The organism is Cellulosimicrobium cellulans, assembly GCF_024124905.1.
GTDB classification, from domain to species: Bacteria; Actinomycetota; Actinomycetes; order Actinomycetales; family Cellulomonadaceae; genus Cellulosimicrobium; species Cellulosimicrobium cellulans_G.
In genome coordinates this window covers 342,085-399,015 of the sequence record NZ_JAMXST010000003.1, presented here as the reverse complement: position 1 = coordinate 399,015, position 56,931 = coordinate 342,085, and the positions used below count along the sequence as shown (strand labels likewise).

Genomic DNA, 56,931 nt, shown 5'->3' with positions numbered 1-56,931 from the left:
CGGCTGGCGCCGCGGCGCGGCGGCCGCGGTGGCCCTGATCGGCTCGCTCCTGACGATCCTCGTGGTGCTCGCGCTCTTCGGGAACCTGTTCGTCCAGCAGCTCGTCCAGCTCGTCCAGTCGCTCCCGGACCTGTACGCGAGCATCCAGGACCTCGTCGCGGAGCGCTTCGACGTGGTCATCCCCGACTCGGACGACCTCATCAAGCAGGTCATCAACGACTTCGGCGACGACGTCGCCTCCGGCGCGCTCGTCGTCACCACGACCATCGTCGGCGGGATCTTCGCCTCGCTGACGATCATGCTCGTCACCTACTACCTGCTCGCGGCCGGGCCCAAGTTCCGCGCGGCCGTGTGCCGCTGGCTCACCCCCAACCGCCAGGAGGAGGTGCTGCGGCTCTGGGAGATCACCCAGGTCAAGGTCTCCGACTTCATCAACTCGCGCATCGTCCTCGCCGCGCTGTCGAGCGTCTTCACGTTCGTGTTCCTGCTGATCCTCCAGACCCCGTACGCGCTCCCGCTCGCGGTGTTCACGGGCGTCGTCTCGCAGTTCGTGCCCACGATCGGCACGTACATCGGCGGCGCCCTGCCCGTCGCGGTCGCGCTCACGTCTCAGGGCCTGCCGCAGGCGCTCGGCGTGCTCGCCTTCATCATCGGCTACCAGCAGCTCGAGAACCTCTACTTCTCCCCCAAGGTCTCCGCCCGCGCGCTGGAGATGAACCCGGCGGTGAGCTTCGTCGTCGTGCTCGCGTTCGGTGCGGTGTTCGGGGCGCTGGGCGCGTTCCTCGCGCTGCCGATCGCCGCGACGATCCAGGCGGTCGCGAACACCTACCTCCAGCGGCACGAGCTCATCGAGTCGCACATGCTGCACGACCCCGACGCCGAGGGCCACCACCCGCACAAGGGCAAGGGCCGCGACGGGGAGGGCGGCACCGCGCGGCGTCGCCGCAAGAACCGGGAGGCCGCCCTGGAGGCCGAGCGCACGGTCGACGAGCGCCACGCCGAGGGCATCGAGTAGCGGCTCCCGCACGGCACGCGGGACCACGGCACGCGGGACCCGGGTCAGGGGACCGGCACCCCGGCGTGGGTCAGGGCGGCGTCGACGCTGGGGACGACGCGCCCGTCGTCCACCAGCCCGCGGAACCAGTCCGACGCGCCCGCCCCCTCGCGCGCCGCGGCCGGGACGCGGACCAGGTACAGCGCCGCGCCCATGCCCGCGAGCTGGCGGTCCAGGTCCGCGAGGCCGTCGAGCACGGTCGACGTCACGAGCCGCTGCGACTCCATCTCCAGCGCCACGACGCGCGGGGTCGGGTCCTCGGACCGCGCCCGGGCGAGGACGGCCTCGACCGTGGCGCGCGTGTTCGCGGTGTACAGACCGCCCTCGAGGTGCAGGACCAGCGCGCCCGGCGCCCGCGACGACCCGGCCCGGTCCGCGTACGTCCACCCGCCGTCGGGCGAGCGCGCCAGCTCGACGGCGCGTGGCCGGTCCGCCTCGCGGAGCACCAGGACCAGCGTCATCACGACCCCGACCCCCACCGCGGGCAGCAGGCCCGCCACGAGCCCGATCGCGGCCGTCACCACCGCGCACGCGAGCTCGACCCGGTTGATGCGCCACAGCTCGACGAACTCGCCCACCTGGATGAGGCTCACCGTCGCCACCACGACCATCGCGCCGAGCGTCGCCTGCGGCAGGTCGTCGAGGACGGGCGCGAGGAAGAGCGCGACCAGCACCGCGAGCGCCACCGTCACGAGGCCCGACGCCTGCGTGCGCGCCCCGGCGCGCAGGCTCACCGCGGTCTGGGAGAACCCGCCCGCGGGCGGCATCGCGCGGAAGAACGCGCCGGCCACGGCGGCGAGGCCGTTCGCGAGGAGCTCCGTGTCGGGGTCGATCTGGGGCTCGTCCGGGCGACGGACGCCGCGGCCCACGGACACGGTCTCGAGGAACGCCATGACGGCGATGGCTGCCGCCCCGGGGAGCATCGCGCCCACGAGCGACAGGTCCGGCAGGACGGGCAGCGGCAGGCCCGACGGCACGGGGTCGATGACGGCGACCCCGGACCGGTCGATCCCGGCGAGCGCGACGAGCAGGATCCCCGCCGCGACGACGACGAGCGGCGCGGGGACCCGCGGCGCGACCCGCCCGAGCACGACGAGCACCGCGATGCTGCCGAGGGCGAGCAGGACAGTCGGCAGGTTGGCGTCGCCGACCTGGGAGAGCGCGGACGTCAGGACCCCGAAGAACCCCGTCGCGTCGGGGTCGGCGGGCACGCCCAGCAGCTTCGGGAGCTGGCCGACGGCCACCGTCGCCCCGACGCCGGCCTTGATCCCGACGAGGACGGCCCGCGAGATGTTCTCGACGAGGGAACCGAGGCGCAGCACGCGCGCGAGGACGAGGAGCGCCCCCACGAGCAGGGCGAGCGTGCAGACCGCGCGCGCCGGGTCGTCGCTGCCCGCCGCGACCCCGGCCGCGAGCAGCGTGGACGCGGACAGGGTGGCGATGGTCGACGTCGTGCTCATGCTCAGGGCGCGCGACCCGCCGAGCAGCGCGTACACGACCGTCGGGACCATGCACGTGTACAGGCCGAACTCCACGGGCAGGCCGGCGATCGTCGCGTACGCCATGGCCTGCGGCACGACGACGGCTCCCGCCGACAGCCCCGCGACGGCGTCGCGGCGCGCCCACGCGCGCCGGTACCCGCGCAGCGTGGGCAGCAGGGTCGGCCCCTGGCTCGCCCGGTCGCGCGCCGGGGCGCCGTCGCTCACGCGTCCTCGGCCGGGAAGACGCGGGTCCAGTCGTCCCGGACGCTCACGACCGTGAAGCCGTGGTCGGCCGCGGCGGACAGCGCCTGCTCGGCGCCCGCGTCGTACGGCACGTCACCGCGACCGGTGTCGTCGTCGTGGTGCACGAGGAGGCTGAGGCTGCGCGGGTTGCCCTGGACGAACCGGAGCATGTCCACGTCGCCGTTCGAGTTCCCGGCGGCCAGGACGGGGCGACGGCCGACGCGCGACCAGATGCGGACCGGCTTGAGGGGGCCGTCGTCGAGGTAGTCGAACGCGGTGCCGTAGCGCACCTGGTTCGTGCCCGCGTCGTACGTGAGACCGAGCGCCGACCCCACGACGCGCTCCGGCGGGATGCCGTAGTAGTCGAGCGTCATGGGCCGCATGAAGTCGCGGTCTCCCCCGGACACGACGTAGCACGCGAAGCCGTGCGCCTCGAGATGGCGCAGCAGCTCCACCATCGGCTGGTAGACGGCGTCGGCGTAGGGGCGACCGAGCGTGAGGTGCTTCGCGCGGGCGTAGAACGACGCGACGGCCGCGTGGTAGTCCTCCACGCTCTCGTGCGCCGTGGACGCGAGGATCGCGCCGACCATGACCTTCAGGTCGGTGTCGTCCCCCGCGTAGTGCTTGTCCACGGCCGCGCCGAGCCACGCCAGGTCCCCGCTGACGGCCGCGCGGTACGGCTGGCGGTCGGCGAGCGTCGGGTCGGCCTCCGCCGCCGCCTTCCACTGCTCCACGATGAAGTGGAGCTGCGTGGGCATGGGCTTCTCCGTCCAGAGCGTGCCGTCGTTGTCGAAGACGGCGACCCGCTCCTCCGGGCGCAGCGCGTCCGGGCCGACGGCCACCGCCTCGACGAACGCGAGGATCGCGTCGCGGGCGGGGCCGTCGGCCCAGGACGGCAGGGGTCGGGTCATCGCGACGGTCAGTCGCGCGCCATCGCCGCGGCCAGGTGCGCCTCGAGGTCGAGGTACGCGTCGTCCGCGACGTCGAACACGACCTGGGCGATCTCGCCGCCCGTGAAGTCGAACCCGTACCCGTACAACGACGAGACCGGGTCCGCGCTGTCGCGGCCGATCGTCAGCCCTTCGCCGCAGAGCGAGAAGTGCCCGAGGACGGTGCGGATCCGCTGCTCGCCGACCTGCTGGTCGTCGATGAAGAGCTTCAGCGGGCCCTCGCCCTCGCGGTACTTGCCCATGCCCTCCTTGGTGAACTCGACGCCGATGATGTGCCGGCCGCTCGTCGGGACCGGCGCGGAGATCCGGTCCTCGGGCGGGATGCCGAGGAAGTTGTAGACGTAGTGCACCTGCCCGTCCTTCACGACGAGCGCGTGGCCGCCGAACCGCGAGCCGTGGGCGAAGATCACGCCCTGGCTCTCCGGCGTGAGCTCGACCTCGGCGGCGATCTTGTAGGAGACCCCGTGCGTGTTCGCCGCGGAGCGCTCGGGCACCTCGCTCGTCCCCGGGAAGTACACGAACCGCCCCGACGGCGGCGCGGGCTGGTGGAACTCCATGCCGACGAACGTCTCGAAGTCCTTCGGGTTGCCGATGATCTGGAGGTCGTTGAGCGGGAGGACGGCGTTCTTCTTCGCCTCCTCCATCCACAGCGCCTTGAGCTCCTCGAGCTTCTCGGGGTGCTCGGCGGCCAGGTCGTGCGCCTCGGACCGGTCGACCTCGGTGTGGTACAGCTCCCACACGTCCTCGTCGAAGTGGCCCTTGCCGCTCACCGGTCCGTGCACGGTGACGGCCTTCCACCCACGGTGCCAGAGGCCACGCTGCCCGAACATCTCGTAGTACTGGGTCACCTTGTTCGTCGGCGCGTCGGGCGCGGCGTCGAACGACGGCACCATGGACACCCCGGACAGCGGGGTCTGCTCCACGCCGTTGTACGTGTCCGGGAACGTGACGCCACAGGCCTCGAGGATCGTCGGCACGATGTCGGTCGAGTGGTGGTACTGGTGGCGGATCTCGCCGCGAGCCGCGATGCCGGCGGGCCAGTGGATGACGAGCGGGTCGGCGACGCCACCCTGGTAGGTGTAGCGCTTGAACATCTTGTACGGGGTCGAGAACGCGGCCGCCCAGCCCGTCGGGTAGTGGTTGTACGTGTCCGGGCTGCCGAGCTTGTCCACGAGCCGCAGGTTCTCCGCCTCGTCGTCCGGGTAGCCGCCGAAGATCTTGCCCTCGTTGACGGACCCGTTCGGGCTGCCCTCGCCGGACGCGCCGTTGTCGGCGCAGTAGATGATGAGCGTGTTCTCGAGCTGTCCCGACTCCTCGAGGTAGTCGACGATCCGCCCGACCTGCGCGTCGGTGTACTCGCTGAAGCCCGCGAACACCTCCGCCATGCGGCTGAACATGTGCTTCTCGTCGTCGCTCAGCTCGTCCCAGGGCCGCACGCGGTCCGTCTCGGAGAACGTGCCGTCGGGCATGGGGTTGAGCGGGGGCAGCTCGGTGCCCTCGGGGAGGATGCCGCGCTCGATCATGCGCGCGAGCACCCACTCGCGGTAGGCCTCGTAGCCGTCGTCGAACTTCCCCTTGTACCGGTCGATGTACTCCTGCGGCGCGTGGTGCGGCGCGTGGTTCGCACCGGGGCAGAACCAGAGGTACCAGGGCTTGTCGGGCTCGGTCTGCTTGACGTCGCGGATCATCCGCAGCGCCTGGTCGGCCAGGTCGCGCGAGAGGTGGTAGCCGTCCTCGGGCAGGTAGGGCTGGTCGATGTAGTGGTTGTCCTCCGCGAGCGACGGGTACCAGTTGTTGGTCTCGCCGCCGATGAAGCCGTAGAAGCGGTCGTAGCCCTGCGCGAGAGGCCAGTGCTTCTTCGAGGCCCCGGCGGTCCACTCGTCGATCGGCACGTTGTGGTTCTTCCCGACCCAGAAGGTCGCCCACCCGGCGTCGCGCAGGACCGTCGCCATGGTCGCGTTCGAGTCGGGGATGTGGGAGTTGTACCCGGGGAACCCCGTCGACGACTCCGAGATCGTCGCGAAGCCGTTGAGGTGGTGGTTGCGCCCGGTGAGGAACGTCGACCGGGTCGGGGAGCACAGCGCGGTGGTGTGCCACTGCGAGTACGTCAGCCCGTTCTGCGCGAGCCGGTCCATGGTCGGCATGTTGATCCTGCCGCCGTACGGCGACCACGACGCCATGCCCGTGTCGTCGTACAGGACCACGAGCACGTTCGGGGCGCCCGCGGGCGCCTTGTCCGGCAGGAACGCGTCCCAGTCCGCCACGGAGTCGCGGACGTCGAGCTCGATCTTTCCCTGGAACTGCTTGGCCATGCTCACTCTCCTCGGGAAGCCGGCGCCAGGCACCGGGTGCGTGCTGGTCGGGGACTCTCAGAGCGCCGCGATGCCGTCGCCGAGCATCTTGGCGCCCAGGACGAGCAGGAGGACGGCCATGATGACCGCGTTGTTGTGGATCATCCAGGCCTTGAGCTCGTCGAGCATCGACGCGGCCCGGGAGCCCATGAACAGGTAGATGAAGACCGGCGTCGCGACGCCGACGCTCGCGACGAGGGCGAACACGACCGCGGCGACGACCTGCGCGTTCGTGTCGTCGGGTGCGGCCGACGCGATGGCTGCGCCGCCGGAGACGACGAGCAGCAGGTTCTTGGGGTTGACCGCGCCCAGCAGGATCGCGAGGCCGGCGGCCTTCACGGGCGTGAACGCGTCGATCGCCGCCATCCACCGAGGGGCCGGCGGCTCGACCCCGGCGCGCGGACGTCCGCGCCACTGCTTCACCGCGAGGAGGAGCAGCAGGACGCCCAGGACGATCTTGAGGATCGCGGCCCACAGCGGCGGGCCGTCGTCGTCCGGCGTGGCGGCCCCGGCGAGCGTCGCGACGAGCAGCGTCACCGCGCCGACCGCGACGAACCACCCGACGAGGAACGCGAACGCGTTCGCCTTCGCCCGGCCGCTCACGAGCATGAGCACGACCGCGACGATCGGCAGCGGGCTGATGAGCACGCCCACCGCGACGGGGAGGGACTGACCGATCGCCGCGCCCATGGGCGGCCTCCTTCGTGGTCCGGTCCCGGGGCGGGACGGCGGGGACTGCGCGGTCTACGGCACGGGTGCCGGGGCGTACGGGCGGGTGAGGTGCCCGACGGCGGCGCGCGCCGCCGTCGGGCCCCTCACCCGGGGGGCCGCTCAGGCGTTCTCGTCGAAGGCCGCGCGGAGCTTGGCCTCCTCGTCCGCGGAGAGGTTCGTCTGGATGAGCTCGCCGTGCACGCCCTCGGCCTGGAGCGCGTCGTGCACGCGGTCGATCACGGCGCCCGACGTGAGCACGAACAGGGCCGACGTGCCCGGCGTGACCTTGCTGCGGACCGAGTCGATGAAGTCGTCGTCGATGCCGACGTCGGTCAGCGCGCCCGCGATGGCCCCGGACGCCGCGCCGATGGCGGCCCCGAGCAGCGGGACGAAGAAGAGGAGGCCGAACAGGAGGCCCCAGAACGTGCCGCCGAGCGCGCCGACCGCCGTCGTGCTGTTGCCCTGCCGCGTCTTCGGCTTCTTCTTGCCCTCCTCCCAGGACACGATCGCCGCGTCCTGGACCTGGATGAGCTCCTGCTTCTGGAGCGCCAGCAGCGCGTCCTCGGCGCGCTGCGCGCCCTCGGGGGTGTCGAACTTCCACACGGTGAGCGTTGCCACGTCAGACCTCTCGTTCCGGTTCGTACGTTCGGCGGGAGCGCGGCGCTGCGCCCCGGGACGCGTCGAACGTATCCCCGGGGCTCGGGTTCCGCGCGGGGAACCCGACGACGGCCCCGGCTCTCCGGTGGCGGTCCGTCCTGATCCCGGGATGATCGTTCGCGGAGCACGCCGGGACGGACGGAGGACGGTCGATGACGAGTTCGCAGGCACCCTCGGTACCGGCGGGGGGACGGACGCGGGCGCGGACCCCGCTCCTCTTCGGCTCGCTGCGCGGCTACCAGAAGGCGTGGCTCCAGGGCGACCTCGTCGCCGGGCTAACGGTGTGGGCGGTCCTCGTCCCGGAGTCGCTCGCCTACGCGACGATCGCGGGCGTCTCCCCCGTCGTGGGCCTCTACGCGGCCGTCCCGTCACTGATCCTCTACGCCGCGTTCGGCAGCTCGCGGCACCTCGTCGTCGGGCCCATGTCCGCGACGGCCGCGCTCTCGGCCGGGGTCGTGGCGGTGTTCGCGCCGGGCGACGCCGCGTTCTACGCCGCGCTCACGACGGGGGTCGCGCTCGTCACCGGCCTCCTGTGCCTCGTCGCGGGGATCGCCCGGCTCGGGTTCGTCGCATCGTTCATCTCCGAGCCCGTGCTCAAGGGCTTCATCGTCGGCATGGCCCTGGTGATCATCATCGGCCAGGTCCCGGCCCTGCTCGGCGTCGAGAAGGGGGAGGGCAACTTCTTCGAGAAGGCGTGGACGATCCTCACCGAGCTCGGCACCGCGAACGGCCCGACCGTGGTGCTGGGGCTGGGGACGCTCGCCGCGCTCCTCGCGATCAAGCGATGGGCGCCCCGGGTCCCCGGGTCCCTCGTCGCGGTCCTCATCGGGATCGTCGCGATCCTCGCGTTCTCGCTCGACGACGACGGGGTCGAGATCGTCGGCCCGATCGACGCCGGGCTCCCCGCGCTCGGTTTCCCGGACATGGACTGGTCCGACTACACCGCGCTGATCGGGCCGTGCGCCGGGGTCATGCTCGTGGGCTTCGCCGAGGCGCTCGGCGCCGCGAAGACGTACGCCGCGCGCGAGGGCTACGACATCGACGCCAACCGCGAGCTGATCGGCATGGGGGCGGCCAACCTCGGGTCGGGCCTCGCGTCGGGGATGGTCGTCAACGGCAGCCTGTCCAAGACGGCGGTCAACGGCGGGGCGGGTGCCAAGAGCCAGGTCTCGGGGCTCACCGCCGCGGTCCTCGTCGTCCTCACGCTCCTCTTCCTCACACCCGTCTTCGAGTCGCTGCCGGAGGCGACGCTCGCCGCGGTCGTCATCGCGGCGGTGATCGAGCTCGTCGACGTCCGCGCGCTGCGCCGCCTCTACGGCCTGCGCACCCCGACGATGCGGCGTCTGTACGGCAACGCGGCACGCGACGACTTCTACGCCGCCGCCGCGGCCACGGCCGGCGTGCTCGTCTTCGACACCCTGCCCGGCCTCGTCATCGGCGTCGTGCTGTCGCTGCTCCTGCTCCTCGCGCGCGCGTCGCGCCCGCACGTCGCGGTCCTCGTGCGCTCGGCGCACGGGGTGTGGGTGGACGCCGACCGGCGCGCGGTGCTCCAGAAGGACGGCGGCACGTCCGTCCCCGGGGTCCTCGTGGTCCGGCCCGAGTCGGGGCTGTTCTTCGCCAACGCCGACGCCGTCCGCAACCACGTCCGCGACCTCGCCGCCGCGACCTCGCCGCGGCTCGTCGTCCTGGACACGGAGACCGTCCCGTTCATCGACGTGGACGCCGCCGAGATGCTCGCCACGCTGCGGACCGACCTCGACCGCCACGGCGCGACGCTCGTCCTCGCGCGCAACGTCGGGCAGGTCCGCGACGAGCTGCGCGCCGCCGTCGAGCGTGCCGAGCGGCCGCGGGTCTACACCGACGTCGACGCCGCCATCGCTGCCGAGAGCGCGGCCGAGAGCGCAGGGGCGTCGGGCGCCGACGGCACGGGCCCCGACGCCGGCCCGGCCGCCGCGAGGTAGCTCCGTGGGGCAGCTCGTCCTCGACCTCCTCCCGCTCGGGCTCGGCATCGTCATGAGCCCCCTCGCGATCATGGCGCTCGTCGCCGTCCTCCTCTCCCGGCGGGCGCAGGCGAACGGCGTCCTGTTCCTGCTCGGCTGGGTCGTGGGCCTGGGCCTGGTCCTCTGGCTGAGCTTCGTGGTCCTCGACGCGCTGCAGGTCCACGAGCGTCACGACCCGCCCCTGTGGGTGCCCGTGCTGCGGCTGCTCATCGGGGCCGGGCTGCTCTGGGCGGCGGTGCTCGTCTATCGCCGCGGGACGGCGCGCAAGCGGCAGATGGCGCAGGCCGCCTCCCCGCGCGAGGTCGCCGCCGCCGCGCCGCAGCTCCCCGGCTGGCTCCAGGCGGTCGACTCGTTCACGCCGGGCCGTTCGTTCCTGCTGGGCCTCGGGATCTTCGCCCTCAACCCCGTCGACGCGTCGTGCGCGTTCCTCGCCGCGCTGGACATCCGCCTCGCGGACGTCTCGACGACGGCCGCCGTCTGGTCGCTCGTCGTCTTCGGTCTCGTCGGCACCCTGCCGATCGCGGTCCCCGTCGTGTGGCGGCTCGTCGCCGGCGATCGCGCCCAGGCGCCCCTCGACCGCGTACGCCGCTGGATCGCCGGGCACACTGCCGCGCTCAACGCGGCGCTGGTCCTCGTCATCGCGCTGCTCCAGGTCCAGAAGGGCCTCTCGGCCCTCCTCGCGGCCTCGTAGCGCGCACGTTGCGGTTGCGGATTCCACCCGCGGGCAGAGCATGGTCCTGCCCGCTGACGGACGGACGACGGAGGTCTGTGCATGAGCACGGTCGACGAGCTGCGCACGGTCGACGACTGGGAGGCGTACTTCGACTCCTTCGGGGACCACCTGGCGCCGGTGGTGCACGAGGCGGGCCCGAGCATCTCGGTGACCGACGCCGCGGACACCGTCCACCCCGAGCAGACCGCGTGGGCCCGCCAGATGCCCAAGCGGATCTACGAGCCCGTCGAGGGACGGGTGTACGTGGCCCACGGGTACCAGCTGTGCTCCACCACGATGATCGTCGGCGACGACGGTGTCGTGATCGTCGATCCCGGCGAGTCCGACATCTCGTCCGCCGAGCTGCTCGCCGACCTCCGCCGGTTCTCCGACCTGCCCATCAAGGCCGTGATCTTCACCCATCGCCACCCCGACCACTGCTACGCCCTGAACGGTCTCGGCGTGACCGCCGAGGACGTCGAGTCGGGTGCCGTCGAGATCGTCGCGCACGAGACGTTCGAGCAGTGGCTCGTCAACGACGCCGGCCTCGTCGGGCCGATCCTCACCGCACGGACCAGCCTGGTCCCCTTCGCGGGGTTCGGCCCCGACGGCGTCGTCCAGGCCGGGCTCGGGCCCGTCGCCGCGCGGGGGCCTATGAGCACCCACATGCCCACCCGGACCGTCGGCGACGTCGCGGAGCTCGAGATCGCCGGCGTGCGGATCGTCGCGTTCCACGCCTACGGGGACGCGCAGGACGAGATCGACCTGTGGCTCCCCGAGCTCAAGCACGTGCACGGCTCCGAGACGGTGCAGGGCGAGACGTTCCCCAACCTCTACACGCTGCGCGGCACCGCCTACCGCGACGTCGAGGCGTGGCGCGAGGGGGTCGACGCCCTGCTGTCGTACGCCCGCGGGGCCGAGACGTACTCCGGCTCGCACATGCGGCCCTGGGTCGGCAACGACTTCATCGTCGAGCGCATCACGAACTACCGGGACGCCATCCAGTTCCTCCACGACCAGTCGATCCGGCACATCAACAAGGGCGCGACCGGGCCCGAGCTCGTGGAGCTCGTCGCGCACCGCCTGCCGGACCACCTCCGCGACGACCCCTGGCTCCAGCCGTACTACGGCACCCCGGAGCACTGTGTCCGGGCGATCTACGACGGCACCCTCGGGTGGTTCTCCGGCGACGCGACCGAGCTCGCGGCGCCGCTGCACGCGGACCGCGCCCGCCGCTACGTCGAGGCGCTCGGCGGTCGTGACGCGGTCCTCGACAAGGCCCGGGTCGCGCACGAGGCGGAGGACTACGGCTGGGCGGCGGAGCTGCTCACCCATCTCGTGCGGGCGGACCCCGGCGACACGACGGCGCGCCACGCCAAGGCGGAGTCGCTCCGCCGGTGGGGCTACCTCCAGAAGAACATCTACTGGCGGACCATGGCCATCGGCGGGGCGAACGAGCTCGACGACACGATCGACTACTCCCAGGTGTACGAGTTCCAGCCCCCCGACGTCCTCAACGCCATCCCGGCCGAGAAGATCGTCGCCGGTCTCCGCGTCCGGCTCGACCCGGAGAAGTCGGCGGACGTCGACCTCACCGTCGCCTGGGACTTCCCCGACACCGGGAGGTCCGTCGCCGTGCAGGTCCGCCGCGGCGTCGCGGTCGTGCACGACGTCCCGCCCGGCGACGTCGACGCGACCGTCACCATCGACGCCGCCGCGGTCCGTGCGCTGAGCAGGGACATCACGGCCGTCGACGACGTCCTCGCCCGGGCGGCCGACGTCACGGACGCCGCGGTCGTGCGCCGGTTCCTGGGCTTCTTCGACCCCCTCCCGACCGAGCCCGTCCGGTTGCTCGCACGGTAGCCCGCGGGGCCGTGGCTGTCGTCGGCGGGCACCGACCGCCCGCCGACGACAGCCACGGGAGAACCGGAGTAGGCTCGGGGGGTCGAGTCTGGACCTGGCTCCTCATCCACCGGAGACCCGGAGGCCAGCATGTCCGTAGACGACCATGCCATCGAGCAAGCCCTCGCCCGAGGCACGCACCAGCAGATCGGGCAGTACCGCCTCGACCTGCGCACCGGCGGCTGGTGGTGGTCGCCCGAGACGTACCGCCTCCACGGCTTCGAGCCGGGCGACGTCGTGCCGACGACGGCCCTCGTCCTCGCCCACAAGCACCCGGACGACCGCGAGCGGGTCCGGCAGGTCCTCGACGAGGCACGGCTCACCGGCGAGCCGTTCTCGAGCGTGCACCGGATCATGGACGCCCACGGCGGCGAGCGCTTCCTCGTCGTGGTCGGCCAGGGCCGGCGCGACCGCGCGACCGGCGAGGTGACCGAGCTCGTCGGCTACTTCGTGGACGTGACGCGGACCGTCACGGACGCGGCCCAGGAGCGCGCCCGGCACGACATCGCCGCCGCCGCGGAGACACGGGGTGCGATCGAGCAGGCCAAGGGCATCGTGACGCTCGCGTACGGCGTGCACCCGGACGAGGCGTTCGCCCGCCTCCGGCGCGCGTCCAACGACCGCAACGTCCCGCTGCGCGAGCTCGCCCGGCTCGTCGTGCACGAGGGCGCGCAGGGCGGCACGGACGGCGTCGCCGCGCTCCTGCACTGACGGCACGGACGACGGCGCCGCCCTCGGGCGGCGCCGTCGTCGTCAGCCCTTGCTCGTCGCCGCGCGGATCCGCTTCTGCTCCTGGCGACGGTCCCACCAGCGCGTGAGGACGAGCCACCCGAGGAACCAGCCGCCGAGCGCGCCGATCAGCCAGACGACGACCGTCACGCCGATCCACGTGGACGCGCCCGAGATCTCCAGGCCGTCCCCGACGAGCGTCGCGACCCACAGGGCGAGGAACGTCGACACGAGGCCGATCCCGCCCAGGATCGCCGACGCGTACTTGCGCGCCACGTTGAACACGAACGGCGCGAGGATCGCCTGGGCCACCGCGAAGATCAGCACCGCGACGACGAAGCCCGAGGCGTGCACGGTGACGCCGTCGAACAGGCTCGAGGCGACGAGGAGGCCCACGGCGGCGAGGACCACGTTGATCGCGAAGCTCAGCAGGAAGCGGATCATGCGGTAACGGTCCCGCCCCTGGTCAGGTTCCGCAACCGCTGGCGCGGCCTGACCAGGGGGCGTGTCAGACGCGGCCCACGGTCCGGGTTCCGCGCCGCCGGGCGTCGGCCAGCAGCGCGCCGGTCCCCGTGAGCAGGATCGCGAGCACCGCGGCCGCACCGACGCTCGCGCCGGTCGGCGGGAGGCTGCCCCCGCCGGTGGCACGGAACGCGTTGGTCACGGTCGCGTCGACCTCGGCGGCGTCGCCCGTCGGGACGGTGAACGCGTCCGACGTCGGCGTCGCGTCGTCGGGGTCGACCGTCACGTCGGTCCCCGCGACGGCGAGCGTCACGGCCTCGGCGTCGCCCGCGTCGGTCTCCGCGAGCGTGCACTCGGCCCCCTGGGGGACCAGCGCGTAGACGGCGGTCCAGTCGTCGTCGGCCGAGAGCGTGCGCTCGGCGCCGCCCGGGATCACGACGTCCGTCTCGACGCCGTCGACGTCCCACGTGCACGCGAGCGAGACGACGAACTCGTCGCCCCGGTGCTGTGACGCGCCCGGCCCGGCGAGGGCCTTGGTGACGACGACCTGGCCGACGTCGAACGTGTTCGTCACCATCACCTGGGCGGGGTCCGGACCGATGGTGGCGGCCCCGGGCTCGCCGCCCTCGACCGTCGCGGAGATCGTGGTCGAGGCGGCGCCGCCGCTCGCCGTCTCCGTGACGACGCACTCCGCGCCGACGGGCAGGCCGTCGTAGACGGCGACCTCGCCCCCGGAGATCGTGCGCTCGGCACCGCCGGGCACCTCGATGGCCTCACCCAGGAACGTGCAGGCCGCGCTCACGGTGAACGGCCCGGCACCGAACGCCTCGGCGCCGTCGCCGTCGACGACCTTGGTGACCTCAATCGACCCGGCGTCGTAGGTGTTGGTCACGGTGACCACCTGCGCGGGGCCGGGGAGCACGCGCTCCTCGACCTGGACCGGGTTCGGCTCGACCGTGACCGCCGTCGCCCCGCCGGTCTCGGTCTCGGTGACGGTGCACACCGCACCGACGGGGAGGCCGAAGTAGACGCCCGGCAGGCCCGGTCCGAACGGCCGCACGGGGCCTCCCGGGACCGGGACCTCGGCGCCCTGGAACGTGCAGGAGACGGACGCCCGGTACGGGATGCCCTCGAGCGGGAACTGCGCGTAGAAGTCCTCGAGCTGCGCGATGAGGGCGGCGAGCTCCTCGGGCGTGACCGGCTCGTCGGGCAGCTCGGGCAGCGGCGGGATGTCCGGCATCGACGGCGCGAAGCCCGCGGCGTCGCCGTCCACGACCTTCTCCACGAGGAGCGGGGCGGTGTCGAACACGTTGGTCACCGTGACGGTCGTGGTGGTCGGTGACCCGTCCTCGGCGGCAGGCGGCACGACGACGTCCACGGACGTGCCGTCCACGGGCTCGCCGCCGTCCACGCTCATCGTCACGTGGGTGGCACCGAAGTCGTCCGTCTCGGTGAGCACGCACTCGGACCCGACGGGCAGGTCCTCGTACACGGCCGGCTGGCCGGGCACGAAGGTCCGCGCGGCACCGCCGGGGACGACGATGGTGACGGGATCGCCCTCCGAGTCCACCCCGTAGGTGCAGGCCAGCGTGACCTCGAACGGCCCGGGCCCGTAGAGCGCCCCGAGTCCGTCGAGCTCCTTGTCCACCTGGACGGTCCCGACGTCGAACGTGTTGGTGATGACGACGTTCGCGACGTCACCGCTGCCGACCGTGACCGTGTCGGGGACGACGACGGAGCCGGTGGCCCCGCCGTCGTCGATCTCCTCGATCGCGCACACGGCGCCCGTCGGCAGGTTCGCGATCTGTGCGGTGAGCGGACCGGCGCCACCGAGCACGACCTGGCTGTCGTAGACGGTGCGCGGCGCGAGCGGGCCGTCACCGTCGTCGTCGTACGTGCAGACGACGGTGACGGTGAACGGTCCACTCCCGTACGCGGGGCCGCCGGCGCCCTCGACGACCTTCTGCAGCCCGATCGCCCCGACGTCGTACGTGTTGGTCAGCGTGACGTCGTTCGTGCTCTGCCCGAGCACGTCGGGGGTGAGCGTGACGTCCGTCGTCGGGCCGTCGGTCGTCACGGGGTGGCCCGGCAGGCCCTGGTCCACGGTGATCGTCACCGACGACGCGTTGCCCGTGCCCGACTCGGTGACGGTGCAGACCGAGCCGACCGGCAGGTCCGTGAGCTCGATCGTCTGGCCGTCCTCGATCGGGAGGCCGGTCATCGGGTTCTCGGCGTCGTAGCCCTCGGCGTAGACGTCCTCGCCGAGGAACGTGCACGCGACGTCGACCGCGAACGGGCCGAACGGCACCGGGTTCCCTTCCTGGTCCACCGCGTCGGTGACGACCTCCTTGGAGATCTCGATGCTCGACAGGTCGTACCGGTTGGTCGCCGTGATCGTCGTCGGGTTCTCGGGGTCCTCGCTGTCGATCGTCACCGTGTCCACGATCAGCTCGGTCTGCCCGTTCGTCCCGTCCTCCGTGATGGTGCACTCGGCCCCGTACGGCAGGTTGGGCACGACGGTCGGGGTTCCCGGCACGACCGTGACGGGGATGGGATCGAGCACCGTCTCCACCCAGCTCCCGACCGCCGACGTGCACTGCACGTTCAGCACGAACGAGTCGGGCGCGTTCTCGGCGCCCTCGCCCGTGACGACCTTGTTCACCGCGAGCGGGCCCGACGCCGTCGCGACGCCGACCTTGGTGCCCTCGGTGGGCAGCATGTTGAACTCCGTCCCGTTCTGGGCGATCCCGACGCCGGACGCGCCGGCGGAGTTCCACGCGATCGACCGGTCCCCGGCCTCGGGGGCCTCGGGCGGCGTGGTCGTCGTCCCCTCGACGGCGAGGAACTGCCCGGGTCGGAAGAGGTTGTCGGGGTCCATCTCGACCACGGCCTTGATCGCCGTGATCCGCGCGTACGTGTCCTCGCTCGTGTCCGCGGTGAGCTCGACCCAGCCGGTCGTCGGGTCGTCCGTCGGGCAGAGCGGCTCGTTCAGCGGGTCGTCGATGTCGTCCATGCAGTAGTCGTCGACGGTCGTGTAGTAGAACGTCGTCGTGCTGCCCGCCGGCGCGTTGACCACCGAGGGCGGCGACTCCTTGGTGAGCAGCGGGGACCACGCGGAGTCGCGCGGCTCGCTGGTGGCGTAGGAGCCGGTGTCGCCCGGTGTGGGCAGCCGGTCGTAGACCACGACCTTGTCGAGCGGCAGGTTGCCGACGTTGTTCACACGGATGTGCCAGGTCTCGTCGTGCCCGGGCACGATGACGGGCGTGCAGGGGTACGCGTAAAAGCCCGACGCGTCGGGCGTGCACGCGTAGGCCGGGTCGGCGTAGGCCGGATCGACCATGACGTCGAGCTCGTCGTCGTCCGTCGCCTTGACGAGCTTCGACTGCGCGATCGCCGCGCCCGGGATCGTGGTCACGTCGGAGTCGGCCTCGCACGCGCCGTTCTCCTCGTTCAGCCGGGTCACGCACTCGTCCCACGGGCGGTCACCGGTCACGCCGGCGGTGTTGTGGACCACCGCGCCGGCGTCGAGCGTGACGCGGAACTGCACGAGCACGGTGATCGTGTACGTCTGGTCGACCTCGAGCACGGTGCCCTCGGGGAACGTGAAGGTCAGCCCCGCGAGGTTGCCCTCCTGGTCGACCGTCACCTCGCCGGGGTCCGTCGGCATGGCCGGGCCCGACGGGTCGTCCGGCGTCCTCGCCCCGTCCTCCAGCGCGTAGGAGAAGTTCTCGGGGACGCCGTCGGCGAGCCGGAGCTGCGGCCCGTCGGGGTCGCTCGGCATCGGGTCGTCGACGATGACCGGGTCGACGATCGCTCGGTCGCCGGTGTTGGTCACCGCGATGTGCATCGGCACGACCGCGTCGGGTGCCTCGGTGCCGCCTGTCACCGTCCCGTCGAAGTCCTTGACGATCCGGACACCGTTCGTCGTGTGCTGGTAGAGCATCGACGCCTCGGCGTCGTCCTCCGCGCTCACCGGCCCGGTGGTTCCGGTCTCGGGGTCGACGACGAGGTCGGCCCCGGTCACCGTGCCCTGCACGTCGTTGCTCGCCACGCCCGGGGACGCCTCACCGGGCGCCGGCGCGTTGGCTGCGAGGTCGGGCAGCACCGGGCCGCCCGTGCGCAGGTCGTCGCGACGCAGGATCTGGATCGGGATCGGCTGCGTCGGCGTCGCGGGGTTCTCCCAGATCGCGCCGTCGGCCCGCGTGAACGTGAACCGCAGGCCCTGCACGTCCTCGGGGTCGACGCCCTCGGGCAGGGCGAACGTGCCGGACGGCTCGCCGAGCTCCCAGCCGCCGCCGGTGACCGTGACGCCGCCCGCGTCGCCCGTGAAGGTACCCCCCGTGAAGGCGTCCACCTGGACCTGGTCGATCGGCGTCACGAGAGCGGCGCTCGGGTCGAACCCGACGAAGTCGTACTGGTTCCAGAACCGCGGCTCGTCGTCGGTCAGCACCATCTCCACCGCGCGGGACGGGCCGAGCGGCTGCCCGGTGAGCGTCATGACGACCGGCGTCTCCGACTGGTTCGCACCGTGGAACGGCTCGACCACGGCGGCCGGGCTGAACGACTTCTCCACGGCGAGCTCGATGGACGCCGTCTGGAGGAGCATGTCGGCGTCGTCGTTGGCGAGCCGGACGTCCCCGCCGGTGCCGCCGGGGTCGGTGATGGTCGCGGCGGACCCGTTGGGCACCGGGTTCTCGTCCACGACGATCACGCCGTCGTCGCCGTAGATCGCCTCGCCGGTGTACCGGTCGGTCTCGCGGAGCTGGAGCGTGAGCGCCATGGACCCGGACGCGCCGGGCAGGACCAGCCCGTCGTACGCGACCTCGATGCCCACGACGATGAGGAGCTCCGACGCCGGGAGCGCCTCGGCCTGCGCCTCCGTGAAGGTGGCCGTCCCGCCGGTCGCGTCCGTCAGGGTCACGGTCGTCGACGTCGCGCCCGCTGGTGGGGTGAGGTCGATGTCCGTGAGGGTGAAGGTGTCGAAGGGGTGCGTGCCCTCGGCGGTCTGCACCTCGCCCGAGCCCTGGTCCGCGGGGTCGACGAGCCGGAGCTGGTCCACCTTCGCCGCGGACGCGTTGGTGCCGGTGACGGTCACGGTGGTGGTCGGGTAGAACTCGGCCGGAGTGGCGGGCGGCGGCACGGAGATCGGGCCGCCGGTCCAGTCCTTCGTCACCGTGACGTTCAGCGGCTGGTCGATGATGAGGACGTCGTCGAAGTCGGCGTCCGTGTACTCGTCGCCGTCGAACGTGGCCGTGCCCTCCGCGGTGTCCCGCACCATCCCCGGGTCGTCGGGCAGGTTGTAGATCGTGCCGTGCGTCGAGCCGAGCACGGGGCTGTCGTCGCTGCGCCGGTAGTCGCGCGTCTGGAACGTGAGGTTCAGGTGGCGGCCGTCGGCCTGCGTGGACCGCGCGACGCCGTCGCCCGCGGCGGGTGCCGTCGGGTCGGCCGGGGTCGCGCTGCGCGAGGGGGACTCGGTGTAGGTCAGGCGTACGGACGTCGCCGACTCCTGCTCGTCGGCCGTCAGCGTGTAGCCGGGGAAGGTCCCGTCGCACGCCTGGGGGCACGGGTCGCCCGATGCCGGGACCCACGCGCCGTCGATGAAGAGCTCGACGCTCTCGATCTGGTCGTACCGGAGCAGCGGGTCCAGGGCACCGTCGATCGGGTCGACGCTGACGAGGTCGAACGCGTCGTAGAACGAGTCGGCGATCGGCGTCGACTCCGGGTTCTGGATGTCCGAGATCACCAGGGGGTCGACGCCGGTGAAGCCACCGGTCGACCACGTGATCTGCGCCGTCACCTCGTCGTCGGAACGGGCGAGCACCGACGGCGGGTCGCCGCCCAGGAAGTCCTTCGCGAGGAAGTCGCCGGGGCCGTTGCCGTCCACGGGGTACGGGTCCACGGTGTCGCAGCCCGCGGCGAGCGGGGTCTCGTCCACGGTGCCCGACGACGCGCTCGACGCGCCGCAGTTCTCGACCGGGTCGTCGAGGCCCTCCGGGCCCGTGAACTCGGCGGCGAAGTTCGGCTGGAACTGCGTCCCCGGCGGGAACCCGTCGCCCGTCGAGTCGTAGACGAACTGCACGCCCTGCGCGCCGTCGGGGAGGTCACAGCTCACCGTGTCCGGGCCGGTGTAAGGCCCGCATCCGGGGGCGGGCTCCCACGAGTCTCCGTCCCAGTAGTTCACGGTCAGCGTGGAGCCGGCCGGCACGTCCGTGGAGCGCACGGCGGTCGCCGTGAAGTGGTCCCAGAAGGCGTCCGGGTTCGTCGGGTCGGTCGGATCCTGGACCACGACCTGGTCCGCGTTCGTCGTCGACCCCTCGGGGCCGAAGGGCAGAAGCTGCGTCGGGAGCTGGACGATGACGCCCTGGCCCGGAACGGCCGGGATCGTCGACGGCGAGATGTTCTTGGTGGTCTGCGTCGCGAGCCGGTCGACGAGGGTCAGCAGGGACGCGTCCGCGGTCGCCGGGTCCGCGCTCGGGACGTCGGCCTGCACCTGGTTCGGGTGCGTGACGTCGTCGGCCTCCTGGTCCGGGTCCGTGTCGGCCGTGAAGGGCACCGTCGCCGTGGCCCCGGTGACGATGTTCCCGGTGTACTCGATGCTGAACCCGACCACCTCGCACCCGCCCGGCGGGTCCGGCAGCGTGTTCGGAGCGGTCGCGGGGATCGGGTCCGTCGTCGTGCCGTCGGCGCACGTGAACGTCACGGAGGCGGCGTCGGCGTCCGCGGGCCACTGCACCCCGGCGCCCGCGCCGTCCGTGCCCCACCCCGTGAAGGTGATCGGGTCGGCGCCCTCGAACGGGCTCGGGGTTCCGGGAGCGGGCTCGGTGATGGTCAAGGAGGTCACGGGCGTCCCCGTGTTGGTCGCACCGAGCGTGACCGTCGTCGGGTCGCCGGCGCTCACGGTCGCGGGGGAGAAGCTCTTCGACGCCGTCACGGAGTTGTTCGGCGGCGTGACGACGTACGTGTCGCTCGCCGTCGTCGGGTCGGACTGGCCCTCGGGATGAGTCACGAACGACGACGTGTCGTTGGTGATCGTGGTGGGGTCGGTGAGGTCCTCGACGGCGGCGCTCTGCTGGACGTTCACCGGGATGCTCGCCGTGGCGCCCGGCTGGATGTCGCCGCTGAACGTGTACCGCACGCCCTGGACCGCCGCCGGGTCCACGCTGTCGTCGAGCGGCTCCCACGAGTCGCCGTCCCAGTACTCCTCGGTGACCTGCGTGGCGTTCGGCGGCATCGTGACGTCGCCGGTGCTCACGTACTCGAGGTAGGTGAAGGGGTTGGGTGTCGCGGTCGGGTCGACCGGGTCCTGGACGACGAGGGTGTCGACCGGGTCGTTCGACTCGTTCGTCGACCCGATGGTCATGGTCGCGGGGGTACCCGGCGCGGCGAGCGCTCCCTCCGGCTCGATGGTCTTCGTCGTCGTGGAGGCGAGGACGAGCGGGACCACGGGCGTGATGTCGTCGCTGGCCTGGTTCTGCGTGGCGTTGTCCGAGACGACGGTCGCCGTGTTGGTGATCGGCACGCCGTTCGCGGCGTACGGGATGTCCTCCGAGACCTGGGCGGTGACGAGGATCTGCACCTGTCCGCCGTTCGGCACGCTGTCGGCGGTGTAGGTCACCGTGTCCGCGTCCGGGTCGGCGACGAGGTTCGGGTTCGTCGCACCGCCCCCGCTCTGGATGGACGCGCTGACCAGCTCGAGGCCGTCCGGCAGCGGGTCGGTCATCGTCGTCGGCGTGCACGGCGTGTTGTTCGGGTCGGAGCAGGAGATGGAGACGGCCCACTGGACCTGCTGGCCGGGCGCGTACGGCCCGGTGCTGAGCTCGGTCTTCTGGATGCCCCACGTGGCCGCCGCCGCCGGCACGGTCGGCACGAGCACGAGCGGCAGGGCGAGGAGGAGCGACCCCAGGCTCGCCCACGTTCGCCGCAGGCGCCTCGTCCGCCGTGCGGCACGCGCCCGCCCGCCCCGCGTGGTGCTGCTCGCCGTCCGCCCGTTCGCCATGCCCTCGCCCCTCTGGTCCCACTGCACCCACGGCGCGCCCGGGCGCGCTCGTCGTCGTAGTCGTCACGACCTTGACACACGACTTCCACTTCGTCGCGGCGAACGGGACGACCGTCCAGGTACCGCACGACGACGCGGGCACCGAGAGACCTGTGCGGACCGCACCCGGAGACGACGGCGCCCTCGTCGCCCGGTCCGGAACGGGGCGACGCGGGCGGCCGGCTCGGGTCAGGGGGTGACGATGGCGAAGTCCGGGTCGCCCGGGTCGAGGACGGCGGTGAGCCGCGCGAGCACGCCCGCGTCGCCCGCGACCTCGATGCCCACGGCGGCGAGCTCCTCCGGGGTCGCGGCGCCGGTCGCGAGCGCGGGGAGCGCCGTGCTGGTCGTCGTGAGGGTCGCGTCGGCGTCTCCGCGCTGGGGAGCCGAGCTGTAGGTGAGGGTCCCGTTGCGCAGCCACAGGCGGTAGCGCTCGTCGGTGTCGGTGAGCACGACGTCGATCGTCGCCTTCTCGTCCCACGCGCGCGGGCCGTCGACCTGGATCGCGAGGGCGTCGAAGAGCATCGTCGGCGTGAGGTTCCCGATGATGTCGGGCGCCGCCGTCTGCGTGGGAGTCCCGAAGGGTCCGTCACGCAGCTCGGTCGCGCCCGAGAGGTAGACGCTGCGCCAGGTGCCGTTCTCCGCACCGTAGCCGAGCTGCTCGTAGGTGTCGGCGAGCAGCTCCTTCGCCGCGGCGTGGTCCGGCTCCGCGAAGACGACGTGGTTGAGGAGCTCCGCGACCCAGCGGAAGTCGCCGGCGTCGAACGCCGCGCGCGCCGTCGTGACGACCGCGTCGGCGCCCCCGCCGAGGGCCACGTAGCGCTTCGCCTTCTCGACCGGCGGGTGCTCCCACAGGTGCGCCGGGTTCCCGTCGAACCAGCCCATGTACCGCTGGTAGATCGCCTTGACGTTGTGGCTCACCGAGCCGTAGTAGCCGCGCGCGTGCCAGGCGTTCTCGAGCGCCGGGGGCAGGGTGATCCGCTCCGCGATCTCGGGCCCGGTGTACCCCTGGTTCAGCATCCGCAGGGTCTGGTCGTGCAGGTAGGCGTAGAGGTCGCGCTGGAGCGAGAGGTACTCGACGATGCGCTCGTTGCCCCAGGTCGGCCAGTGGTGCGAGGCGAAGACGACCTCGACGTCACGGCCGAACAGGTCGATCGCCTCCGTGAGGTAGTGGGACCACACGTGCGGGTCGCGGACCACGGCACCGCGCAGCGTGAGCAGGTTGTGCAGCGTGTGCGTCGCGTCCTCCGCCGCGCACAGCGCCCTGCGGTCGGGGAACCAGATGAGCATCTCCGACGGCGCCTCGGTGTCCGGCGCCATCTGGAAGACCATGCGGACGCCGTCGACCGTCTCCTCCTGGCCCGTGGTGGTGACGGACAGGGTCGGCGGGATGAGCGTGACCGTCCCGGTCGACGTCGTCTGGCCGAGCCCGGCACCCACCTGACCCTGCGGGCCGCGCGCGAGCGCCGCGCCGTACATGTAGCCGGCGCGCCGACCCATCGCCGTCCCGGCGTACACGTTCTCCGCGACCGCGTGCTCGGTGAAGCCCTCCGGGGCGAGCACGGTGACGCGCCCCGCGTCGACGTCCTCCTGCGTCGTGACGCCCTTGACGCCACCGAAGTGGTCGACGTGCGAGTGCGTGTAGATGATCCCCGTGACGGGGCGGTCGCCGCGGTGCTCGCGGTACAAGGCGAGCGCGGCCGCCGCCGTCTCGGTCGAGATGAGCGGGTCGAGCACGATCACGCCGGTCGTGCCCTCGATGAACGTCACGTTCGACAGGTCGAACCCGCGGACCTGGTAGATCCCCTCGGTGACCTCGAACAGCCCCTGCTCGGCGACGAGCCGCGACTGCCGCCACAGGCTCGGGTTCACCGTGTCCGGCGCCTCGCCCTGGAGGAACGCGTAGGTGTCGTCGTCCCAGACGACGCGGCCGTCGTCCGCCGTCACCGCGCTCGGGGTGCGCCGCGCGACCAGGCCGCGCGCCGCGTCGTCGAAGTCCTGGGTGTCCGAGAAGGGGAGCGTCCGGAGGAGGGCGGAGTTCTGCGCGACGATCGCGGGCGTCGCGGGCTTCGGAGTCGACATGGTTCGGAGCCTGGCACCGCCCTGTGCGGACCGCACCCGGAGACGACGGCGCCCGCGTCGCCCGGTCCGGAACGGGGCGACGCGGGCGGCCGGATCGGGTCAGGGGGTGACGATGGCGAAGTCCGGGTCGCCCGGGTCGAGGACGGCGGTGAGCCGCGCGAGCACGCCCGCGTCGCCCGTGACCTCGATGCCCACGGCGGCGAGCGCCTCGGGGGTCGCCGCGCCGGTCGCGAGCGCGGGCAGCGCACGGCTCGTCGCGGTGAGCGTGGCGTCGGCGTCCCCCTTCTGCGGGGCCGCGGAGTAGGTGAGGGCGCCGTTGGAGAGCCGCAGCCGGTAGCGCGCCCCGGTGTCGGTCAGGACGACGTCGATCGACAGCTTCTCGTCCCACGCACGCGGCCCGTCGACCTGGATCGCGATCGCGTCGAACAGCATCTCCGGCGTGAGCGCCGAGATCACGTCGGCCGACGCGGAGACGGTGGGCGTGCCGAAGGATCCCTCGCGCAGCTCGGTCGCGCCGGAGAGGTAGATGTTGCGCCACACCCCGTTCTCCGCGCCGTAGCCGAGCTGCTCGAACGTGTCGGCGAGCAGCTCGCGCGCGGCCGCGTGGTCGGGCTGGGCGAACACGACGTGGCTCAGGACCTCGGCGGCCCAGCGGAAGTCGCCGTCGTCGAACGCGGCGCGCGCCAGGTCGACCACCGCGTCCGCGCCGCCCATGGCCTTCACGTACCGCTTGCCCTGCTCGACGGGCGGGTGCTGCCACAGGTGGGCCGGGTTGCCGTCGTACCAGCCCATGTAGCGCTGGTAGATCGCCTTGAGGTCGTGGCTCACCGACCCGTAGTAGCCGCGCGCGTGCCACGCGTTCTCCAGGGCCGGCGGGAGCTTCAGCTCCTCGGCGATCTCGATCCCGGTCCAGCCCTTGTTGATGAGCCGCAGCGCCTGGTCGTGCAGGTAGGCGTACAGGTCGCGCTGCTCCGAGAGGAACCGCACGACCCGCTCGTTGCCCCACGTGGGCCAGTGGTGGGACGCGAAGACGACCTCGACCTCGTCGCCGAACAGGTCGATCGCCTCGGTGAGGTAGCCGGCCCACGCGTGCGGGTCGCGCACGAGGGCGCCGCGCAGCGTGAGCAGGTTGTGCAGCGTGTGGGTCGCGTCCTCGGCCGCGCACAGCGCCTTGTGGTCCGGGAACCACACCAGGAACTCCGCCGGTGCCTCGGTGCCGGGGGCCATCTGGAAGACCATCCGGACGCCGTCGACCGTCTCGGTCTGCCCGGTGGTCGTGATGTCCAGGGTCGGGGCGATGAGCGTGATGTTCCCGGTCGCGACGGTCTGCGCGAGGCCGGTACCGAGCGCGCCCTGCGGCCCGCGCGCGAGCGCCGCGCCGAACATGTAGGCCGACCGGCGCGCCATCGCCGTGCCCGCGTACACGTTCTCCGAGGCCGCGTGCTCCGTGAACTCGGCCGGCGCGATGATCGGGACCCGCCCGGCGTCGACGTCCTCCTGCGTGGTGACCCCGCGCACCCCGCCGAAGTGGTCCACGTGCGGGTGGGTGTACAGCACGCCCGTCACCGGGCGGTCGCCGCGGTGCTCCCGGTAGAGCTCCAGCGCGGCCGCCGCCGTCTCCTCCGTCACGAGCGGGTCCAGGACCAGGACGCCCGTCTCCCCCTCGATGAACGTGACGTTCGAGAGGTCGAACCCGCGGACCTGGTAGATGCCCGGGACCACCTCGAACAGGCCCTGGATCGCGTTGAGCGTCGACTGACGCCACAGGCTCGGGTTCGCCGTGTCCGGCGCGTCGCCCTGGATGAAGGCGTACGTGTCGTTGTCCCAGACGACCGTCCCCTCCGCGTTCCTGATCGCGTTGGGCTCGCGCGTGCCGAGCAGTCCCCGACGCGCGTCCTCGAAGTCCTGCGTGTCCGAGAAGGGGAGCGTCTGGAGGAGGGCGGAGTTCTGCGCGACGATCGCAGGCGTCGCTGGCTTCGGAGTCGACATGGTTCGGAGCATGGCAGCGGCGCGCGAGGACTGCATCCGGAACGAGGCGCCCGCCGAGCCGGCTCCGGGCCGCGACCGCGGGGGCCCGATCGGGGGTGCGAGGGGACCTCAGCCCGCGGGGTCGACGCGCTCTCCGACGGTGTGGACGACGACGACCTGCGGGTCCCACGGGACGAGCTCGTCCACCTGCTCCTGCAGGATCGCGACGTCGGGCAGGTCCCCCGGGCTGCGCACCTCGACGACGAGGTCCTGCCCCTCCCACCGCACGGCGTCGACGGACGCGTCGTCCGTCCCGGACAGCCAGTCCTCCGCGGCGGCGCGCGTCTGGCCGAGCCAGAGGTCCGCGAGCGCCGCCTGCACGGTGTTCGCCACCATGGGGACGGCGACGACGAGGACCGCGACGAGCGCGACGACCGTCGCGACCCGGCGCCGCGGGGCGGGTGCGCCCTGCCGCGCGGCGCGCGCCTCCCGCAGGTAGCCGGCGCCGGAGAAGACGACGGTCGCGGCCACGACGAGCGCGACGGCGTTCGAGACGAAGAGCAGCAGCGCGCCCGCGGCGAGCGACGGCTGCCCCTCCCCCAGGCAGACCCCGACGACCCCGAGCGGCGGGACGAGGGAGATCGCGATGGCGATGCCGGGCAGCACGTCGCCGAGGTCGCGACGGGCGAGCGCGATCGCTCCCGCGAACCCGGTGGCGAAGGCGGCTGCCAGGTCGCCCACGCCGGGCGACGTCCGGCCCGTCACCTGAGAGTTCGACAGCACGTCGGTGGTCGCGGGGAGCACCAGCGTCGCGACCATCCCGATCGCGACGACGAGGGCGAGGCCGCCGACGACGTACGCCACGGACCGCCCGATCGTGCCCGGCTCGCCGGCGACGACGCCCAGCCCGATCCCGAGGATCGGCGTCGACAGCGGGGCGATGATCATCGCGCCGATGACGGTCGCCGTGGAGTCGGTGACGACGCCCGCGACGGCGATCACGCCGGAGAGCACGAGCATGGCCCAGAACGCGGACCGCTTGGCCCGCACGTCGCCGACGTCGAGGTCGAGCCGGTCGGCGACGTCGACGAGCGGCCGCCGCTGCGCGGCGGGGACGAGCAGCCGGAGCACACGCCCCGGCGGAGCGGGAGCCGTCGTCGTGGTCGGGTCGGTGACCGCCCCGCGTCGGTCGCTGTCCGAGGGCACCGTCATCCCCGCCTCCCGCGCTCGGGCCGGTGACCGGCTCACCGGGCGACCCGACGCTACGGTCGCCTTCCGCAGGGTGCCACTGGAGCCGCCCGGATCCGCCCGGCAGGTCGGGACGCCTGCCCCTGGGGCCCGGGATGCCGCCCGGTCGACGCTGCGGGGACCGTCGCAGCACGTGGCGGGCCCCGGCCGCGGGACAGGCGGCCCTGACGGAAGGTCGTCCCATGCAGGACAGCTCGCTCACCGCCCCGTCGCCGCTCGCCGGCGACCCGACCCGCCGCTCGCGCGGCACGGCGCCCCGCGCGTGGGCCTGGACCGGCGTCGTCGCCGGGGTCCTGGGGCTCGTCTCGATCCAGTCCTCGATGGCGCTCGGCGTGAACTGGGAGGAGACCGCCGGCGACGCCGACGCGATCGTCGCCGACCTCGCGGGCCGCACGGGGACCCAGATCCTCTTCCACACGGCGACGATCGCGTGCGCGCTCCTCGTGCTCGTGTTCGCGGCGGGCCTCAAGCGGCGGCTCGACGCGCAGGCGCCCGCCGGCTCGCTCCTGCCGACCGTCGCGGGCTGGGGGCTCGTGCTCGTCTCGGTCGCGGGGCTGCTCGGCTCGGGCCTGGACACGCAGTTCCTCTTCGGCCTCGGCGACACCGCGCTCATCGTCCCCGAGTCGGGCGCGTTCTACAGCGACTGGGTCGCGACGATCCCGTGGCTGTGGGTCGGTGCCGGCGTCGCGGGCGTCGCGCTCGGCGTCGCCGCGCTGCGGCACGCGGCGGCACCGCGCTGGATCGGCGTCGTCGGGTTCGTGCTGGGCGGGATCGCGCTCCTCGCGGGCCTGTCGCCGCTGCAGTACATGGCGGGCTTCGTCGGGCCGATCTGGCTCCTCGTCACCGCGCTCGGCTTCGCCCTCGGGGACCGGCGCTGAGCGCGACCCGCGAGATCGGCAGCACGCGGCGAGATCGGCACGTCCGGTCGAGGTCGGCGGTCCGGACCGCCGACCTGGGCAGGGACCGCCGATCTCGTCGTCGGCCGCGGCCGGGTGATCTCCCGCCCGGGCCCTTCTCGCCGCGCGTGCCCCGGCCCTACCGTGGGCCCGTGGCCGACCCCGGGCCCGGCCGCGCCGGGATGCCCCGCACGGGCTGGACGATCGGCGTCCTCGCCTGGGTGCTCGGCGTGTCCGCGCTCGCGCTCCAGCTCACGTCCGGGGTGCCGCTGCTGCTGGGCGACCTGCTGTTCGTCGTCGTCGACGCGACGGTCGCCCTCGTCTACGGGACCGTCGCCGCGGTGATCCTCGTGCGTCGGCCGCACGTCGTCGGCTGGCTCGTCGCGCTCGCCGGGATCGGCGGCGGGATCGCGGCCCTGGGCGGCGCGTGGCGCAGCTACGCCTCGACCCACCCCGGCCTGCCGCCGCTCACGCCGCTCGCCGACGCCTACGGGTGGGCCTGGGTCCCCGGGACGGTCGGGCTGTTCGTCCTCGTCCCGTGGTTCGTGCGGGGCGGGCGGCTCGGCGCGGGCGCGTGGTGCGGCGTCGCGGGCGGTGTCGCGTCCATCGCCTTCTTCTTCCTCGCCCCCGCGGACGACCCGCGCCCGGCGATCGTCGGCGTCGTCGTCATGGGGCTCGTCACCGCCGCCGCCACCGCGTGGCGCTGGCGCCGCGGACCGGTCGAGGAGCGCCGCGGCCTGGGCCTGCTCGCGCTCGGGACCGCGCTCATGGCGCTGTCGTTCCTCCCGCTGCTCGGAACCTGGGCGAGCGCCGACGTCATCCTCGCGCTCCCCCTCACGCACCTCGCGTGCCAGGCGCTGTTCCCCGCGGCCATCCTCGTGTGCGTGCTGCGCAACCGGCTGTGGGGCATCGACCTCGTGCTCTCACGAGCGACCGTCGCCGCGATGCTGGCCGTCGGCCTCGCGGTCGTCTACGCGGTCGTCGTCGTGCTCGCGACGACGGTCGTCGACGGCCCCGCCGCGCAGGTCGTCGCGGCGGTCGGGGTCGCGCTCGCCGTCCAGCCCCTGCACACCTGGCTGCGGCACCGGGTCCGCACGCTCGTCTACGGCGAGGGCAACGACCCGGGCCGTGCCGCGCTGAGCGTCGGCCGCCACCTGTCGTCGGCGTCGACCGCCGACGACCTCGTCGTGAGCCTCGCGGTGGGCGTGCGCGAGGCGCTGCGCCTGGAGAGCGTGACGATCGAGCGCACCCCGGACCGCCCGACGGCGTCCGGCACCCCCGAGGACCCGCCCGCCACCGCCTGGGTCGGGCCGACGTCGCGGCCGACCGGGCAGACGGCCTCGCTCCCCGTGGTGCACGGCGGTCGCGTGCTCGGCCGGGTCCACGTCGTCGCGCGGGCGGGCGAGCGGCTCGACGCCCGGACCCGCGACGCGCTGGACCAGCTCCTGCCCGTGCTCGGTGCGGGCCTCGCGCTCGCCCAGGGCGCGCGCGAGCTCGAGGAGGCGCGCGACGCGACGACGCGCGCCCGCCTCGCGGAGCGGCGGGTCATCCGCCGGGAGCTGCACGACGGCGTCGGGCCGTGGCTCGTGGGCCTGCGCCTGGGGCTGCAGGGAGCCCGGAACACGCTCGAGACGGACCCCGCTGCCGCAGCCGCCGTGCTCGACGCCCTCGGCGCCGAGGTGGCCCAGCGCGTCGAGGACGTCCGCACCCTCTCGCGCAGCCTCCTGCCGCCGTCGCTCGACGAGCACGGGCTCGAGGTCGCGCTCGGGGAGCTCGCGGGCCGCCAGGCGCTCGCCGGGTTCGTCGTGGACGTGCGGTGCGACCCGTGCGACGGCCTCGACCCACGGGTCGCCGCGGCCGCCTACGCGATCGCGAGCGAGAGCGTCGTGAACGCCGCGCGGCACTCCGGCGCCGACGAGTGCCGGCTGACCGTCCGGCTCGGCGACCGCTGCCTCCTCGTCACGTGCGAGGACGACGGGGGCGGGATCGCTCCCGACGCGACCCGCGGCGTCGGCTCGCGGTCGCTGCGCGAGCGCGCGGACGAGCTCGGCGGGCGCCTCGACGTCTCCGCCGTACGGCCCGACGGCGCGCGCCCGGGCACGCGCGTGCGCGCCACCCTCCCGCTCGTCCCGGCCGGGGCGCTCGCGCGCGAGGACGCGTCGTGATCCGGGTGGCGGTCGTGGACGACCACCCCGTGTTCCGGCTCGGGATGGCGGCGCTGCTCGACTCGTTCGACGGCGTGCGCGTCGTCGGGCAGGCGGCGTCCGCCGCCGAGGCGCGCGCGCTGCTCGGCCTCGACCCGGGCGGGACGGGGGCGAGCGCCGACGTCGTGCTCATGGACCTCGACCTCGGCGACGGCTCGGGCGTGGACGTGACGCGCGACCTCGTGCGCGCCGACCCGGCCGCGCGCGTGCTCGTCGTGACCATGCACGAGGACGACGACGCCGTCGTCGCGGCCGTCCGCGCCGGGGCGCGCGGCTTCCTGGTCAAGTCCGCGAGCCCCGCCGAGGTCGAGCGCGCCGTCCACGCGGTGGCCGACGGCGCGATGATCCTCTCCCCCTCGGTCGCCGACCGGGCGATGGCGTACGTCGTCGGGGGGCGCGCGGCGGCGCGCGTGCCGTTCCCGCAGCTCACGGACCGCGAGCGCGAGGTGCTCGACCTGGTCGCCGCGGGGCTCGACAACGCCTCCATCTCGCGCCGCCTGGTGCTCAGCCCCAAGACCGTCCGCAACCACGTCGCCAACGTGCTCGCCAAGCTCGCCGTCCGCGACCGTTCCGCCGCGATCGTCCGCGCGCGCGAGGAGGGCCTGGGCCAACCGAGATAGAACCGCGGTCGCGCGAGGCAGAGCAGTGGTTCGGAGCCGGCGCCGTGGTGCGGAGGCCCGGCGCGGTCAGGCGTCGTCGTCCTGGATGACGGACAGCACGTTGCCGGCGGGGTCGGTGAACCACGCGATGAGCGGGCCGCCGCCGCGGAAGACGAAGTCGTCGTCGGTCTCGACCGGCGTGCCCGCGTACCGCTCGAACGCGACGCCGCGCTCGCGCAGGGCCGCGACGGTCCCGGGGACGTCGTCGACCGGGAAGTTGAGGACGGTGAACGACGCGGGCTCGTGCGCGTCGCCCTTGGGGTAGACGAGCACGCCGGAGTCGCCGGGCACCCGGATCCACAGCAGGTCGTCGCCCTCGACCGTGAGCCCGAGCAGGTCGCCGTAGAAGTGCCGCGCCGCCTCGACGTCGTCGACCGAGAACCCGCTGAACGCCTTGCCGAGCATGTCGCCTCCTGGGGTCGTGCGGGCCGGACGGCCCGCTCTCCCCAGGGTCGACCGGCGCGGGCGCGCCCGCTCATCGGTCGATGACCGCGGTCAGTACTCGCGACGCAGGTGCAGCAGCGGGAACGGGCGACCCTGGCCGTCGGTCGCGGACCGCCCCGTGACCTCGAAGCCCTGTGCGCGGTAGAAACCGAGCGCGGCCGGGTTCTGCTCGTTGACGTCCAGCTCGAGCACGGGGTGGTCCCGCCCGGCGTGGGCCAGCAGCGCGCGCCCGATCCCCTGGCCGTGGAGGTCCGGGTCGACGAACAGCATCTCGACGCGGTGCCCCACCGTCCCGACGAACCCCGCCACCCGGCCGTCGCGCTCCGCGACGGTCACGTCGACGGCGGCGAGGTACTCGTCGCGCACGCCGACCTCCAGCTCACGCACGTCGTCCGGGTTAAGGAAGTCGTGCGTGGCCTCGACGGCACGGCGCCACACGTCCACCAGCGCGCCGGTGTCGTCGGGGCGGGCCGGGCGGAGCGGGAGGTCGACCATGGCACGAGCCTCCCGCCCCGGACCTGGCTGGTTCAAGCGGATTGCTGGTCGAGACGTCGGCGTCAGGGGACGCTCAGCGGTTCGACGTCGCCGGGGCGCCAGGTGCCGTCGAACCAGCTCTCGAGGGGGCCGTAGAGGCGCAGCAGGACGAACCACCCCTTGCCCGGCACGGTCTGGACCCAGTTCGCGGCGAGCTCGCGCGGCTCCTCGGGGCCGAAGACGATGTCCACCGAGCCGTCGTCGTTGTGGACGAGGTCGTCGCGCCTGCTGTTCCGGCTCGGCAGCGGCTGGCCCGTCTGCAGCTCCGAGCGGGTCTGAGGGTCGTACACCACGACCGACCAGAAGTCCGCGGCCGGCACGTCGGCCGGGAGCCGGAGGCGGTACGCCCTCCCACCGTCGAGGGGCGCGTCGTCCACGTCCACGGTGGCCAGCGCGTACTGCGACCCCTTGCCGACCATCTTCAGCGCCATCGCGGGAGTGTTCACCGTCGCGAGGTAGAAGAAGGTGGTGCGGGCGTCGAGGTAGCGGCCGCCGGCACCGCCGTCACGCAGGAACCGGTAGTCGCCGCCCGGGAACGGGCTCAGCCAGCGGCGGTCCTCGTAGAGGAAGAACGCGCGCTCCCGGGACCGGAACGCCATGGCGCGCGCCGTGGTGTTTCCCACCGCCGCTGCGTCGGTGAGGATGCGGCGCATCCGGTCGTCCGGCGCGAACGGCGCATCCTTGGTGATGCCGATCGAGGCGAGCAGCCCGCGCGTCTCCGGGTCGACGACCCCGATCGGCTCCTTGGCCACCACGTGGGCGACCTCCTCGTAGAACGAGAAGTCGTTCGCATGGACCGTGTTCACCGTGACGCCCGACAACGACGCCCACTCCATCGCCGGCGGATCGTCCCGCCGCGACAGCGGGTAGACCCTGACGCCCGACTCGAACAGTCGCACCGCGGCGTCAGGCCGCCCGTCGACGAGGAACCCGCGCAGGATGACGAGGTTCACCGCGCTCGGCGTCTCAGCGACGAACCAGCCCTCGGGCCGCGCGCCGTCGTAGTCCGGCGGCACGATCAGGTACGTGCCGCCGGCGCCCCGGTCCGGGCCGGGCGCGCCGAGGTCCACCACGAACCGGAACCACGCGTCGTCGACCGTGCCGGGACCGCACCCCGGCGGCACCTCGATGACCGTCGGGCCGTCGCGCTCGACGTCGAGCACGACGATCGCGTACACCGTGTCGGTGTTGCCGGTAAGGAAGAGCGGGTCGGAGTCGAGCAGTCGGTCGGCGATCGCGCCCTGGTGGCACGCGTCCCCCGCGACCTCCGCGATCCCCCGTCGGATCGCCTCCAACGAGGCGGCCGGGATGCAGCCGAGGAACGCCTCGACACCCCGCACCAGGTCGAGGTGGTCGAAGACCCGGGTCGCCGTCTCGGGCGTGGGGACGCCGTCGACGAACCGCAGCTCGCCGATGCTCGTCGCCACCCGGTCCGGCGTGGTGATCTGGGCCGGGATCGCGGTGTTGTACCCGGGCCGGACGTCGATACTCATGCTGTCCTCCCTTGCGCCGACCGTCGGCATCCGTCACCAACCATCAGAACCGGCGTGCGCTCCCGGCGCCATCACGTGATCCGCGTGATCCCTGCCGTCGTTCCGCGGCACCCCGACCCGGGACTTGCGCGCCTATATTGGCCGGTGTCAATATCGACAAATGTCAATTCAAGAGCCTCGCGCGAGCGATCCCACGGCGCCCACGCGCGGCCGGTTGTCCACGCTGGACCGGTGGCTGCCGCTGTGGATCGGGCTGGCGATGGTTGCCGGGCTGACCCTGGGCCGGTTCGTCCCTGCCCTTTCCGACGTGCTCGCCGCGCTGGAGGTCGGCGGGATCTCCGTCCCGATCGCCCTCGGCCTGCTCGTGATGATGTACCCGGTGCTGGCCAAGGTCCGGTACGACCGCGTGGGTGCCGTCACCGGCGACAAGAAGCTCCTGGTGAGCTCGCTGGTGCTGAACTGGCTGGTGGGCCCGGCGCTGATGTTCGCCCTCGCATGGGCGTTCCTGCCCGACCTGCCCGAGTACCGCACCGGGCTGATCATCGTGGGCCTGGCCCGGTGCATCGCCATGGTCGTGATCTGGAACGACCTCGCGTGCGGGGACAGGGAGGCCGCGGCGGTGCTGGTCGCGATCAACTCCGTGTTCCAGGTCGTCGCCTTCTCCCTGCTCGGCTACTTCTACCTCACGGTGCTGCCCGGGTGGCTGGGCCTCGACGCCCACGGTCTGGACGTGTCCGTGGGGCAGATCGCGCTCAACGTCCTCGTCTTCCTCGGCGTCCCGCTGGCCGCCGGGTTCGCCTCACGCCTGGTCGGGGAGCGCGCCAGGGGGCGGGCCTGGTACGAGGACCGGTTCCTCCCCGTCGTCGGCCCGTGGGCGCTGTACGGGCTGCTCTTCACGATCGTGCTGCTGTTCGCCCTCCAGGGCGAGGCCGTCACCTCGCGCCCGCTCGACGTCGCGCGGATCGCACTGCCGCTGCTGGTGTACTTCGCGGCCATGTGGGGCGTCGGCGTCGTCGTCGGCAAGACGCTGGGACTGGGGTACGCCCGTACCACGACCCTGGCGTTCACCGCGGCGGGCAACAACTTCGAGCTCGCGATCGCCGTGGCGATCGCGACGTTCGGTGCGACCTCCGGCCAGGCGCTGGCCGGGGTCGTGGGCCCCCTCATCGAGGTCCCCGTCCTGGTGGGTCTCGTCTACGTCTCGCTGTGGGTCGCGCGCCGCTGGTACGCCGTCGACCCCTCCGCACCCCCGACCCGAGCACCCGAGCTGGACGAGGTGAGGTCATGACCACCCCCCTGCCGCCGGCCGTCGCGGACGCCGACTGCGCGCCGCAGGTCGAGGCGTACGCGATCGGGACCGAGGTCGCGGGCGCCGTCGCCACGACGCTCAAGGCCCTCGCCGAGCCGCTGCGGCTGCGCATGCTCTCCTTCGTCGCGACCTCTGCCACGGGCGAGGCGTGCGTGTGCGACCTCGCCGCACTCACGGACGTCTCGCAGCCGACCGTGTCGCACCACCTGAAGGTGCTGCGCGACGTGGGGGTGCTCACCTCCGAGCGCCGCGGCACCTGGGTCTGGTACCGCATCGCGCCGGGGTACCGGGCGGCCGTCACGACGCTGCTGGACTCCTTCGCCCCGGCGGCGCTCGGCGCGACGCGCGCCGCGACCGCACTCACGGGCCTCGACGACGTCGACGCCGCCCTCGACCACCTGGTCGAGGACCTGGCCGGCGCCTTCGCCGACGTCCGGTTCGACGTCGTGCAGCGCGTGGTCCGCGAGTCGTACACCGACCTGGCCCGGTCCGCGAAGGTCTCGGCCCATCTGGTGCCCCTCACGGGACGGTTCGCCCGGCAGCGGCTGAGCGACCTGACCCGCGCCGACGACGCGCGGCCGCACGTCCTGTTCGTCTGCGTCGCCAACGCCGGGCGCTCCCAGCTCGCCGCTGCCCTGCTGCGCCACTACGCCGGCGACCGGGTCGTCGTCCGCTCCGCGGGGTCCGCGCCGGCGGCCGACATCCACGACGGCGTGCGCGCGAGCCTGACCGCGCTCGGCATCACCGCGGACGACGCGTTCCCCAAGCCGTTGACCGACGACGCCGTCCGCGTCGCGGACGTCGTCGTCACGATGGGATGCGGCGACGTGTGCCCCGTCCTGCCCGGCACGCGGTACGAGGACTGGCTCGTCGGCGACCCCGCCCTGGCGTCCCCCGCCGGGGTCGCCGCGATCCGAGACGACCTCGACCAGCGGGTGCGACGCCTGCTGGCCGACCTGCTGCCCGACCTGACCCTGACCATCGCCTGACCGTCACCACCCGGGAGACCACTATGACCGAGAGCACCCCGCCCACGCCGTCCGCCCTGTTCGTGTGCGTCCACAATGCCGGCCGGTCCCAGATGGCGGCGGGATACCTGCGGGCCCTGTCCGGCGGGGCCGTCGAGGTCCGCTCCGCCGGGTCGGCCCCGGCCGACCGGATCAACCCCGTCGCCGTCGAGGCGATGCTCGAGGAGGGCATCGACCTGCGCGCCGAGCAGCCCAAGGTCCTCACGACCGAGGCGGTCCAGGCGTCCGACGTCGTCATCACCATGGGCTGCGGGGACGCGTGCCCGATCTTCCCCGGCAAGCGGTACGAGGACTGGGCGCTGGAGGACCCCGCCGGGCAGGGCATCGACGCCGTGCGCCCCATCCGCGACGAGATCCGCACCCGCGTGCTGACTCTCCTCGACGAGCTCGGCGTCACCCCGGTCGCCCTGCCGCGCGGCTGAGGAGCCGGCCGCGCGGCGGTCCTCCGGACCCCGACGCGCGGCCGGGCGCTCAGCCGAGCTCCGTGTCGCCCGAGCGGCCGTGCGCGACGCCGGTCGCGAACCCGACTCCGGCGGGTGCCCCGACACCGAGGGTCACGAGCTGCGGCGCGGCCGGCGCGGTGCCGCAGCACGACCCGCCCGCGCTCGCGCCGTCGTCCTCCAGCGCCAGGTCGCTCGAGCAGACACCCGTCGCGGGCAGATTCAGCTCGACCGCGTCCGCCGCGGTCCGGTCCCCGGCCAGCGCCGCGGCGATCGAACGGACCTGCTCGTAGCCTGTGGCGAGGAGGAACGTCGGCGCGCGCCCGTAGGACTTCATGCCGGCGAGGTAGAACCCGTCGTCCGGGTGGGCGAGCACCTTCTCCCCGTGCGGGGGCACGGTGCCGCAGGAGTGCTGGTTCGGGTCGATGAGCGGGGCGAGCGCGGCGGGCGCCTCCACGACCGGGTCCAGGTCGAGGCGCACCTCGCGCAGCATGTCGAGGTCCGGGCGGAAGCCCGTCGCGTCGACGATCTGGTGCACCTCGAGGTTCAGCGCCCCGTCCCGCGCAGTCCCCAGCACCTGGACGGTCCCGACGCCCGGCACGAGCCGGTCGATCGAGACGCGCGTGAGCAGCGTCAGCCGCCCCTCCTCCACGGCGGCCCGCAGGCGCGTCCCGAGCAGGCCGCGCGCGGGGAGCTCGTCGTCGGAGCCGCCGCCGAACAGGCGCCGCGCCGACCCGCCGCGGATCGCCCACGTGATCGTGGTGCCCGGCTCGGACTCGGACAGCTCGACGAGGCTCAGGAGCGTGTTCGCCGCGGAGTGCCCCATCCCGACGACGAGCGTGTCGCGGCCGGCGAACCGGTCCCGCTGGACGCCGAGCACGTCGGGCAGCGGACCGGTCACGAACGCCGCCGACTCCGCCTCGCCCACGGCGGGCAGGCCCGAGGCCCCCAGCGGGTTCGACGTCGAGAACGTGCCCGACGCGTCGACCACGGCGCGGGCCAGCACGTCGCGCACCACGCCGTCGGCACCGATGGTCCGCACGCGGTAGGCGCGGCGGTCCCGGCCGAGCGAGCGCGTCTTGTCCGCCCCGTCGCGTGCGACCGCGAGCACCCGCGTGCCCGTGCGCAGGCGCGGCGCGATCTGAGGCGTCGCGGCGAGCGGCGCGAGGTACCGGTGGACGAGCTCCGCGCCGGTCGGCAGGGCGTCGGGGTCCGGCTCGACCCATCCCGTCGGTCCGAGCAACCGCCGAGCCGCCGGGTCGACGTCGTACCGCCACGGCGAGAACAGCCGCACGTGGCCCCACGACGCCACCGCGGCGCCGGGGCCGTCCCCGGCCTCCAGCACCACCGGCTCGAGCCCGCGCTCCAGCAGGTGGGCCGCCGCCGCCAGACCCACCGGACCTGCCCCGATCACCACGACCGGGAGCTCGTCCCGCACCACCTCGACCATCACCACTCCTCGCATTGAAGGTTGTCGATATGAGCATCGTGGATGACGTATCGAAGGTTGTCAATCTGTGCGACGATGGTGGGCATGACGACGACCGAACTGACCCTCACCCCGGTCGGCGACGGCGCTGGCTGCTGCGGACCCGTCACCCAGGCCGTCGACCCCGAGGCCGCGCGCGAGCTCGCCCGCACCTTCAAGGCCCTCGCGGACCCCACCCGGGTCCAGCTCCTGGCGATCGTCGCCGCGCAGGACGGCAGCGAGGCGTGCGTGTGCGACCTCACCGAGCCGGTCGGCCTCTCCCAGCCCACCGTCAGCCACCACCTCAAGATCCTGGTCGACGCCGGTCTGCTCACCCGCGAGCAGCGCGGCCGCTGGGCGTACTACTCGCTCGTCCCGGGCGCGCTCGACCGGCTCGCGGCCGCCCTCACCGACACCACCGCTCGCTGACGGGGCGGTTCGCCGCGCGCCCTGCGGGCTCCGTCCCTACGCTCGCTCCTGTCGGTCGCGCCGTTCGCACCGATCGGCCGGCGCCGGCGGCCGTACGACGACGGACGAGGAGCACCCATGACCGAGGTGACGGGATCGATCGAGCAGGCCACCCCGCGGTCGGGCTGGCAGCGGTTCTGGGACCAGGGCGGCTGGTGGCGGGCCTTCCTCTTCGCGGTCCTCTACATCGCGGTGTACCTCGGGCTCGGATGGCTCGTCGGCGTCAGCGGGCTGGGCCCGGACAGCGGCGAGGAGCTCCTCGACTCGTCCGGAACCGTGTTCTTCGGGCTGCTGCTGCCGATCCTCGTCATGAGCCTGCTGCTCGTCGCCTTCCTGTCCACGATGCGCTGGCGGCGCGAGGTGTTCGGTCCGCAACCGATCGCGGGGCGGCCGTGGATGTGGGTCGCCGTCGTCCTCGTCCTCGTACCGGTCGTGCTGCACCTCGTCGCGACGAGCTGGTCGTCGTACGACGTCACGGTGATCCTCACCGTCTTCGCGCTCGGCCTGTGCATCGGGTTCGCCGAGGAGGTCCTGACGCGCGGCGTCGCCGTCACGATGCTCCGCCGCGCGGGGTACGGCGAGAAGGCCGTGATGGTGCTGTCGTCGATCCTCTTCGGCTTCCTGCACGCGTCGAACCTGGTCTCGGGGCAGAACCTCCTGACCGTGGGCACGACGGTGGTCTACGCGTTCGGGTTCGGCACCATGATGTACCTCTCGATGCGCGTCACGGGCAGCATCGTCCCCGCCATCCTCCTGCACGCGGCGACCGACCCGACGACGATCCTCGCGACGGGCGGTGTCGACACGCACGGGACGAACGCCGGGTCCGACGCGCTCAACGCGTTCGCCGGGACCTTCAACATCATCTTCATCGCCGTCGCGATCCTGGCGGTCTTCCTCGTCTCGGGTCGCGTCGGACGCACGACGGCACCGGCGCAGCGCTGAGCCCCGGGCCGCCTACCGACGCCCGCGCAGCGCGATCACCGGCCCGGAGAACAGCGCGATGCCGAGCATGAACCCGACGTCGTACCAGTTCCCGTTGTTGTCGACCTCGTAGATGCTCACCGTGTCGGTGAAGAGGGACACGATGAACGTGAACGGCAGGATCATCCCCTGCCACAGACCCCACCAGAACCCGTAGCCGCCGGGGCTCGCGGCGACGTTCGGCCCGGCGGCGCAGGCCCCGAGGAGCAGGATCACCGCGATGGCGAGAGCCGCGCCGGCTCCTCGTCGTGCCGTCGTGGACATGACGCTCACCTCCGTGTAGCGGTCGACGGCACCAGTGAACCGCGCGCGCCGTCCGACGGCGAGGGCAGCGGCGCGCGGCGGCACGGCGGGCCCCGTGTCGGGGCCGTGCGGCAGGATGGCGGCATGACGCAGAGCACGGACGACGGCGCCCCCTCGAGCACCCCCGCGACGGCGGGCGGCGAGCTCATGCTGCTCGACACGGCGAGCCTGTACTTCCGCGCGTTCTTCGGGGTCCCCGACTCGATCAAGGCCCCGGACGGCACGCCGGTCAACGCGGTGCGCGGCCTGCTCGACATGATCGCGACGCTCGTCACGGACCGCCGCCCGTCGCGCCTCGTGGCGTGCTGGGACGTGGACTGGCGCCCGGCGTTCCGCGTCGAGGCCATCCCGTCGTACAAGGCGCACCGGGTCGCCGAGAAGGTGCCCGGGACCACGGGCGTCGAGGAGGTCCCGGAGAAGCTCGTCGCGCAGATCCCGGTGATCGTCGACGTGCTCGCGGCGCTGGGGATCGCCCGCGTCGGCGCGGCGGGGTACGAGGCCGACGACGTCATCGGCACGCTCACCGCGCGCGAGGTCGCGCGGCGCGCGGCCGAGGGCGCCGCGCCGGACGCGTCGGGCCGGGCCGCCGTCGAGGTCGTCACCGGGGACCGCGACCTGTTCCAGCTCGTCGACGACGAAGCGGGTGTCCGCGTCCTCTACCCGACCAAGGGCGTGAAGAACCTCGACGTCGTCGACCAGGCGCGGCTCGCGGAGCGGTACGGGATCCCGACGGGGGCGGCGTACGCGGACATGGCGGTGCTCCGCGGCGACCCGAGCGACGGCCTGCCCGGCGTCCCCGGCATCGGGGAGAAGACGGCGGTCGCGCTGCTCGCGAGGTTCGGCGACCTCGCGGGCGTGCTCGCGGCGCGCGAGGCGGGCGACCCCGGCCTGACGCCGACCCAGCGCCGTCGCCTCACCGAGGCGGCCTCCTACCTGGAGGTCGCGCCGCTCGTCGTGCGCGTCGCGCCGGACGCCCCCGTCGGGGAGGTCCTCGACGCGCTCCCGACCGCCCCCGCGGACCCCGACGCGCTCGCCGAGCTCACGGAGCGGTGGGGCCTCGGGACGTCGGTCCGGCGCCTGCTGGACGCCCTGGGCGGCTGATCCCGCCGCCGCGGCCGCGTCGCGCACGACGCGGCCGCACGGCTCACTTCGACGCGGCGGCCGCCTCGGCGAGCTGCGGGACGTACTGGTCGAGCATCCACGGAATGGAGAGCACGGTCGGGGCGCTGCTCGCCATGACGAACGACTCGCCGACGATCGGGGCGAACCGGCCCTGCTGCACCGTCTCCATCGCGCCGACGGACGGCAGCGCCGTGAACGCGTCGACCTCGTCCTGGGAGCCGAAGTACATGACGAGCACGTCGGTGTCGATCTCGCCGAGTCGCTCCTCGCTGAGCCCGTAGAAGTACGTGCCGTCGTCGGGCGAGGCGTCGAGCTCGGCGACGCTCGGGCTGAGCGTCATGCCCATGTCCTCGAGCAGGTCGACGCGCGGGTCGTCCGCCCGGAAGACGTTGAGCGTGCCCGGGGTGTTGGCCGACGCGTAGACGAACGTCGTGCCGTCGAGCTCCGGGTGCTCGTCGGCGAGCGCGGTGACGTACGCGTCGGTCTCCGACTGGAGCGCCGCCGCCTCGTCGCTCTTGCCGAGCGCCGTCCCGACGATCTCGAGCTGGTCCTGCCACGGCAGCGCCCACGGCTGGTCCGGGTACGCGACGACGGGCGCGACCTCGGACAGCCGGTCGAACTCCTCCTGCGTGATGCCGGAGTAGGGCGCGAGGATGACGTCGGGCTGCGCCGCGGCGATCTCCTCGAACGGGACCTCGCCCGTGTCGGAGCCGGAGAGCAGGGTCGGGGTCTCGCCGCCGAGCTCCTCGATCGCGTCCTCGTCCCACGGCAGGATCCCGGTCTCGCCGCCGCCGTAGTCGTTGCGCGGCATCGCGACGGGCACGACCCCGAGCGCGAGGACCGCGTCCTGCGTCGACCAGCCCCAGGTCACGACCCGCTCCGGCTGCTCGGGGATCACGGCGTCGCCCAGGGCGCTCTCGATCGTCACCGGGAAGGCGCCGCCCGCGGCCGGGGTCGTGCTCGTGTCGTCGGCGGCGCCGTCGTCGGCGCCCGCGGAGCACCCGGCGAGCACGAGCGCGCCGAGCGCGAGGAGGGCAGCCGCGGTGGTGCGGCGCGAGGCGGAGGACGTCGGACGACGCATGGATCTCTCCCAAGGGACGGTGGCGCCGCCGGCGCGGCAACTGAGCAAGGTAAGGCTAGCCTCATCCATCGCCGGAGCGGAGCGTGCGGCCCGTGCGATGGCTCACAGCGGGCAGACTGGGGGCGCCGTCGGGCGCCCCGTCGGCACATCCGACCCGCCGGGAGGCGACCCGTGGCCCTCGTCCGCTGCTCCTTCTACTCCGACGTGCTCGAGGTGAGCACGACGATGACCGTCGTGCTCCCGCAGGCCACGGCGACCCAGATCGGCATGGCCGGGTCCGCGAGCGCCCGCGCCGAGGGCGCGCCGGTGCTCTACCTGCTCCACGGCATGAGCGACGACGAGACGATCTGGACGCGCCGGACGTCGATCGAGCGGTACGTCGCCGACCGGGGGCTGGCCGTCGTCATGCCGCGCGTGGAGCGCAGCTTCTACGCCGACGAGGTGCACGGGCACCGGTACTGGACGTTCCTGTCGGAGGAGCTGCCGAGCCTGGTCGACCAGTTCTTCCGGGTGTCGTCGCGGCGCGAGGACACGTTCGTCGCGGGCCTGTCGATGGGCGGGTACGGGGCGTTCCGCTGGGCGCTGCGGCACCCCGAGCGGTTCGCGGCGGCGGCGAGCCTGTCCGGGGTGCTCGACCTCGCCGACGAGTCGTACCGGGAGCGCCGCCTGCCCGACATCGAGCGCGTGTTCGGCGACCGGGAGATCGCGGGCTCCGACGACGACCTGCTCGCGCTGCTGCGCCGGGCTGCCGCCGAGGGCCGGACGGCGGACCTCCCCGACCTGTTCCTCGCGTGCGGGACGGAGGACTTCCTCGTCGACGGCAACAGGGCGTTCGAGCGCGTGGCCGATGAGTCCGGCGTGGCGCTGCGGTCGGAGTTCTCGCCCGGGACCCACGAGTGGGGCTTCTGGGACCGCACGATCCAGGACGTCCTCGACTGGCTGCCGCTGCCGGGGGCGCCACGAACCTGACGCGGCGCCCTCCCTACCCGTCGGGGCACGTGTCACACACCGTGCTCGCGCGTCGTCGTGTGGGTGACCGCACCTAGCGTCGAGACGCGCACACCGCGACGAAGGGGACCACCATGACCACCACTGCCACCACTCTTCCGCCCACCGACGTCGCCGCGCTGCGCGACCGCGTCACGGGTCGCGTGCTCGCCCGGGGCGACCTGCCCGACGGCGGCCCGACGGCCGCGGAGGCCGTCGCCTCCCACAGCACGCTCGTCACGCACGACCCCGACCTCGCGGTGCTGGCCGCCACCGAGGCCGACGTCGTGGAGGCGGTCCGGTTCGCGTCCCACCACGGGCTGCGCGTGCGCGCCCACGCGACGGGCCACGGCGCGTCCTCGCCCGTCGCGGACGGCCTCGTCCTCGGCACGAGCGACCTCGCGGGCGTCGAGATCGACCCGGAGACCCGCGTCGCGCGCATCGCCGCGGGCACCCGCTGGAAGACGGTGGTCGAGGCCGCGGCGGAGCACGGGCTGCTCCCCGTCACGGGGTCGTCCACGGGGGTCGGCGTGGTCGGGTACACGCTCGGCGGCGGGTTCGGCCCGCTGACGCGCAGCCACGGGCTCACGACGGACTGGGTCCGCGGGTTCCGGGTCGTGCTGGCCGACGGCTCGGTCGTCGAGGCGAGCCCGGACTCCGAGCCGGACCTCTTCTGGGCGCTGCGCGGCGGCAAGGGCGGCCTCGGCGTGGTGACGCGCGTCGACGTCGGGCTCGCGCCGCTGCGCACCCTGTACGCGGGGGCGCTCACGTTCGACGCCCCGCACGTCGAGGACGTGCTGCGCGGCTGGGTCGACTGGACCGCGACCGCGCCCGACGACGTCACGACCTCCGTCGCGGTGCTCGCCCTCCCGGACCTGCCGTTCATCCCCGAGCACCTGCGCGGCCGCACGGTCCTCGCCCTCCGCTTCGCCTACCCGGGCGACGCCGCGGAGGGCGAGCGCCTGGCTGCGCCGCTGCGGGCTCTCGCCCCGGTCATGGCCGACGCGGTCGGGGAGATCCCGACGACCGCCGTCGCGACGATCCACGACGACCCCGAGGACGCCGGCCCGTCGTGGGTCTACGGCGCCGGCCTGCGCGAGGTGGACGCGGCGTTCCTCGACCGGTTCCTCGCGGACCTCGGGCCCGGCAGCGGCTCGCCGTTCGTGGCGGCCGAGCTGCGGCACCTCGGCGCGGCCGGCGCGCGCGACGTCGACGGCGGGTCCGCCGCGGGCGGGCGGACGGCCGGGTTCCTGCTCAGCCTGGTCGGCGTGAACCCCCCGCGCGTGCCGGACATGATCGAGGCCGCGGCGTCGTTCGCGCAGTGGTCCCAGCCGTGGGCCGCGACGGAGACCAACATCAACTTCCTGCCCGGCCCGTGGACGGACGAGACGCTCGCGCGGGCGTGGTCGCCGGAGACGGCGGCGCGCCTCGCGTCGGTGCGGTCGGCCTACGACCCGGCGGGGCTGTTCGCCTGGCGCGTGTGACGTCGGGTCAGCGCTGTCGGTCGACGCGGAGCGGTCTCACACCGCGAACAGCGCGGTGAGCCGCGGGAGGCGGCGCGCGTTCTCCTCGTCGTCGTCGAAGTCCCACTGCTCGCCGGCGGGCTCGCTGCGCGCCGGCCCCGACGACGTCCGCTCGCGCGCCGCGTAGTACGCCTCGTCGTCCTCGCCGGTCGCGCGCGACCACGCGTCGCCGACGAGCGAGTCCAGCGACTCGTACCCGAACCAGGCGGACCCGCCGCGCGACATGGCGGCGACCACGGGGTGGTCCGCGAGGGAGTCCGGGTCCGCCACGGCGCGCTCGAAGGTCGCCCGGCCGGCGAGGACGAGCCCGTCGCGGAAGTCCATGAAGCCGTCGTCGCTGCACCCGCCCTCGACGAGGTACGCGGCACCCCACAGCGGCCACGCGTACGCGTCGTCGGACACGTCTCCCGCCACGTCGACGAACGCCAGCATCTCGTCCGCGGTGAGCCGCTCGACGAGGAGGTCGGTCAGGGCGCCGGGCAGCGGGTCGTCCTCCGCGCCGCGGTCGTCGGCACCCGCGCCCGCCCGGTCGCGCGCGGCGTCGACGATCTCCCAGAAGGTCTCTCGATCCATGGCCCGGACCGTACGGCTCGGCACCCACAGACGCTGGTCACCCGGGCGGCGTCAGAGGTCCGGACCGGGGCCTACGGGACCGTCCGCGCTCCGGTGCGCCGCACCCAGCGGCGCTGCCACGGCGTCTCGACGGCGCGGGGCCGGTAGTGCGCGCGGACCCAGGCGACGGCGTCGTCGGGACGGACGCCGCCCCACACGGCGAGGAGCGCGAGCGCCGTGCCGGTGCGACCGGTCCCGCCGCCGCACGCGACCTCCACGCGCTCGTCGGCGGCCCGCTCGTACGCCTCGCGCAGCACCGCGACGGCGTCCGGCGTGGACCGCGGCAGCGCGAAGTCCGGCCACCGGACCCAGCGCGACTCCCACGCCGTGGCCGGCGGCGGCGTGCCGGTGAGGTAGACGCCGAGCTCCGGCGCGTCGTCCGGCCCGGGCGGCCCGGACCGCAGCCCGCGGCCCCGCACCCGACGCCCGTCCGGCAGCTCCACGACGCCGTCGCCCTGTTCCCACGAACCCATGCGCTCCTCCGACGGGGTGCTCAGCGCCGCGCGTGCCGTCGCGGCGCGGGGCCACCAGGCTGCGGCGGCGAGTCGGCACGCGCGCGGCGGACCAGCAGGTGGACGACGTACGCCACCGCGAGCACGGCGACGACGGCGAGGACCCCCTTCTGGTACGTCCCGATCGCGGCCTCGATCTGGGGCCACCGCTCTCCGAGACCGTAGCCGAGCAGGACCAGCGTGGTGTTCCAGACGCCGCTGCCGACCGCGGTCAGGACGAGGAACCTGCCCAGCGGCATGCGCTCGACGCCGGCCGGGATCGAGATGAGGCTGCGCACGATCGGGACGAGGCGCCCGACGAGGACCGCTGTCGTCCCGTACCGGGCGAACCACGCCTCGGCGGTGTCGACGTCCTCGACCCGGACGAGCGGCAGGCGAGCCGCGACGGCGCGGAGCCGCTCGGCGCCGAGCGCGGCACCGAGCCCGTAGAGCAGGAGCGCCCCGACGACGGAGCCGACCGTCGTCCACAGGATCGCCTCGAGCAGACCGAGACGCCCCTGGGCGGCCGTGAACCCGGCGAGCGGCAGGATCACCTCGCTCGGGATCGGCGGGAAGAGGTTCTCCAGGGCGACCGCCACACCTGCTCCCGGTGCGCCGAGGGACTCCATCAGGCTCACCGCCCAGTCCGTGAGGCGGGTGATCGGGCCGGGGTCGGAGGCGGTGGCCGCGAGGACGGACGGCGAGGAGAGGCTCATGCCGACGACGCTAGGAAGGCGCGAGCCGCGCCGGAACGCGGTGTCGCGCACGGACGGCGACGGTTCCCCGCGGCACGGAGTGCGGTTTTCCGCAGTCCGCGTCGCAGGTCGCGTCGCTAGGGTGAGTCGCGTGCCCAGCCGAGCGCCGTCCGTCGTCCGTGCCTCGTGCGGCGTCGTGGTGGGGGTGTGCCTCGTCCCGATGGACGCGGTGACGCTGCTCGCTGCCGCGGTGGCCGCCCCGTTCGCCCGCGCGTCCGCCCGGACGGCGGCCTGGCGGGACGGGCGGGTCCGGGCCGCCGTGCGCGTGCACCTGCGGCGCCTGGAGCGGTGGTTCGCCTGGCACACCGACGCTCCGGACGGCACCGGTCGACCCCTGCGCTACCTCGCCGCCCGCCTCGCCGTGGGCCTGCTCAGCGCGGGGATCCTCCTCCTGCTCGCCTACGGGGCGTTCGCGGCGGTGCTCATGACGGCGTCGTGGGCGTTCGACCTGCGGGTCCCCGCGCTGGCGGACGACGACAGCGACCCGACGACCGGACTCACCGTCCTCTCGGCGGTCGTGCCGGGCGGGATCCTGCTCTACCTCGCGCTCATGGGACTCGTCGGCTCCGCGGCGCTCGAGCGGGCGGCGGCGAGCCGGTTGCTGGGCGAGGAGGACCGGACGCAGCTCCTCGCCCAGGTCGAGGCGCTCGCCGCCTCGCGCTCGGACATCGTCGCAGCCGTCGAGGCGGAACGCCGTCGGGTCGAGCGCGACCTGCACGACGGCGTCCAGCAGCAGGTCGTGGCGCTCGGGATGCTGCTCGACCGCGGCCGACGAGCCACCGACCCCGTGGTCCGCGACCGTCTCCTCGCCGACGCCGCCGACGAGGCGTCCCGGGTGCTCGCGAGCGTGCGCGACGTCGCCTGGCGCGTGCACCCCGCGGCGCTCGACACCCAGGGACTGCGCCCGGTCCTGGCACGCCTGGCGGCGCGGGCGACCCCGTCCGCGGAGCTCGACTACCGCCTGGACGGGCGACCGGGGCCCGCGGTGGAGGCGTGCGTGTACTACGTCGTCGCCGAGGCCCTGGCGAACGTCGCCAAGCACGCCGGCGCGACCCGCACGACGGTCACCGTGACCTCGGCCGACGGCGTCGTGCGGGCCGCCGTCACGGACGACGGTCGGGGTGGCGCGTCCCCGCGCGGCGGTCGCGGGCTCGCGGGCCTCGCGGCCCGGGCGGCGGCGCTCGGCGGCTCGCTCGACGTGGCCAGCCCTCCCGGCGGGCCGACCACGGTGACGGCGGTGCTGCCGTGCGCGTGATGATTGCCGAGGACTCCGCCCTCCTGCGCGAGGGTCTCCGGGCCCTCCTCGTGGACGAGGGCGTCACGGTCGACGCCGCCGTCGGCGACGCCGACGAGCTCCTCGCCCTGCTCGGGCGTCGTCCCGCGCCGGACGTCGTGCTGCTCGACGTGCGCATGCCCCCGACGCACACGGACGAGGGCATCCGGGCCGCGATCGAGGTGCGGCGCCGCTTCCCCGGGGTCGGCGTCCTCGTCCTCTCGCAGTACGTCGAGGCCGAGCCGACGCGGGACCTCGTCACGAGCGGCGGCGCAGGGGTCGGCTACCTCCTCAAGGACCGCGTGATGCGGGTCTCGGAGCTCCTGGACGCGCTGCGTCGGGTCGAGGCCGGCGACTTCGTCGTGGACCCGGAGGTCGTCCGCCAGCTCTTCGCGGACACCTCCCGCGCCGACCCGCTCTCGCGGCTGACGGAGCGCGAGCACGACGTCCTCCGCCTCATGGCCGAGGGCCGGACGAACGCCGGGGTCGCGGCTGCGCTGCACCTGTCGCTCTCGGCGGTCGAGAAGCACGGCAACGCGATCTTCACCAAGCTCGGCCTCGACGCCGCCGGCGGGTACAGCCGCCGTGTCCTCGCCGTCCTGCACTACCTCCAGGGCTGACGACGACCCCTGCTCACGCGCCCGCGTGCCGCGCGAGGATCGCGTGCGCGTCCGTCCCGCGCGGCAGGACGCCGTAACCGTGACCGCGGTCGTCGCCGAGGCGCGCCGCGACGAACGCGTCGGCCGTGCCCGACGGCGCGTGCCGCACCACGAGCGACGCCTGGAGCGCGAGGGCGAGCGACTCCACGACGCGACGGGCCTGCGCCTGCTGCGCCCCGGCGTCGGCCCCCGCGACCTCCGCGAGCAGCCGGCGCGTGCGCGCGACGTGCGCGTCGAGGAGCGGGTGCGCCCCCGCCGTCGTGCCCAGCTCGGCCTGGAACGCCGCGACCGACTCCGGCTCGCGACCCATGGCGCGCAGCACGTCGAGCGCGATGACGTTGCCCGACCCCTCCCAGATCGCCATGACCGGCTGCTCGCGGTAGCGGCGCGCGAGCGGGAACGCCTCCGTGTACCCGTTGCCGCCCAGGCACTCCATCGCCTCGTACGCGTGGTGCGGCCCGCGCTTGCACACCCAGTACTTGCTCACGGCCGTCGCGAGGCGGCGGAACGCGCGGTCGTGCTCGGACTCGCCGTCGTGCGCGGCGGCGAGGCGCACCGACGTGAGCGTCGCGGCCTCGGACTCGAGCGCGAGGTCGGCGAGCACCGCGGTCATGGCGGGCTGGTCCACGAGCGCCGCGCCGAACGCGCTGCGGTGCCGCGCGTGCCACAGGGCCTCGGTGACCGCCTGGCGCATGCCCGCGGCCGAGCCGTGCACGCAGTCCAGCCGCGTGCGCGACACCATCTCGATGATCGTCCGCACGCCGCGCCCCGGCTCCCCGACGAGGAACCCGACGGTGCCGTCGAGCTCGATCTCCGACGACGCGTTCGACCGGTTGCCCAGCTTCTCCTTGAGGCGCTGGATGCGGAACACGTTGCGCGTGCCGTCCTCCAGGACGCGCGGCACGAGGAAGCACGACGGCGCGGCGTCGCCGTCGCGCGCGGTCCCGCCCGAGGCGCCCGGAACCTGGGCGAGCACGAGGAACGCGTCGGACATCGGCGCCGAGCAGAACCACTTGTGCCCCGTGAGCAGGAAGGCGCCGTCCGCCCCGGCGGACACGGCCGTCGTCGCGTTCGCGCGCACGTCCGAGCCGCCCTGCTTCTCCGTCATCGCCATGCCGACGAGCACGCCGGGCTTGCTCCCCGGGGCCGCGAGGGCGCCGTCGTACCCGCGGGAGAGCAGCCGCGGCTCCCACACCGCGGCGAGCGACGGCGCGTGCCGCAGCGACGGCACCGCCGCGTGCGTCATGGAGACCGGGCACGCGTGGCCCGGCTCGACCTGCGCGAACAGCGAGAACGCCGCGCCCCGCACGACGTTCGCCCCCGGCCCGGGATCCGCCCACGCGCTCGTGTGCGCGCCGTGCGCGACGGCCGCCCCGATCACCTCGTGGTACGCCGGGTGGTACTCGACCTCGTCGATGCGGTTCCCACGGCGGTCGTGCGTGCGCAGCACGGGCTCGTGGACGTTCGCGAGCTCGGCCGCGCGCTGGAAGTCCCCCGTCCCGACGAGCGCGCCGACCTCGACGAGCCGGTCCTCGCCCCACGCCCCGCCGTACGCGTGCACCGCCTCGCGCAGCACGGGGTGGTCGAGGTACTCGTTGACCCCCTCGCGATCCGGCGGCTGGTTGGTCACGCGGTGCGTGACGTGCGGCGCGGGGTGCGCGCCGTCGGCCGGGTCGACGGCGGGACGCGTGGCCGGGGTGGTGTCGGTCGGGGTCATGGTGTCCTCCTGCGGCTCTGCGGGTGGCTCGGGGTCGGGACGCCGCCGGGCGGCGCCCGGAGAGGGTTCGGGGCGGGTCGGGCAGACGTCAGGCGGGGGCTGACGCAGGGGCGGCGACCGCCGCCCGGGCGCCGACGGCGCCCAGGCAGAAGCGCAGGATCGTCGCGACGACGGCGTCCCGCACCGCGGGCGGGACCGTGCCGTCGGAGGCGGTCGGGCCGCCGCCCGCGAGCGGGGAGAGCGGACCGGTGAGCGACTCGCCGATCGCGCCGACGAGGGCGGTCGCGACGACCGTCACGTCCTGGTCGGGGATCTCCCCGGCATCGACACCGGCACGCACGACCTCCGCGAACGTCTCGGCGTAGGCACGGCGGTACTCGAGGCGCGCCGCGTCGACGGCCGGGTGGACGGGCTCGAGCAGCAGCGCCCACGCGAGCGTCGGGCCGCGCAGCGCGCGCCGCGCGAAGGTGTCGACGGCGCGGCCGAGGCGGGCGACGGTCCGGTCGCCCGGGGGATCGTCCGGGCGGGCCGCGGCGGCGGTGCGCACGGCGTCGAGCTCGACGTCCGCCGCCTGCCGGAACACGGCCACGAGCAGGTCGGCCTTGGTGGGGAAGTACGAGTAGACGCCGCCCGTGCTCACCCCGGCGCGCGCGGCGAGCGCCTGCACGTTGGCCCCGGCGAACCCGTGCTCGGCGACGATCGTGCGCGCCGCGTCGAGCAGCGCCTCGCGCTTGCGCTCGCGGGCGGCCCGCGTGGCGGGCGTCTCGCGGTAGGGCACGGTTCCTCCGTCGTCGTCGAGGGTGCGCCGCCTCGTCGCGGCTTCCCACCAAGAATTGAACCATGATTCAATTCATCGCGGCACCGGTCCCCGTCCGGGCCGCCGAGACGGCGTCGACGACGACGCCGAGCAGGACGTCGAGGAGGACGACATGCACCTGGGCAGCATGCTGGAGAGCACGGCACGCAAGGTCCCGACCAAGGAGGCGCTCGTGCTGGGCGAGCGCCGGCTCTCGTACGCCGAGCTCGACGCGGCCGCGCGCCGCGCGGCGGCCGTCTTCCGGGACGCCGGCGTGCGCCCCGGCGACCGCGTCACGGTCATGACCTACAACACGCCGGGCTTCGTCGTCGCGGCGTTCGGCCTGTGGCGCGCGGGCGCCGTGCTCGTCCCCGTCAACCACAAGCTCCAGGCGCCCGAGGTCGCGCGGCTCGTCGCCCACAGCGGCGCCGTCCTGGGCGTCGCGGACGCGAGCCTGGCCCCCGTCGTGACCGCCGCCGCGCCCGCGGTGCGCTGGCTGTGGACGGAGACGGACGCCGTCGGGCAGGACGCGGCGGGGACGTCGGGGCCCGACGACTTCGACGCGCTCGTCGCCACCGCCGAGGCGTGGGACGGTGTCCCGCCCGACCAGGACACGATCGCCCAGGTGCTCTACACGTCCGGCACGACGGCGGCCCCCAAGGGCTGCGAGCACACCCACCGCGGGCTGAGCTCGGTCGCGGCGTACACGACGGCCGCCGTCGGGCTGCGCGCCGACGACCGGTTCCTCCTCGCGATGCCGATCTGGCACGCGTCGCCGCTCAACAACTGGTTCCTGTCGATGGTGTTCCTCGGCGGGACGACGGTCCTCCTGCGCGAGTACCACCCGATCGAGATGCTGCGGACGGTCGCGGCCGAGCGCACGACCGCGTTCTTCGGCGCGCCCATCGCGTACGTCGCGCCGCTCCAGGTCGCCGCCGCGCAGGGCATCGACCTGTCGACGTTCGACCTGTCGAGCGCGCGGCTGTGGCTCGCCGGCGGCGCGCCCGTCGGCGCCGACACCGTGCGCGCGATCCGCGCCGCCTACCCGGGCGAGCTGCACCAGGTCTACGGGATGAGCGAGATGGGGCCGGTCGGCACCGCTCTCGGCCCCGCCGACCAGGAACGCAAGGCGGGCTCGATCGGCCACGCCGGGATGCCCGGCGTCGACGTGCGGGTCGTCGACCTCGACGGGAACGACGTCGGCCCCGGCGGGACCGGCGAGATCTGGCTGCGGTCGGACACCCGGATGGTCGGCTACCTCGACGATCCCGAGGCGACCGAGGCCGTGCTCGTGGGCGACTGGTACCGCACCGGCGACGTCGTGCGCGTCGACGAGGACGGGTACCTCTTCATCGTCGACCGGCTCAAGGACGTCATCATCACGGGCGGCGAGAACGTCTACTCCCAGGAGGTCGAGGAGGCGCTGCGCGGGTCGCCCGAGGTCGCGGACGTCGCCGTCGTCGGGCGCCCGCACGCCGACTGGGGCGAGACCGTCGTCGCGTTCGTCGTCCCCGCTCCCGGCGCAGAGCCCTCGCTCGACTCGCTGCGCGCCTTCCTCGCCGACCGGCTCGCGCGCTACAAGGTGCCGCGCGACGTCGTGCTCGTCACCGAGCTCCCGCGCAACCCCTCCGGCAAGCTCACCAAGCACGTGCTGCGCTCGCGGGTCCGCGAGAGCGCCGGGACCTGACCCGTCGCGCACGCCCGACCCCCGACGCGGCGGGGGTCAGGGGCGCGCGTGCTCGAAGATCACGGTCGTGCTGGTCCCCGCGACCTCGGGCCGCACGCTGAGCGTCTTGGAGACCAGGTTGCGCAGGGCGTCGGAGTCGGCGACCGCGACGTGCAGGAGGAAGTCGCGGTCGCCCGTGACGAAGAAGACGCCCTCGACGTCGGGCAGCGTGAGCAGGTAGTCGCGGAACGCCTCGAGGCCCTTGCGCGCGCCCGCCTGGAGCCGGATCGCGATGAGCGCCTCGAGCCCGCGGCCGAGGGCCGCCGGGTCGACGTCCGCCCGGAAGCCGCGGATCACGCCGCGCTCCACGAGGGTGCGGACGCGCGCGTGGCACGTCGACGCGGCGATCCCGACGCGGGCCGCGATCGCCGCGTTCGTCGCGCGCGCGTCGGTCGCGAGGACGTCGAGGATGCGGCGGTCGACGTCGTCCAGGACGGCGGGTCGAAGATCCTTCGGCATGCGGAGCCTCCTCTGAGGGTTCGACGAAGTTCAGGTCGATCGCCACCGGCACTTGCGACGATCCTTCGGCACATCTTGTCGCACGCCGAAGGATCCACCACGCTGAGTGTCGTGCGACACCATCCCGTCGCACACCAGCCACGCGCCCGCCTCGCCACCCGCGAGGCGGGCGTCGGTCGAAGGAGCCCGGCGTGAGCACGACCTCTCGTCCCCGTCCCCGCACCCGCGACGCCCGGTCCGCGCCGCCCGGCCGAGCGCCCCGCACGGCGGTCGTCGTCGGCGCCGGCATGGTGGGCCTCGCCACGGCCTGGCACCTCCAGGAGCAGGGCGTCGAGGTCACCGTCGTCGACCGCGAGGGCGTCGCCGCCGGGTCGTCGTGGGGCAACGCCGGGTGGTTGACCCCCGGCATGGCGATGCCGCTGGCGGACCCGTCCCTCTGGACGTACGGGCCGCGCGCCCTCCTCGACCCCGCCGCGCCGCTGCACGTCCCGCTGCGGTTCGACCCGCGCCTGTGGTCGTTCTTCGCGCGCTTCATGGCGCACGCGACGCAGCGCCGCTGGGACCACGCGATGGCGGCCCTCACCCCGATCGATCGCGTCGCGCTCGACGCGTTCGACGAGCTCGCCGCGGGCGGGAGCCTCGGGCACGGCGTCGAGGCCGGGACCACGCCCGGGCCGTTCACCGTCGCGTTCGAGCACGTCCGCGAGGCGCGACCGTTCCTCCGCGAGCTCGAGCACGTCGCCGCGGCCGGCCAGACCGTGCCCGTCCGGCGCGTCGAGGCCGGCGAGCGCGCGCACCAGCTCACCGACCGCGTCTCCACGGTCTACGCCCTCGAGGGCCAGCGCTTCCTCGAGCCCGGCCCGTTCGTCCACGCCCTCGCCGACTCCGTGCGCGCCCGCGGCGGGCGGATCCTCACCGGGCTCGAGGTCCTCGACGTCGAGCCCGGCCGCCTCGGCGCGTGCGTCTACGCACGCGCGGTGCACCCCGACGCCGCCGCGCACCCCGCGCTCGTCGGCGCGACGCGCGGGTCCGGAGCCGCCCGGGCGGGCGCGACGACCGGGGGGAGCGACACCGTCGGGCCGGAGGCCGCGGAGCCCCGCCGCGCCGGATCCCCCACCGAGCGCGAGGAAGGGGTCGTGCTGCGGGGCGACGCCGTCGTGCTCGCGACCGGAGCCTGGCTCCCGACGCTCGCCGCGCCGCTCGGCGTGCGCACGCGCGTCCAGGCGGGGCGCGGGTACTCGTTCACCGTGAAGACGGACGAGCCCGTCGAGACCCCGATCTACCTGCCCGCGCGCCGCGTCGCGTGCACCCCGTACCAGGGGCGGTTCCGCATCGCGGGGACCATGGAGTTCCGCGGCCCCGACGAGCCGCTCCAGCCGCGCCGGATCGAGGCCATCCTCGCGTCCGTGCGGCACCTGTTCCAGGGCGTCGACCTCGACGACCGCCACAACGAGTGGGTCGGGTCGCGCCCCGTCACGCCCGACGGTCTCCCGCTCGTCGGCGCGACGCGCACCCCCGGCGTCTACGTCGCGGGCGGCCACGGCATGTGGGGCATCGTCCTCGGCCCGGCGACGGGCCGCGCGCTCGCCCACCTCGTCACGACCGGGGAGACCCCCGACGAGATCCGCCCGTTCGACCCGCTGCACTGAGCCCGACGGCGGCCGACCCCGGCCGACCCGGCCGAAAGACCCTGTCCGGCGGGGGCGCCGCGTCCTAGCGTGGTCGTCATGAGCGTGCGAGACGAGCACCGGACAGCACTGCGCGCGCTCGACGACGACCCGGCCGCGGTGCGGGCGTACCTCACCGCGGGTTCCGGGCTCCCGGGCCCCCGGGCGAACCTCGAGCTCGTGGGCGCGTTCGCCGACGCCGCCCCCGACGACCTCGTGCGCGCCCTCGCCGACGACCCCGACGAGTACCTCCGCTGCTGCGGCACGTGCGGGTTGGGCCGGCTCGTCGTCCAGGCCCCCGCCGACGCGCGCGCGGCGCCGACCGACCTGCTGCGCGCCCGCGCGTCGGACGGGTCGTGGCGCGTCCGCGAGGCCGTCGCGATGGCGCTCCAGCGGATCGGTGACGCCGAGCCGGCCGCGCTCCGTGCGCTCGTGTCGTCGTGGGTCACCGACCCTGACCCGCTGGTCCGCCGCGCGGCGGTCGCCGGGATCTGCGAGCCGCGCCTCCTCCGGAACCCCGCGACCGCGACCGCCGCGCTGGACGCCTGCGCAGCCGCGACCGCCACGATCGGCGCGCTCCCCTCGGACGCACGCCGCGACGGCGACGTGCGCACGCTGCGCCAGGCCCTCGGGTACTGCTGGAGCGTCGCCGTCGCCGGTGACCCGGCCGCCGGCGTGCTGCGGTTCGCCGCGCTGCGCGAGTCGTCGGACCCGGACGTGGCGTGGGTCGTCCACGAGAACGAGAAGAAGGCGCGCCTGCGCCGCGTGCTCGACCGCCCGGCCTGACCGTGCGACGGGAGTCGCCCGGACGTCGGCAGGGATGATGGCGCGGCAGTTGCCCACAAGGCTTGCGCCACATGGCGCCCACCTATATGTTTAATCGAAATACTAATCCGCGACGAGGGAGTCCGATGAGCACCACGACCGAGCCGACGACGAGGATGGCCGAGCTGGCCGCCACGGACGAGGACCTCCGGAGCCTGCTCTCCGGCGGTTGGCTGCGCTACCGCACGTCGCCGGCGCTCCAGGAGCTGACCCGGGACGCGCACGCGACGTGCGCCCGGATCGGGAGCGTGTACTTCGAGGACGTCGACGAGGCGCGCCGCCTCTTCCACCGACTCGTCCCCGGCGCCGAGGACGGGATCGACTTCCGCCCGCCGCTGACGATCGACTACGGCGACCGTCTGCTGATCGGCGCGCGGACCTTCATCAACGCCGACTTCATGGTCATCGGCGGTGGCCTCGTCACGATCGGTCCCGACTGCCTCATCGGGCCGCGCTGCTCGATCTACACGCCGAACCACGCCGAGGACGTCGTCCGCCGCCGCGAGGGATGGGAGCGGCCCGAGCCCGTCACGATCGGGAGCAACGTCTGGATCGGCGGCTCGGTCACCATCACGCCCGGCGTGACGATCGGCGACGACAGCATCATCGGCGCGGGGTCGGTGGTCACGCGGGACGTCCCCGCGGGCGTCGTCGCGGTGGGGAACCCGTGCCGACCCGTCCGCGCGATCACGACCGCCCCCGAGGCCACCACCGCCCACTGAAGCCCCCCACGCGCCGGGGCGACGACGCCCCGGGTCGCGGGACGACACGTTCACCCGAACAGCCGGCACCGGCGCCGGCGGAGAGCAGGACTCATGCAGTGTGCAGAGTGCGGAACCACCTCCCGCGACGGACGGGTCGCGACGGCCGTGTGCAGCGAGTGCGGCGCAGCCACGTGCGCGGAGCACACCCGAGAGGTGCGGATCCAGATCCCCTCCAGCTCCGTGGGGAACCCCGTGGTGCGGACGGCGCGACGGCTGCGGTGCAGCGAGTGCACGCGCCTCGCGGAGCCGCTGGAGCAGGTCCGGCGGTAGCACCCAGGGCGGCCCGCGCCGGCCGCGACAGGGCAGGGGCCCACGGGCGTGCGCGCGCGCTCGCCTACGCTGGCGCGCATGGACCTCGCGCGCTCGATCCCGCTGTTCGTGCTCGCCGCGCTGCTGGAGATCGGCGGGGCGTGGCTCGTGTGGCAGGGGCTGCGCGAGCACCGGGGCTGGCTGTGGATCGGGGCGGGCGTCGTCGCGCTCGGGCTCTACGGCGTCGTCGCGACGCTGCAGCCCGACGCGAACTTCGGCCGCATCCTCGCCGCGTACGGCGGGGTGTTCGTCGCCGGGTCGCTCGCGTGGGGCATGGTCGTGGACGGCTTCCGGCCGGACCGCTGGGACGTCGTCGGCGCGCTCCTCTGCCTCGCCGGCGTCGCCGTCATCATGTACGCGCCGCGCCCGGAGTAGCCGGTCAGAGGCCGACGGCGGCCGGTGCGGACCGTGCCGGGCGACGGTCCTCGGGACGCTGCGCGAACGGGCGGATGCGCTCGAGGTAGTCGGCGATGGCGTCGCGGTTCTTCTCGAGGATGCGGATGCGGTCCTCCAGGCGGCCGAGCTCCGTCTCGAGGAGCGCGATCTTGTCCGGGTAGGCGTTGTGCAGGTGGATCTCCGGCGCGTTGCCGAGGCAGGGCAGGAACTCCTTGATGATCCTGGTCGTGAACCCGACCTCGAGCAGGCCACGGATCTGGAGCACGCGGTCGACGAGGTGCTCGCCGTACTCCCGGTACCCGTTCTCGGCCCGCTCGGGCGTGAACAGCCCCTGCTCCTCGTAGTACCGCAGGAGGCGCGTCGGGGTCCCGGTGCGCCGGGAGAGCTCGCCGATCCGCACGTGATCCACCTCACCTGGTCGTCGCGCTTGACCTTCACATCAATGTCAGACATCGATGCTAACCCCATGTCCACGACGAGCACACCCACCACCGCCACCGTCCCGGATCCCGACGCCGCCCCGTCCGGCGCCCCTCGCCCCGGGGACCAGCGCAGCCCCGGGGTCCTGCCCGTCGCCGCGCTCCTCGCGCTCGCGGCGTCGGGCTTCCTCACGCTCCTCACCGAGATCCTCCCCGCGGGCGTGCTGCCGGCCATGGCCGCCGACCTCGGCGTCGGGGCGGGGGCCGCCGGGCAGACCGTCACGGCGTTCGCCGTCGGGGCGATCGTCGCCGCGATCCCGCTCACGCGTGCCACGGCGCGGTGGGACCGGCGGACGCTGCTGCTCGTGACCGTCGCCGGGTTCGTCGTCGCGAACACCGTCACGGCCGTGTCGTCGTCGTTCGCGCTGACGCTCGTCGCGCGCTTCGCCGCCGGGCTCGTCGCGGGGCTCACCTGGGCGCTCCTGCCCGGGTACGTGCGGCGGATCGTGCCCGCCGACCGCGTCGGACGCGCCATGAC

Annotated in this window: 47 protein-coding genes (2 of these 47 cut by a window edge); 24 read left to right on the top strand and 23 right to left on the bottom strand. The window is 74.0% G+C overall.

What is annotated here, in order from left to right:
• A protein-coding gene (locus tag NHH00_RS10495) for an AI-2E family transporter (protein ID WP_253051844.1) crosses the window boundary here: on the top strand, window positions 1-1,015 show its 3' portion. 251 nt of this gene lie to the left of the window's left edge; 1,015 of the gene's 1,266 nt are visible here — the last part of the coding sequence; the start codon falls outside the window, past its left edge; its stop codon occupies window positions 1,013-1,015.
• Between the two features lie 44 nt (window positions 1,016-1,059).
• Here NHH00_RS10495 and NHH00_RS10490 read toward each other — a convergent pair whose 3' ends face one another.
• The 5 genes from NHH00_RS10490 to NHH00_RS10470 form a co-directional block, all read right to left on the bottom strand.
• Entirely contained in the window at window positions 1,060-2,760 is a 1,701-nt protein-coding gene (locus tag NHH00_RS10490; RefSeq protein WP_253051842.1) for a SulP family inorganic anion transporter, read from the bottom strand.
• Complete coding sequence (locus tag NHH00_RS10485) at window positions 2,757-3,689, bottom strand: HAD family hydrolase (RefSeq protein WP_253051840.1); 933 nt, start codon at window positions 3,687-3,689, stop codon at window positions 2,757-2,759. Before NHH00_RS10485 ends, NHH00_RS10490 begins: the two co-directional genes overlap by 4 nt.
• Window positions 3,690-3,697: 8 nt before the next feature.
• Entirely contained in the window at window positions 3,698-6,040 is a 2,343-nt protein-coding gene (locus NHH00_RS10480) for an arylsulfatase (protein WP_253051838.1), read from the bottom strand.
• 57 nt (window positions 6,041-6,097) lie between these two features.
• Window positions 6,098-6,769, bottom strand: coding sequence for a GAP family protein (locus tag NHH00_RS10475; RefSeq protein ID WP_253051836.1), 672 nt, complete (start codon window positions 6,767-6,769; stop codon window positions 6,098-6,100).
• Window positions 6,770-6,910: 141 nt separating this feature from the next.
• The gene (locus NHH00_RS10470) at window positions 6,911-7,408 is read right to left on the bottom strand and encodes a DUF1269 domain-containing protein (RefSeq protein WP_115941642.1); all 498 of its coding nucleotides are present in this window, start codon (window positions 7,406-7,408) and stop codon (window positions 6,911-6,913) included.
• 191 nt (window positions 7,409-7,599) lie between these two features.
• Here NHH00_RS10470 and NHH00_RS10465 point away from each other — a divergent pair, with 191 nt between their 5' ends.
• The 4 genes from NHH00_RS10465 (at window position 7,600) to NHH00_RS10450 (ending at window position 12,772) form a co-directional block, all read left to right on the top strand.
• Entirely contained in the window at window positions 7,600-9,408 is a 1,809-nt protein-coding gene (locus tag NHH00_RS10465) for a SulP family inorganic anion transporter (protein ID WP_253051834.1), read from the top strand.
• A gap of 4 nt (window positions 9,409-9,412) precedes the next feature.
• Entirely contained in the window at window positions 9,413-10,138 is a 726-nt protein-coding gene (locus NHH00_RS10460) for a GAP family protein (RefSeq protein ID WP_253051832.1), read from the top strand.
• Window positions 10,139-10,219: 81 nt separating this feature from the next.
• Window positions 10,220-12,022, top strand: a complete 1,803-nt coding sequence (locus NHH00_RS10455; RefSeq protein ID WP_253051830.1) for an alkyl sulfatase dimerization domain-containing protein — start codon at window positions 10,220-10,222, stop codon at window positions 12,020-12,022.
• Between the two features lie 129 nt (window positions 12,023-12,151).
• Window positions 12,152-12,772: a PAS and ANTAR domain-containing protein gene (locus NHH00_RS10450; protein ID WP_253051828.1), complete on the top strand. Its 621-nt coding sequence runs from the start codon at window positions 12,152-12,154 to the stop codon at window positions 12,770-12,772.
• A 42-nt stretch (window positions 12,773-12,814) separates the two neighbouring features.
• Here NHH00_RS10450 and NHH00_RS10445 read toward each other — a convergent pair whose 3' ends face one another.
• From NHH00_RS10445 to NHH00_RS10425, 5 genes are all read right to left on the bottom strand, one after another.
• Window positions 12,815-13,234: a phage holin family protein gene (locus tag NHH00_RS10445; protein ID WP_253051826.1), complete on the bottom strand. Its 420-nt coding sequence runs from the start codon at window positions 13,232-13,234 to the stop codon at window positions 12,815-12,817.
• 64 nt (window positions 13,235-13,298) lie between these two features.
• On the bottom strand, window positions 13,299-21,248 hold the full coding sequence (locus NHH00_RS10440) for a DUF5979 domain-containing protein (RefSeq protein ID WP_253051824.1): 7,950 nt from the start codon (window positions 21,246-21,248) through the stop codon (window positions 13,299-13,301).
• 228 nt (window positions 21,249-21,476) lie between these two features.
• Window positions 21,477-23,366: an alkyl/aryl-sulfatase gene (locus NHH00_RS10435; protein WP_253051822.1), complete on the bottom strand. Its 1,890-nt coding sequence runs from the start codon at window positions 23,364-23,366 to the stop codon at window positions 21,477-21,479.
• A 99-nt stretch (window positions 23,367-23,465) separates the two neighbouring features.
• On the bottom strand, window positions 23,466-25,355 hold the full coding sequence (locus NHH00_RS10430) for an alkyl/aryl-sulfatase (protein ID WP_253051820.1): 1,890 nt from the start codon (window positions 25,353-25,355) through the stop codon (window positions 23,466-23,468).
• Window positions 25,356-25,463: 108 nt separating this feature from the next.
• Window positions 25,464-26,546, bottom strand: a complete 1,083-nt coding sequence (locus NHH00_RS10425) for a DUF389 domain-containing protein (RefSeq protein ID WP_253051818.1) — start codon at window positions 26,544-26,546, stop codon at window positions 25,464-25,466.
• A 218-nt stretch (window positions 26,547-26,764) separates the two neighbouring features.
• On the opposite strand from NHH00_RS10425, the gene NHH00_RS10420 reads away from it, so the two are divergent.
• The 3 genes from NHH00_RS10420 (at window position 26,765) to NHH00_RS21040 (ending at window position 30,302) form a co-directional block, all read left to right on the top strand.
• Window positions 26,765-27,460 (top strand): hypothetical protein, encoded by a 696-nt coding sequence (locus NHH00_RS10420; protein WP_253051816.1) that lies wholly within the window; start codon window positions 26,765-26,767, stop codon window positions 27,458-27,460.
• Between the two features lie 170 nt (window positions 27,461-27,630).
• Window positions 27,631-29,643 carry a sensor histidine kinase gene (locus NHH00_RS10415; protein ID WP_253051814.1) on the top strand — a complete coding sequence of 671 codons (2,013 nt, stop codon included), beginning with the start codon at window positions 27,631-27,633 and terminating at the stop codon, window positions 29,641-29,643.
• The gene (locus tag NHH00_RS21040; protein ID WP_253051812.1) at window positions 29,640-30,302 is read left to right on the top strand and encodes a response regulator; all 663 of its coding nucleotides are present in this window, start codon (window positions 29,640-29,642) and stop codon (window positions 30,300-30,302) included. The genes NHH00_RS10415 and NHH00_RS21040 overlap by 4 nt, the downstream gene beginning before the upstream one ends.
• Window positions 30,303-30,368: 66 nt before the next feature.
• Here the strand turns inward: NHH00_RS21040 and NHH00_RS10405 are convergent, their stop codons facing one another.
• The 3 genes from NHH00_RS10405 to NHH00_RS10395 all read right to left on the bottom strand — a co-directional run bounded on the left by NHH00_RS10405 (window position 30,369) and on the right by NHH00_RS10395 (window position 32,812).
• Window positions 30,369-30,746 (bottom strand): VOC family protein, encoded by a 378-nt coding sequence (locus NHH00_RS10405; protein ID WP_253051810.1) that lies wholly within the window; start codon window positions 30,744-30,746, stop codon window positions 30,369-30,371.
• Window positions 30,747-30,836: 90 nt separating this feature from the next.
• A complete protein-coding gene (locus NHH00_RS10400; RefSeq protein WP_253051808.1) occupies window positions 30,837-31,280 on the bottom strand; it encodes an acetyltransferase in 444 nt (147 codons plus the stop codon).
• A gap of 62 nt (window positions 31,281-31,342) precedes the next feature.
• Entirely contained in the window at window positions 31,343-32,812 is a 1,470-nt protein-coding gene (locus tag NHH00_RS10395) for a DUF1254 domain-containing protein (protein ID WP_253051806.1), read from the bottom strand.
• Window positions 32,813-32,972: 160 nt separating this feature from the next.
• On the opposite strand from NHH00_RS10395, the gene arsB reads away from it, so the two are divergent.
• From arsB to NHH00_RS10380, 3 genes are read left to right on the top strand one after another with little or no spacing between them, the layout of a single operon-like run.
• The gene (gene arsB / locus NHH00_RS10390) at window positions 32,973-34,100 is read left to right on the top strand and encodes an ACR3 family arsenite efflux transporter (RefSeq protein WP_253051804.1); all 1,128 of its coding nucleotides are present in this window, start codon (window positions 32,973-32,975) and stop codon (window positions 34,098-34,100) included.
• The gene (locus NHH00_RS10385) at window positions 34,097-35,110 is read left to right on the top strand and encodes a metalloregulator ArsR/SmtB family transcription factor (protein WP_253051802.1); all 1,014 of its coding nucleotides are present in this window, start codon (window positions 34,097-34,099) and stop codon (window positions 35,108-35,110) included. Before arsB ends, NHH00_RS10385 begins: the two co-directional genes overlap by 4 nt.
• 23 nt (window positions 35,111-35,133) lie before the next feature.
• Entirely contained in the window at window positions 35,134-35,571 is a 438-nt protein-coding gene (locus tag NHH00_RS10380; protein ID WP_253051799.1) for an arsenate reductase ArsC, read from the top strand.
• Between the two features lie 49 nt (window positions 35,572-35,620).
• On the opposite strand, the gene NHH00_RS10375 is transcribed toward NHH00_RS10380, so the two are convergent.
• Complete coding sequence (locus tag NHH00_RS10375; protein ID WP_253051797.1) at window positions 35,621-37,039, bottom strand: FAD-dependent oxidoreductase; 1,419 nt, start codon at window positions 37,037-37,039, stop codon at window positions 35,621-35,623.
• Between the two features lie 84 nt (window positions 37,040-37,123).
• Between NHH00_RS10375 and NHH00_RS10370 the strand changes: the two genes are divergently transcribed.
• On the top strand, window positions 37,124-37,486 hold the full coding sequence (locus tag NHH00_RS10370) for an ArsR/SmtB family transcription factor (RefSeq protein ID WP_253051795.1): 363 nt from the start codon (window positions 37,124-37,126) through the stop codon (window positions 37,484-37,486).
• 117 nt (window positions 37,487-37,603) lie between these two features.
• Window positions 37,604-38,470, top strand: a complete 867-nt coding sequence (locus NHH00_RS10365; RefSeq protein ID WP_253051793.1) for a CPBP family intramembrane glutamic endopeptidase — start codon at window positions 37,604-37,606, stop codon at window positions 38,468-38,470.
• A gap of 12 nt (window positions 38,471-38,482) precedes the next feature.
• On the opposite strand, the gene NHH00_RS10360 is transcribed toward NHH00_RS10365, so the two are convergent.
• Window positions 38,483-38,773 (bottom strand): hypothetical protein, encoded by a 291-nt coding sequence (locus NHH00_RS10360; RefSeq protein WP_115943461.1) that lies wholly within the window; start codon window positions 38,771-38,773, stop codon window positions 38,483-38,485.
• 123 nt (window positions 38,774-38,896) lie between these two features.
• On the opposite strand from NHH00_RS10360, the gene NHH00_RS10355 reads away from it, so the two are divergent.
• Entirely contained in the window at window positions 38,897-39,913 is a 1,017-nt protein-coding gene (locus tag NHH00_RS10355; protein ID WP_253051791.1) for a 5'-3' exonuclease, read from the top strand.
• 43 nt (window positions 39,914-39,956) lie between these two features.
• Here NHH00_RS10355 and NHH00_RS10350 read toward each other — a convergent pair whose 3' ends face one another.
• The gene (locus tag NHH00_RS10350; RefSeq protein ID WP_253051789.1) at window positions 39,957-41,015 is read right to left on the bottom strand and encodes an iron-siderophore ABC transporter substrate-binding protein; all 1,059 of its coding nucleotides are present in this window, start codon (window positions 41,013-41,015) and stop codon (window positions 39,957-39,959) included.
• A 171-nt stretch (window positions 41,016-41,186) separates the two neighbouring features.
• Between NHH00_RS10350 and NHH00_RS10345 the strand changes: the two genes are divergently transcribed.
• Entirely contained in the window at window positions 41,187-41,984 is a 798-nt protein-coding gene (locus NHH00_RS10345; protein WP_253051787.1) for an alpha/beta hydrolase, read from the top strand.
• 113 nt (window positions 41,985-42,097) lie between these two features.
• On the top strand, window positions 42,098-43,486 hold the full coding sequence (locus tag NHH00_RS10340) for an FAD-binding oxidoreductase (protein ID WP_253051785.1): 1,389 nt from the start codon (window positions 42,098-42,100) through the stop codon (window positions 43,484-43,486).
• Between the two features lie 36 nt (window positions 43,487-43,522).
• Here the strand turns inward: NHH00_RS10340 and NHH00_RS10335 are convergent, their stop codons facing one another.
• The 3 genes from NHH00_RS10335 to NHH00_RS10325 form a co-directional block, all read right to left on the bottom strand.
• A complete protein-coding gene (locus tag NHH00_RS10335) occupies window positions 43,523-44,098 on the bottom strand; it encodes a DUF4240 domain-containing protein (RefSeq protein WP_253051783.1) in 576 nt (191 codons plus the stop codon).
• Window positions 44,099-44,169: 71 nt separating this feature from the next.
• Entirely contained in the window at window positions 44,170-44,610 is a 441-nt protein-coding gene (locus tag NHH00_RS10330; RefSeq protein ID WP_253051781.1) for a protein-tyrosine phosphatase family protein, read from the bottom strand.
• 20 nt (window positions 44,611-44,630) lie between these two features.
• On the bottom strand, window positions 44,631-45,344 hold the full coding sequence (locus tag NHH00_RS10325) for a DedA family protein (RefSeq protein WP_253051779.1): 714 nt from the start codon (window positions 45,342-45,344) through the stop codon (window positions 44,631-44,633).
• Between the two features lie 130 nt (window positions 45,345-45,474).
• On the opposite strand from NHH00_RS10325, the gene NHH00_RS21035 reads away from it, so the two are divergent.
• Together NHH00_RS21035 and NHH00_RS10315 are read left to right on the top strand one after the other, a co-directional pair.
• A complete protein-coding gene (locus NHH00_RS21035; RefSeq protein WP_253051777.1) occupies window positions 45,475-46,638 on the top strand; it encodes a sensor histidine kinase in 1,164 nt (387 codons plus the stop codon).
• Complete coding sequence (locus NHH00_RS10315) at window positions 46,638-47,276, top strand: response regulator transcription factor (RefSeq protein ID WP_253051775.1); 639 nt, start codon at window positions 46,638-46,640, stop codon at window positions 47,274-47,276. The genes NHH00_RS21035 and NHH00_RS10315 overlap by 1 nt, the downstream gene beginning before the upstream one ends.
• A 13-nt stretch (window positions 47,277-47,289) precedes the next feature.
• On the opposite strand, the gene NHH00_RS10310 is transcribed toward NHH00_RS10315, so the two are convergent.
• Window positions 47,290-49,032, bottom strand: a complete 1,743-nt coding sequence (locus NHH00_RS10310; protein WP_253051774.1) for an acyl-CoA dehydrogenase family protein — start codon at window positions 49,030-49,032, stop codon at window positions 47,290-47,292.
• Window positions 49,033-49,120: 88 nt separating this feature from the next.
• The gene (locus NHH00_RS10305) at window positions 49,121-49,810 is read right to left on the bottom strand and encodes a TetR/AcrR family transcriptional regulator (protein ID WP_253051773.1); all 690 of its coding nucleotides are present in this window, start codon (window positions 49,808-49,810) and stop codon (window positions 49,121-49,123) included.
• 151 nt (window positions 49,811-49,961) lie between these two features.
• Between NHH00_RS10305 and NHH00_RS10300 the strand changes: the two genes are divergently transcribed.
• Window positions 49,962-51,515, top strand: a complete 1,554-nt coding sequence (locus NHH00_RS10300; protein ID WP_253051771.1) for a class I adenylate-forming enzyme family protein — start codon at window positions 49,962-49,964, stop codon at window positions 51,513-51,515.
• Between the two features lie 36 nt (window positions 51,516-51,551).
• Here NHH00_RS10300 and NHH00_RS10295 read toward each other — a convergent pair whose 3' ends face one another.
• Window positions 51,552-52,013, bottom strand: coding sequence for an Lrp/AsnC family transcriptional regulator (locus tag NHH00_RS10295; RefSeq protein ID WP_253051769.1), 462 nt, complete (start codon window positions 52,011-52,013; stop codon window positions 51,552-51,554).
• Between the two features lie 191 nt (window positions 52,014-52,204).
• On the opposite strand from NHH00_RS10295, the gene NHH00_RS10290 reads away from it, so the two are divergent.
• The 4 genes from NHH00_RS10290 (at window position 52,205) to NHH00_RS10275 (ending at window position 55,953) form a co-directional block, all read left to right on the top strand.
• Entirely contained in the window at window positions 52,205-53,662 is a 1,458-nt protein-coding gene (locus tag NHH00_RS10290) for an NAD(P)/FAD-dependent oxidoreductase (RefSeq protein WP_253051768.1), read from the top strand.
• A 78-nt stretch (window positions 53,663-53,740) separates the two neighbouring features.
• Window positions 53,741-54,466: a HEAT repeat domain-containing protein gene (locus NHH00_RS10285; RefSeq protein ID WP_253051767.1), complete on the top strand. Its 726-nt coding sequence runs from the start codon at window positions 53,741-53,743 to the stop codon at window positions 54,464-54,466.
• 125 nt (window positions 54,467-54,591) lie between these two features.
• On the top strand, window positions 54,592-55,227 hold the full coding sequence (locus tag NHH00_RS10280; RefSeq protein ID WP_253051766.1) for a sugar O-acetyltransferase: 636 nt from the start codon (window positions 54,592-54,594) through the stop codon (window positions 55,225-55,227).
• A 390-nt stretch (window positions 55,228-55,617) separates the two neighbouring features.
• Window positions 55,618-55,953, top strand: coding sequence for a YnfA family protein (locus tag NHH00_RS10275; RefSeq protein ID WP_087470594.1), 336 nt, complete (start codon window positions 55,618-55,620; stop codon window positions 55,951-55,953).
• A 4-nt stretch (window positions 55,954-55,957) separates the two neighbouring features.
• Here the strand turns inward: NHH00_RS10275 and NHH00_RS10270 are convergent, their stop codons facing one another.
• Complete coding sequence (locus NHH00_RS10270; protein ID WP_253051764.1) at window positions 55,958-56,374, bottom strand: MerR family transcriptional regulator; 417 nt, start codon at window positions 56,372-56,374, stop codon at window positions 55,958-55,960.
• Between the two features lie 66 nt (window positions 56,375-56,440).
• Between NHH00_RS10270 and NHH00_RS10265 the strand changes: the two genes are divergently transcribed.
• A protein-coding gene (locus NHH00_RS10265) for an MFS transporter (protein ID WP_253051762.1) crosses the window boundary here: on the top strand, window positions 56,441-56,931 show its 5' portion. Its footprint extends 745 nt past the window's final position; the window shows 491 of its 1,236 coding nt (coding positions 1-491); it begins with the start codon at window positions 56,441-56,443; its stop codon lies off the right edge, out of view.

Coding starts and splice junctions, on each gene's coding strand:
- NHH00_RS10350 (WP_253051789.1), bottom strand. CDS start 41,015: ATGCGTCGTCCGACGTCCTCCGCCTCGCGCCGCACCACCGCGGCTGCC.
- NHH00_RS10380 (WP_253051799.1), top strand. CDS start 35,134: ATGACCGAGAGCACCCCGCCCACGCCGTCCGCCCTGTTCGTGTGCGTC.
- NHH00_RS10370 (WP_253051795.1), top strand. CDS start 37,124: ATGACGACGACCGAACTGACCCTCACCCCGGTCGGCGACGGCGCTGGC.
- NHH00_RS10315 (WP_253051775.1), top strand. CDS start 46,638: ATGATTGCCGAGGACTCCGCCCTCCTGCGCGAGGGTCTCCGGGCCCTC.
- NHH00_RS10450 (WP_253051828.1), top strand. CDS start 12,152: ATGTCCGTAGACGACCATGCCATCGAGCAAGCCCTCGCCCGAGGCACG.
- NHH00_RS10395 (WP_253051806.1), bottom strand. CDS start 32,812: ATGAGTATCGACGTCCGGCCCGGGTACAACACCGCGATCCCGGCCCAG.
- NHH00_RS10355 (WP_253051791.1), top strand. CDS start 38,897: ATGACGCAGAGCACGGACGACGGCGCCCCCTCGAGCACCCCCGCGACG.
- NHH00_RS10435 (WP_253051822.1), bottom strand. CDS start 23,366: ATGTCGACTCCGAAGCCCGCGACGCCCGCGATCGTCGCGCAGAACTCC.
- NHH00_RS10285 (WP_253051767.1), top strand. CDS start 53,741: ATGAGCGTGCGAGACGAGCACCGGACAGCACTGCGCGCGCTCGACGAC.
- NHH00_RS10485 (WP_253051840.1), bottom strand. CDS start 3,689: ATGACCCGACCCCTGCCGTCCTGGGCCGACGGCCCCGCCCGCGACGCG.
- NHH00_RS10275 (WP_087470594.1), top strand. CDS start 55,618: ATGGACCTCGCGCGCTCGATCCCGCTGTTCGTGCTCGCCGCGCTGCTG.
- NHH00_RS10360 (WP_115943461.1), bottom strand. CDS start 38,773: ATGTCCACGACGGCACGACGAGGAGCCGGCGCGGCTCTCGCCATCGCG.
- NHH00_RS10340 (WP_253051785.1), top strand. CDS start 42,098: ATGACCACCACTGCCACCACTCTTCCGCCCACCGACGTCGCCGCGCTG.
- NHH00_RS10385 (WP_253051802.1), top strand. CDS start 34,097: ATGACCACCCCCCTGCCGCCGGCCGTCGCGGACGCCGACTGCGCGCCG.
- NHH00_RS10465 (WP_253051834.1), top strand. CDS start 7,600: ATGACGAGTTCGCAGGCACCCTCGGTACCGGCGGGGGGACGGACGCGG.
- NHH00_RS10325 (WP_253051779.1), bottom strand. CDS start 45,344: ATGAGCCTCTCCTCGCCGTCCGTCCTCGCGGCCACCGCCTCCGACCCC.
- NHH00_RS10425 (WP_253051818.1), bottom strand. CDS start 26,546: ATGACGGTGCCCTCGGACAGCGACCGACGCGGGGCGGTCACCGACCCG.
- NHH00_RS10335 (WP_253051783.1), bottom strand. CDS start 44,098: ATGGATCGAGAGACCTTCTGGGAGATCGTCGACGCCGCGCGCGACCGG.
- NHH00_RS10475 (WP_253051836.1), bottom strand. CDS start 6,769: ATGGGCGCGGCGATCGGTCAGTCCCTCCCCGTCGCGGTGGGCGTGCTC.
- NHH00_RS10295 (WP_253051769.1), bottom strand. CDS start 52,013: ATGCCGAAGGATCTTCGACCCGCCGTCCTGGACGACGTCGACCGCCGC.
- NHH00_RS10480 (WP_253051838.1), bottom strand. CDS start 6,040: ATGGCCAAGCAGTTCCAGGGAAAGATCGAGCTCGACGTCCGCGACTCC.
- NHH00_RS10280 (WP_253051766.1), top strand. CDS start 54,592: ATGAGCACCACGACCGAGCCGACGACGAGGATGGCCGAGCTGGCCGCC.
- NHH00_RS10330 (WP_253051781.1), bottom strand. CDS start 44,610: ATGGGTTCGTGGGAACAGGGCGACGGCGTCGTGGAGCTGCCGGACGGG.
- NHH00_RS10420 (WP_253051816.1), top strand. CDS start 26,765: ATGCAGGACAGCTCGCTCACCGCCCCGTCGCCGCTCGCCGGCGACCCG.
- NHH00_RS10400 (WP_253051808.1), bottom strand. CDS start 31,280: ATGGTCGACCTCCCGCTCCGCCCGGCCCGCCCCGACGACACCGGCGCG.
- NHH00_RS10455 (WP_253051830.1), top strand. CDS start 10,220: ATGAGCACGGTCGACGAGCTGCGCACGGTCGACGACTGGGAGGCGTAC.
- arsB (WP_253051804.1), top strand. CDS start 32,973: ATGTCAATTCAAGAGCCTCGCGCGAGCGATCCCACGGCGCCCACGCGC.
- NHH00_RS10310 (WP_253051774.1), bottom strand. CDS start 49,032: ATGACCCCGACCGACACCACCCCGGCCACGCGTCCCGCCGTCGACCCG.
- NHH00_RS10430 (WP_253051820.1), bottom strand. CDS start 25,355: ATGTCGACTCCGAAGCCAGCGACGCCTGCGATCGTCGCGCAGAACTCC.
- NHH00_RS10445 (WP_253051826.1), bottom strand. CDS start 13,234: ATGATCCGCTTCCTGCTGAGCTTCGCGATCAACGTGGTCCTCGCCGCC.
- NHH00_RS10300 (WP_253051771.1), top strand. CDS start 49,962: ATGCACCTGGGCAGCATGCTGGAGAGCACGGCACGCAAGGTCCCGACC.
- NHH00_RS10365 (WP_253051793.1), top strand. CDS start 37,604: ATGACCGAGGTGACGGGATCGATCGAGCAGGCCACCCCGCGGTCGGGC.
- NHH00_RS10440 (WP_253051824.1), bottom strand. CDS start 21,248: ATGGCGAACGGGCGGACGGCGAGCAGCACCACGCGGGGCGGGCGGGCG.
- NHH00_RS10405 (WP_253051810.1), bottom strand. CDS start 30,746: ATGCTCGGCAAGGCGTTCAGCGGGTTCTCGGTCGACGACGTCGAGGCG.
- NHH00_RS10375 (WP_253051797.1), bottom strand. CDS start 37,039: ATGGTCGAGGTGGTGCGGGACGAGCTCCCGGTCGTGGTGATCGGGGCA.